This is a genomic window from Mycobacteriales bacterium, assembly GCA_036497565.1.
In the GTDB taxonomy this organism is placed as follows: domain Bacteria; phylum Actinomycetota; class Actinomycetes; order Mycobacteriales; family QHCD01; genus DASXJE01.
This window is the reverse complement of record DASXJE010000257.1, coordinates 1-57,671: the sequence shown is the minus strand read 5'-3', so window position 1 is coordinate 57,671 and position 57,671 is coordinate 1. Positions and strand designations below refer to the sequence as shown.

The 57,671-nt window shown below is 71.0% G+C and carries 52 protein-coding genes (1 of these 52 running past the window's edge); 22 read left to right on the top strand and 30 right to left on the bottom strand.

The window, feature by feature from the left end; translation table 11 throughout:
• Positions 1-1,032 carry the 5' portion of an amidohydrolase family protein gene (locus tag VGH85_20550; GenBank protein ID HEY2176204.1) on the bottom strand. 186 nt of this gene lie to the left of the window's left edge, so 1,032 of the gene's 1,218 nt are visible here — the first part of the coding sequence; its start codon is at positions 1,030-1,032; its stop codon lies beyond the left edge, outside the window.
• A gap of 374 nt (positions 1,033-1,406) precedes the next feature.
• Between VGH85_20550 and VGH85_20545 the strand changes: the two genes are divergently transcribed.
• Positions 1,407-3,326: a S9 family peptidase gene (locus VGH85_20545; GenBank protein HEY2176203.1), complete on the top strand. Its 1,920-nt coding sequence runs from the start codon at positions 1,407-1,409 to the stop codon at positions 3,324-3,326.
• 10 nt (positions 3,327-3,336) lie between these two features.
• On the opposite strand, the gene VGH85_20540 is transcribed toward VGH85_20545, so the two are convergent.
• Positions 3,337-4,080, bottom strand: coding sequence for a 2-C-methyl-D-erythritol 4-phosphate cytidylyltransferase (locus tag VGH85_20540; protein HEY2176202.1), 744 nt, complete (start codon positions 4,078-4,080; stop codon positions 3,337-3,339).
• The gene (locus VGH85_20535) at positions 4,077-4,754 is read right to left on the bottom strand and encodes an HAD family phosphatase (protein ID HEY2176201.1); all 678 of its coding nucleotides are present in this window, start codon (positions 4,752-4,754) and stop codon (positions 4,077-4,079) included. The genes VGH85_20540 and VGH85_20535 overlap by 4 nt, the downstream gene beginning before the upstream one ends.
• A gap of 46 nt (positions 4,755-4,800) precedes the next feature.
• On the opposite strand from VGH85_20535, the gene mgrA reads away from it, so the two are divergent.
• Both mgrA and VGH85_20525 read left to right on the top strand, forming a co-directional pair.
• The gene (mgrA, locus tag VGH85_20530; GenBank protein HEY2176200.1) at positions 4,801-5,829 is read left to right on the top strand and encodes an L-glyceraldehyde 3-phosphate reductase; all 1,029 of its coding nucleotides are present in this window, start codon (positions 4,801-4,803) and stop codon (positions 5,827-5,829) included.
• A 94-nt stretch (positions 5,830-5,923) separates the two neighbouring features.
• Positions 5,924-6,349 carry a helix-turn-helix transcriptional regulator gene (locus VGH85_20525; protein ID HEY2176199.1) on the top strand — a complete coding sequence of 142 codons (426 nt, stop codon included), beginning with the start codon at positions 5,924-5,926 and terminating at the stop codon, positions 6,347-6,349.
• 13 nt (positions 6,350-6,362) lie between these two features.
• Here the strand turns inward: VGH85_20525 and lon are convergent, their stop codons facing one another.
• Positions 6,363-8,717, bottom strand: coding sequence for an endopeptidase La (gene lon, locus VGH85_20520; protein ID HEY2176198.1), 2,355 nt, complete (start codon positions 8,715-8,717; stop codon positions 6,363-6,365).
• Positions 8,718-8,989: 272 nt separating this feature from the next.
• Between lon and VGH85_20515 the strand changes: the two genes are divergently transcribed.
• Entirely contained in the window at positions 8,990-10,000 is a 1,011-nt protein-coding gene (locus VGH85_20515; GenBank protein ID HEY2176197.1) for a hypothetical protein, read from the top strand.
• On the opposite strand, the gene VGH85_20510 is transcribed toward VGH85_20515, so the two are convergent.
• The 4 genes from VGH85_20510 to VGH85_20495 form a co-directional block, all read right to left on the bottom strand.
• On the bottom strand, positions 9,997-10,716 hold the full coding sequence (locus VGH85_20510; GenBank protein HEY2176196.1) for a class F sortase: 720 nt from the start codon (positions 10,714-10,716) through the stop codon (positions 9,997-9,999). The two genes, VGH85_20515 and VGH85_20510, sit on opposite strands and share 4 nt — an antisense overlap.
• A 4-nt stretch (positions 10,717-10,720) precedes the next feature.
• Entirely contained in the window at positions 10,721-11,656 is a 936-nt protein-coding gene (locus VGH85_20505) for a DUF4397 domain-containing protein (protein HEY2176195.1), read from the bottom strand.
• 167 nt (positions 11,657-11,823) lie between these two features.
• Positions 11,824-12,873 (bottom strand): winged helix DNA-binding domain-containing protein, encoded by a 1,050-nt coding sequence (locus VGH85_20500; GenBank protein ID HEY2176194.1) that lies wholly within the window; start codon positions 12,871-12,873, stop codon positions 11,824-11,826.
• 195 nt (positions 12,874-13,068) lie between these two features.
• On the bottom strand, positions 13,069-13,590 hold the full coding sequence (locus VGH85_20495) for a DUF4232 domain-containing protein (protein ID HEY2176193.1): 522 nt from the start codon (positions 13,588-13,590) through the stop codon (positions 13,069-13,071).
• Between the two features lie 114 nt (positions 13,591-13,704).
• Between VGH85_20495 and VGH85_20490 the strand changes: the two genes are divergently transcribed.
• Positions 13,705-15,183: an LLM class flavin-dependent oxidoreductase gene (locus tag VGH85_20490; protein ID HEY2176192.1), complete on the top strand. Its 1,479-nt coding sequence runs from the start codon at positions 13,705-13,707 to the stop codon at positions 15,181-15,183.
• Here the strand turns inward: VGH85_20490 and VGH85_20485 are convergent.
• From VGH85_20485 to VGH85_20445, 9 genes are all read right to left on the bottom strand, one after another.
• Positions 15,072-15,461, bottom strand: a complete 390-nt coding sequence (locus VGH85_20485) for a HypC/HybG/HupF family hydrogenase formation chaperone (protein ID HEY2176191.1) — start codon at positions 15,459-15,461, stop codon at positions 15,072-15,074. The genes VGH85_20490 and VGH85_20485 overlap by 112 nt on opposite strands.
• A 4-nt stretch (positions 15,462-15,465) precedes the next feature.
• A complete protein-coding gene (locus VGH85_20480; protein ID HEY2176190.1) occupies positions 15,466-15,828 on the bottom strand; it encodes a hydrogenase maturation nickel metallochaperone HypA in 363 nt (120 codons plus the stop codon).
• A gap of 12 nt (positions 15,829-15,840) precedes the next feature.
• Positions 15,841-16,467: a hydrogenase maturation protease gene (locus VGH85_20475; protein HEY2176189.1), complete on the bottom strand. Its 627-nt coding sequence runs from the start codon at positions 16,465-16,467 to the stop codon at positions 15,841-15,843.
• A complete protein-coding gene (locus VGH85_20470) occupies positions 16,464-17,900 on the bottom strand; it encodes a hypothetical protein (GenBank protein ID HEY2176188.1) in 1,437 nt (478 codons plus the stop codon). The genes VGH85_20475 and VGH85_20470 overlap by 4 nt, the downstream gene beginning before the upstream one ends.
• A complete protein-coding gene (locus VGH85_20465; protein ID HEY2176187.1) occupies positions 17,897-18,538 on the bottom strand; it encodes a DUF6084 family protein in 642 nt (213 codons plus the stop codon). Before VGH85_20465 ends, VGH85_20470 begins: the two co-directional genes overlap by 4 nt.
• A gap of 1 nt (position 18,539) precedes the next feature.
• On the bottom strand, positions 18,540-19,157 hold the full coding sequence (locus tag VGH85_20460) for a DUF5947 family protein (GenBank protein HEY2176186.1): 618 nt from the start codon (positions 19,155-19,157) through the stop codon (positions 18,540-18,542).
• A gap of 38 nt (positions 19,158-19,195) precedes the next feature.
• Complete coding sequence (locus VGH85_20455; protein HEY2176185.1) at positions 19,196-20,128, bottom strand: NifU family protein; 933 nt, start codon at positions 20,126-20,128, stop codon at positions 19,196-19,198.
• Positions 20,129-20,152: 24 nt separating this feature from the next.
• Positions 20,153-21,946, bottom strand: coding sequence for a nickel-dependent hydrogenase large subunit (locus VGH85_20450; GenBank protein HEY2176184.1), 1,794 nt, complete (start codon positions 21,944-21,946; stop codon positions 20,153-20,155).
• A 68-nt stretch (positions 21,947-22,014) separates the two neighbouring features.
• Complete coding sequence (locus VGH85_20445; GenBank protein ID HEY2176183.1) at positions 22,015-23,085, bottom strand: hydrogenase expression protein HypE; 1,071 nt, start codon at positions 23,083-23,085, stop codon at positions 22,015-22,017.
• A gap of 163 nt (positions 23,086-23,248) precedes the next feature.
• On the opposite strand from VGH85_20445, the gene VGH85_20440 reads away from it, so the two are divergent.
• Genes VGH85_20440 through VGH85_20430 form a run of 3 tightly spaced genes read left to right on the top strand, consistent with a single transcriptional unit; the run spans position 23,249 to position 27,049 of the window.
• Positions 23,249-24,253 carry an extracellular solute-binding protein gene (locus VGH85_20440; GenBank protein ID HEY2176182.1) on the top strand — a complete coding sequence of 335 codons (1,005 nt, stop codon included), beginning with the start codon at positions 23,249-23,251 and terminating at the stop codon, positions 24,251-24,253.
• Positions 24,250-25,947 carry an ABC transporter permease subunit gene (locus tag VGH85_20435; protein ID HEY2176181.1) on the top strand — a complete coding sequence of 566 codons (1,698 nt, stop codon included), beginning with the start codon at positions 24,250-24,252 and terminating at the stop codon, positions 25,945-25,947. Before VGH85_20440 ends, VGH85_20435 begins: the two co-directional genes overlap by 4 nt.
• Before the next feature lies 1 nt (position 25,948).
• The gene (locus tag VGH85_20430) at positions 25,949-27,049 is read left to right on the top strand and encodes an ABC transporter ATP-binding protein (protein ID HEY2176180.1); all 1,101 of its coding nucleotides are present in this window, start codon (positions 25,949-25,951) and stop codon (positions 27,047-27,049) included.
• Here VGH85_20430 and VGH85_20425 read toward each other — a convergent pair whose 3' ends face one another.
• From VGH85_20425 to VGH85_20400, 6 genes are all read right to left on the bottom strand, one after another.
• Positions 27,050-27,895 carry a DUF6390 family protein gene (locus VGH85_20425; protein HEY2176179.1) on the bottom strand — a complete coding sequence of 282 codons (846 nt, stop codon included), beginning with the start codon at positions 27,893-27,895 and terminating at the stop codon, positions 27,050-27,052.
• A gap of 107 nt (positions 27,896-28,002) precedes the next feature.
• Positions 28,003-28,770 carry an FCD domain-containing protein gene (locus VGH85_20420; protein ID HEY2176178.1) on the bottom strand — a complete coding sequence of 256 codons (768 nt, stop codon included), beginning with the start codon at positions 28,768-28,770 and terminating at the stop codon, positions 28,003-28,005.
• Positions 28,771-28,793: 23 nt separating this feature from the next.
• Complete coding sequence (locus tag VGH85_20415) at positions 28,794-29,663, bottom strand: carbohydrate ABC transporter permease (protein ID HEY2176177.1); 870 nt, start codon at positions 29,661-29,663, stop codon at positions 28,794-28,796.
• Positions 29,663-30,610, bottom strand: a complete 948-nt coding sequence (locus VGH85_20410; protein HEY2176176.1) for a sugar ABC transporter permease — start codon at positions 30,608-30,610, stop codon at positions 29,663-29,665. The genes VGH85_20415 and VGH85_20410 overlap by 1 nt, the downstream gene beginning before the upstream one ends.
• A gap of 9 nt (positions 30,611-30,619) precedes the next feature.
• Positions 30,620-31,942, bottom strand: coding sequence for an extracellular solute-binding protein (locus VGH85_20405; GenBank protein HEY2176175.1), 1,323 nt, complete (start codon positions 31,940-31,942; stop codon positions 30,620-30,622).
• 27 nt (positions 31,943-31,969) lie between these two features.
• Positions 31,970-33,163, bottom strand: a complete 1,194-nt coding sequence (locus VGH85_20400) for a mandelate racemase/muconate lactonizing enzyme family protein (GenBank protein ID HEY2176174.1) — start codon at positions 33,161-33,163, stop codon at positions 31,970-31,972.
• A gap of 169 nt (positions 33,164-33,332) precedes the next feature.
• On the opposite strand from VGH85_20400, the gene VGH85_20395 reads away from it, so the two are divergent.
• Both VGH85_20395 and VGH85_20390 read left to right on the top strand, forming a co-directional pair.
• Positions 33,333-34,445 (top strand): hypothetical protein, encoded by a 1,113-nt coding sequence (locus tag VGH85_20395; protein ID HEY2176173.1) that lies wholly within the window; start codon positions 33,333-33,335, stop codon positions 34,443-34,445.
• A gap of 2 nt (positions 34,446-34,447) precedes the next feature.
• Positions 34,448-36,580: a DUF2156 domain-containing protein gene (locus VGH85_20390; protein ID HEY2176172.1), complete on the top strand. Its 2,133-nt coding sequence runs from the start codon at positions 34,448-34,450 to the stop codon at positions 36,578-36,580.
• Here the strand turns inward: VGH85_20390 and VGH85_20385 are convergent.
• A complete protein-coding gene (locus VGH85_20385) occupies positions 36,510-37,373 on the bottom strand; it encodes a hypothetical protein (protein ID HEY2176171.1) in 864 nt (287 codons plus the stop codon). The two genes, VGH85_20390 and VGH85_20385, sit on opposite strands and share 71 nt — an antisense overlap.
• Before the next feature lie 137 nt (positions 37,374-37,510).
• Positions 37,511-38,104, bottom strand: coding sequence for an MBL fold metallo-hydrolase (locus VGH85_20380; GenBank protein ID HEY2176170.1), 594 nt, complete (start codon positions 38,102-38,104; stop codon positions 37,511-37,513).
• A gap of 207 nt (positions 38,105-38,311) precedes the next feature.
• Here VGH85_20380 and uvrA point away from each other — a divergent pair, with 207 nt between their 5' ends.
• The 12 genes from uvrA (at position 38,312) to VGH85_20320 (ending at position 52,328) form a co-directional block, all read left to right on the top strand.
• Positions 38,312-41,308, top strand: a complete 2,997-nt coding sequence (gene uvrA / locus VGH85_20375) for an excinuclease ABC subunit UvrA (GenBank protein HEY2176169.1) — start codon at positions 38,312-38,314, stop codon at positions 41,306-41,308.
• 166 nt (positions 41,309-41,474) lie between these two features.
• Positions 41,475-43,475, top strand: coding sequence for an excinuclease ABC subunit UvrC (gene uvrC, locus VGH85_20370; GenBank protein HEY2176168.1), 2,001 nt, complete (start codon positions 41,475-41,477; stop codon positions 43,473-43,475).
• Positions 43,472-44,362, top strand: coding sequence for an RNase adapter RapZ (gene rapZ / locus VGH85_20365; GenBank protein HEY2176167.1), 891 nt, complete (start codon positions 43,472-43,474; stop codon positions 44,360-44,362). The genes uvrC and rapZ overlap by 4 nt, the downstream gene beginning before the upstream one ends.
• Positions 44,363-44,365: 3 nt before the next feature.
• Positions 44,366-45,349 (top strand): uridine diphosphate-N-acetylglucosamine-binding protein YvcK, encoded by a 984-nt coding sequence (gene yvcK, locus VGH85_20360; protein HEY2176166.1) that lies wholly within the window; start codon positions 44,366-44,368, stop codon positions 45,347-45,349.
• Positions 45,350-45,374: 25 nt separating this feature from the next.
• Positions 45,375-46,355 carry a DNA-binding protein WhiA gene (gene whiA, locus VGH85_20355; protein ID HEY2176165.1) on the top strand — a complete coding sequence of 327 codons (981 nt, stop codon included), beginning with the start codon at positions 45,375-45,377 and terminating at the stop codon, positions 46,353-46,355.
• Positions 46,356-46,504: 149 nt separating this feature from the next.
• Positions 46,505-47,515, top strand: a complete 1,011-nt coding sequence (gene gap, locus VGH85_20350) for a type I glyceraldehyde-3-phosphate dehydrogenase (GenBank protein ID HEY2176164.1) — start codon at positions 46,505-46,507, stop codon at positions 47,513-47,515.
• Positions 47,516-47,519: 4 nt separating this feature from the next.
• A complete protein-coding gene (locus tag VGH85_20345) occupies positions 47,520-48,716 on the top strand; it encodes a phosphoglycerate kinase (protein HEY2176163.1) in 1,197 nt (398 codons plus the stop codon).
• Between the two features lie 27 nt (positions 48,717-48,743).
• On the top strand, positions 48,744-49,511 hold the full coding sequence (tpiA, locus tag VGH85_20340) for a triose-phosphate isomerase (GenBank protein ID HEY2176162.1): 768 nt from the start codon (positions 48,744-48,746) through the stop codon (positions 49,509-49,511).
• A 55-nt stretch (positions 49,512-49,566) separates the two neighbouring features.
• Positions 49,567-49,794, top strand: a complete 228-nt coding sequence (secG, locus tag VGH85_20335) for a preprotein translocase subunit SecG (protein HEY2176161.1) — start codon at positions 49,567-49,569, stop codon at positions 49,792-49,794.
• Between the two features lie 130 nt (positions 49,795-49,924).
• Positions 49,925-50,269: an RNA polymerase-binding protein RbpA gene (locus tag VGH85_20330; protein HEY2176160.1), complete on the top strand. Its 345-nt coding sequence runs from the start codon at positions 49,925-49,927 to the stop codon at positions 50,267-50,269.
• A 177-nt stretch (positions 50,270-50,446) separates the two neighbouring features.
• Positions 50,447-50,893 (top strand): SRPBCC domain-containing protein, encoded by a 447-nt coding sequence (locus tag VGH85_20325; GenBank protein HEY2176159.1) that lies wholly within the window; start codon positions 50,447-50,449, stop codon positions 50,891-50,893.
• Between the two features lie 31 nt (positions 50,894-50,924).
• Positions 50,925-52,328: an FAD-binding oxidoreductase gene (locus VGH85_20320; protein HEY2176158.1), complete on the top strand. Its 1,404-nt coding sequence runs from the start codon at positions 50,925-50,927 to the stop codon at positions 52,326-52,328.
• 17 nt (positions 52,329-52,345) lie between these two features.
• On the opposite strand, the gene pgl is transcribed toward VGH85_20320, so the two are convergent.
• From pgl to VGH85_20295, 5 genes are all read right to left on the bottom strand, one after another.
• Positions 52,346-53,125 carry a 6-phosphogluconolactonase gene (gene pgl / locus VGH85_20315; GenBank protein ID HEY2176157.1) on the bottom strand — a complete coding sequence of 260 codons (780 nt, stop codon included), beginning with the start codon at positions 53,123-53,125 and terminating at the stop codon, positions 52,346-52,348.
• Positions 53,126-53,150: 25 nt separating this feature from the next.
• Positions 53,151-54,146 (bottom strand): glucose-6-phosphate dehydrogenase assembly protein OpcA, encoded by a 996-nt coding sequence (locus VGH85_20310; GenBank protein ID HEY2176156.1) that lies wholly within the window; start codon positions 54,144-54,146, stop codon positions 53,151-53,153.
• Positions 54,147-54,180: 34 nt separating this feature from the next.
• Positions 54,181-55,728 carry a glucose-6-phosphate dehydrogenase gene (gene zwf, locus VGH85_20305; GenBank protein ID HEY2176155.1) on the bottom strand — a complete coding sequence of 516 codons (1,548 nt, stop codon included), beginning with the start codon at positions 55,726-55,728 and terminating at the stop codon, positions 54,181-54,183.
• Positions 55,725-57,314 (bottom strand): glucose-6-phosphate isomerase, encoded by a 1,590-nt coding sequence (locus tag VGH85_20300; GenBank protein HEY2176154.1) that lies wholly within the window; start codon positions 57,312-57,314, stop codon positions 55,725-55,727. Before VGH85_20300 ends, zwf begins: the two co-directional genes overlap by 4 nt.
• The coding region (locus VGH85_20295; GenBank protein HEY2176153.1) for a transaldolase family protein at positions 57,311-57,671 on the bottom strand (361 nt) is incomplete at its 5' end. The genes VGH85_20295 and VGH85_20300, both read right to left, overlap by 4 nt.

Here is a 57,671-nt window from a genome sequence, read left to right as displayed (position 1 = left end):
CAGCGCCTGGGCGGGCGACATCCCGCAGTCGACCATCAGCGCGATCTCCCGCAGATTGTCACCGTGCGGGCCGACTCCGGAGTCGGTGCCCATCGCGACCTTGACACCGGCGCCGACCGCCCGGCGCACCGCGTGGGTGTGCTGGTCGATGACCATCCGCGCCTTCTCGACGACCGCCGGCGTGAGCGGGACGCCGGCGTCGACCGCGTCGATCACCGCACGCGGTGCGGCGAGCGTGGGCACCAGCCAGGTGCCGTGCTCGAGCATCATCCCGATGCCCTCGTCGTCGAGGTAGATGCCGTGCTCGATCGACCGGACGCCGTTGCGTACGGCGACCTTGATGCCGTCGGCGGCCTGCGCGTGGGCCATCACGAACAGGCCGGCCGCGGTCGCCTCCTCCACCAGTACGGCGATCTCCTCGTCCCGGAAGTGTCCGTGGCGCGGATCGTCCCGCGGCGACAGCACACCGCCGCTGGTCGCGACCTTCAAGACGTTCGCGCCGGACCGGATCAGCTCGCGGACCTTACGGCGCATCTCGTCGGGCCCGTCGACGATCGTCGACGGCCGACCCGGATGCGGCGCCAGCAGCGGCACCGAACAGCCCGAAGGCAGCATGTCGTCGCCGTGCCCGCCGGTCTGGCTCAACATCGACAGCGCGATCTGCGTCCGCGGGCCGCGGATCAGTCCATCGGCCAGAGCCTGCGCGATGCCGAGGTCGGCGCCGCCGGCGTCGCGGACCGAGGTGATCCCCGCGTCGAGCGTGCGGCCGAGGTTCTGTTCGGCGAGGTAGAACTGGTAGGAGAACGGCGTGTGGGCGATGGTGAGCCGGTCGAGCGTGCTGATCGTGACGTGCACGTGGCAGTCGAAGAACCCAGGCAGCAGCGTCGCGCCGGCGAGGTCGACGCTCGTGTCGCCGTCGAGCCCCGTACCCACGTCGACGATGCGGCCGCCGTCCACGACGACGTCGGCGGTCATCGGGTCGACCCCGGTCCCGTCGAACACCCGGCCCCCGGTGAACAGCGTCCGGCTCATGCGCGACCGCCGCCGCCGCGTGGACAAAACCCACTAGTAGTGGGTTTTGGACGGCTGGTACGGCGTGTCGTGGACCAAAACCCACTAGTAGTGGGTTTTGTCCAGGGAGCGCGAGAGTGCGGAGCGGCCATGGGCGCGACCATAGTCGGCGGCCGGTAGGGGGATCCGCGGCGCCGTCCCGCCCTGGACACCCGTCCCAGGCGCCTGGCTCTGGGCCGGACAGAAAACGGGCGGTCCCCTCAAGACGACACCGCGGTCCCCGGATGGTTCGCACACGGCGACCATCCGGTTCATGGTCGGCGGAGATTCCGTGCCCGGCCCGCCGGGCAATACCCGCTCGGCGCGGGTCCGGCCGGCGCGCTAGCGTCCCCGGCATGAAGCCTGCCGACCTCGGTCTCCTCCGCATCCCCGGCCTGCCGACGCTCTCGCCCGACGGCTCCCGCGCCGTCGTCACCGTCGCCCGACCAGATCTCGACGAGGATGAATACGTCAGCCAGCTCTGGTTGGTTCACATCGACGGCGACGAGCCACCGCGCCAGCTGACCCAGGGCCGCAGCGACGCCGGGCCGCGCTTCTCGCCCGACGGTCGGTTTCTCGCGTTCGTCCGGAAGGTCAAGGACGGCAAGCCGCAGCTCTACGTCATGCCGACCGACGGCGGCGAGCCGCGGCAGGTCACCGACCACCCCCTCGGCGCCGGCCCCGCACAGTGGCGGCCCGACTCCGGCGCGCTGGCCTACTGCGCCCGGGTGCCCGAGGACGGCCGGTACGGCACCACGGAGGGGGTGACGCCGGACAAGGAGCGGCCGCGCCGGATCACGACGCTGGAGTATCGCCGGGACGGTGTCGGCTTCCTCACCGACCGCCGGCCCCATGTCTTCGTGGTCGACCCGTTCGCCGACGAGCCGGAGCCGGTCCAGGTGACGGCCGGTGATTTCGACGACTCCGATGTGACCTGGAGCCCCGACGGGTCGCTACTGGCCTTCATCTCCCGTCGGCACGAGAACGCCGAGCTCGATATGCGCAGCGACGTGTTCGTCTGCCGACCGGACGGCTCCGACCTGCACCGCATCACCGACACGACGCTCGACGCGGGCCAGCCCGCCTACTCACCGGACGGACAGACGGTCTTCTTCGTGGCCGAGGACCTCGGCCCGACGGGGCGCGACTTCGCCGGCCGCAACCGCGGCCTGTTCGCCGTACCGTCGGACGGATCGGGGAAATCGCGACGGCTCACCGACGCCGAGGAGTTCAACTCCGGCGACGGCACCGGCCGCACGGTCGTCACACCCGACGGCGTGCTCTTCGGCAACGAGCGGCGCGGTTCGATCGAGTTGCTGCGGGTGCCATTCGACGGTGGCCCGGTCACGTCCCTGCTCGACGGACCGCGCATGGTGACGGCGTTCGACGCCGCCGCCGGCACGGTCGTCGCGACGGTCGCCGACGGCGGCAACGCCGGTGAACTGGTCGCGCTGCAGGACGGCAAGGAGCGGGTGCTCACCGACTTCGGCGCGGCGATGACGGCCGGCGCGGACCTGTTCACGCCTCAGGAGCTGACCGCGACCGCGCCGGATGGATACCCGGTGCACGGCTGGCTCGTCCGACCCGCCGGCGACGGTCCGCATCCGGTGCTGCTGCTGATCCACGGCGGCCCGTTCAGCCAGTACGGATGGACCCTCCTCGACGAGGCGCAGGTCTACGCCGGCGCCGGATACGCCGTGGTGATGGGCAATCCGCGCGGCTCCTCCGGCTACGGCGAGGTGCACGGCCGGGCCGTCCGCGGCGACGTCGGCGAGCGCTCCGCCGCCGATCTGCTCGCGCTGCTCGACCGGGCTCTGCAGCAACCCGGCCTCGACGCCGACCGGGTCGGAGTGCACGGCGGGTCGCACGGCGGATTCATGACCAGCTGGCTGGTCGGCCACACCGACCGGTTCCGGGCCGGCATCAGCGAGCGCGCGGTCAACGCGATCGACAGTTTCACCGGCTCCAGCGACATCGGCTGGTTCTTCGGCGACGAGATGTACGGCGCGGATGCCGAGCAGCAGCGCAGGCAGAGCCCGCTCACCTACGTCGACCAGATCAACACGCCGCTGCTGATCGTGCACTCCGAGCAGGACTGGCGGTGTCCGGTCGAGCAGGCGCAGCGGCTCTTCGTGGCGCTCAAGCTGCGCGGTGTCGAGACCGAGTTGCTGCTCTTCCCCGGCGAGGGACACGAGCTGTCCCGCTCGGGTCTGCCGAGCCACCGGCTGGCGCGGTTCGACGCGATCCTCGACTGGTGGTCGCGGCACCTGCACTGAGGTCGCGGGATCAGTCCGGGCGGTCCGACCTGCGCCGGATGATGGCCTCCGCCTGCGCGAGGTCGGCCGGCAGCGTCACCTTGATGTTGTCGACCTCGCCGGGCACCCAGCGGACCGACGCCTGCGAGTAGCGCTGCACGCACGCCGAGGTGTCGGTGCCGGTGAAGCCGTCGGCGGCGGCCGCGTCGTACGCCGCGAGCAATGGCCCGGCGGCGAACGCCTGCGGTGTCTGCACCCGGACGTGGTCGGTGCCGAGCCGGCGCCGCACGGTGGCGTCGTCGGCCACCTCGACCAGGTCGCCGGCCGGGATCCCGGGTACGGCGCCGCCTTGCCGCGCGGCCGTGTCGACCACGGCACGCACGAGGCCCGGAGACGGCAGTGGGCGGGCGCCGTCATGGATGACGACGACCTCGACCGCACCGGCGGCGACGGCGGGGGCGAGCGTCCGCAGCGCGTGGTACTCCGACTCGTGCCGGGTCGCGCCGCCGTCGACCAGGTCGACCGCGACTGGTGCCGGCTCGGCGTCGAGCAGCGCCCGCGCCATGGCGCGGTCCTCGTCGCGGATCACCAGCACGAGGCGGACCAGCCCGGGCAGGGCCGCCATCGCCCGCAACGACCAGGTGATCAGATGCTCGCCCGCGAGCGGGAGATAGACCTTGTTGGCCCCGCCGCCGAACCGGGTCCCGGACCCGCCGGCCAGCACGATCGCGGCCACGCGCGGCAGGTGGCCGTCCTGCTCGTGCGAGCTCGTCATCGCCCGGCGCCGGCGCGGCGGGACTTCCGGGCGAGCAGGTCGCCGGCGGCCTCGAGATCCGGCACTATCCACCGCGCACCGGGATAGACGTCGGGCGGTCGCCGGGCATGGTCGACGACGACGACGTCCGAACCCGCTGCGACTCCGGCCGCGCAGCCGCGCGGGCTGTCCTCCACGACGAGACAGCCGGTGGGTGCGCGGCCGAGCCGGTCGGCCACGCGGAGGTAGGTCTCCGGGTCGGGCTTGCCGGCGGTGACGTCGTCGCCACACACGACGGCGACGAACGTCTCGCGCCAGCCGAAGCGGTCCAGGACGTCGTCCAGGTACGGCCGGGTCGCCGACGTCGCCACGGCGAGCACCGTGCCCTGCGCGCGGAGCCGGTCCAAACAGGGCACCGCACCGGGCATCGGGGACAGGGCGCCCAACAGCGACCAGAACCTGCGCTCCCGCCCGGCCAGCAGTTCGTCGGCCGGGACGTCGTAGCGTTCGGCGAGCTGCGCGGTGAGCTCGTCCACCCGCTGCCCGATGAACTCGTCGAAGACGCCCGCTGGTGGGTCGATGCCGAAGTCGAGCAGCGTCTCGCGGGCCGCCCGCTCGTGCAGCGGTTCGGAGTCGACCAGGGTGCCGTCGAGGTCGAAGACGACGGCGCGTGCGGTGGCCTCGACGCGGGTCATGCCCCCCAGTCTGGCCGGTCGGTCATCGGTGCCAGACTCAGGTCCCATGAGCTATCAGGCAGATCCTTCGCGGTACGAGTCCATGGTCTACCGCCGGAGCGGGCGCAGCGGCGTCAAGCTGCCCGCGGTGTCGCTCGGCCTCTGGCACAACTTCGGGCACAACCGGCCGTTGGACACCCAGCGCGCGATCCTGCGCCGCGCGTTCGACCTCGGTGTCACGCACATCGACCTGGCCAACAACTACGGCCCGCCGTACGGCTCGGCGGAGACCAACTTCGGCCGGATCTTTGCCGAGGACTTCAGGCCGTACCGCGACGAGATGCTGCTGTCGACCAAGGCCGGTTACGACATGTGGCCGGGCCCGTACGGTGAGTGGGGCTCACGCAAGTACCTGCTGTCGAGCCTCGACCAGAGCCTGTCGCGGATGGGGGTCGACTACGTCGACATCTTCTACTCGCACCGTTTCGACCCGGAGACTCCGCTCGAGGAGACGATGGGCGCGTTGCACAGTGCGGTGCAGCAGGGAAAGGCCTTGTACGTCGGCATTTCGTCCTACAACGCCGACCGCACCGCCGAGGCGGCGAGGATCCTGCGCAGCATGGGGACGCCGCTGCTGATCCACCAGCCGTCGTACTCGATGCTCAACCGGTGGATCGAGGAGAGCCTGCTCGACACCCTCGGCAAGGAGGGGATCGGGTGCATCGCCTTCTCGCCGCTTGCGCAGGGCATGCTCACCGACCGATACCTGGGCGGCGACATTCCGGCGGACTCCCGGGCGGCGCAGGGCACCTCGCTGTCGCCCGATCTGCTGACCGCTTCCGCGCTCGCGCACGTGCGCGCGCTCAACGAGATGGCGAACAGCCGCGGCCAGTCGCTCGCGCAGATGGCCCTCTCGTGGTCGCTGCGTGACAGCCGGGTCACCAGCGCGTTGATCGGTGCGAGCAGCGTGGCACAGCTCGAGCAGAACGTCGCCGCGCTCGACCACCTCGACTTCACCCCCGAGGAACTCGAGGCGATCGACCAGCACGCCGTCGACGCCGGCATCGACCTCTGGTCGCGCTCGCGCTCGGCCTGATTCGTCGACACCGGTGATCATTGCCGGGCGGCGTCCCCCGATGAGATACTCGGCCGGCCTTCGGGAGTGAGGGCCGGAGCGTCTGGGGGACGCCATGAGCCGTGCGGAGCCGAAGCACTACCTCCGGCCCTGCCTGCTCCTGCTGTTACGTGAGCATGCCGATCACGGCTACGACCTCGTCGACCGGTTGGCTCCGCTCGGCCTCGGCGACGAGGACTCCGGCAGCGTCTACCGCGCCCTGCGTTCGCTCGAGCACGATGGGCTCGTGCGGTCCCGGTGGGACCGCTCGGCGGCCGGCCCGGTGCGGCGCACCTACGACCTGACCGCCGACGGTCTCGCCGACCTCGTCGGCTGGGTCCAGGCACTGGAACAGACCCGGAGCGAGCTCGACTACTTCCTCTACCGCTATGCGGTGCTGGTCGCGACCCGGCAGCGGACACCGTTGCCCCGCCCGCCCTCGCGCCGCGCGGCGGATGAGGCGCCGCGCGACGCCGGGCAGGTATCGCCGCCCGAGGCGTGACCGTCGGCGGCGGTCAGGCCGCCGCGAAGGATCCGGCGGTCGCCGGCACCTCTGGCACCGCAGGCACCGCCGGCTCCAGCGCGACCTCGAGCAGGTCCGCGACGTCGCCGACCAGGCGGATGTCGAGCTGCTCGCGGACCGCCTCGGGCACGTCGTCCAGGTCCGGCTCGTTGCGGGCCGGCAGGAAGACGGTCGTCAGGCCGGCGCGGTGCGCGGCCAGGAGCTTCTGCTTCACTCCACCGATCGGCAGCACCCGGCCGCCGAGCGTGACCTCGCCGGTCATCCCCACCTCACCGCGCACCGGTCGACCGCTGGCCAACGACGCGAGTGCCGTCACCATCGTCACACCCGCCGACGGCCCGTCCTTGGGGACCGCGCCCGCCGGAACGTGCAGGTGCACGGTCCGCCGCAACGCGTCGGCGTCGACGCCGAGCGCCGCACCGTGGGCCAACAGGTAGGACAAGGCGATCTGCGCAGACTCCTTCATCACGTCGCCGAGCTGGCCGGTGAGCCGCAGGTGCGGGTCGCCGTCCATCGCGGTCGCCTCGACGAAGAGCACGTCGCCACCGGCACCGGTCACCGCCAACCCGGTCGCCACTCCCGGCACCGCCGTACGCTCGGCGCTCTCCGGGGTGAACCGCGGCCGGCCGAGGTAGTCGACCAACTGTGCCGGCCCGATGTGCACGGGAGCCGTGGTCGAGTCGGCGATCAGCTTCGTGGTGACCTTGCGCAGCACCTGCGCGATCGCCCGTTCCAGCTGACGCACGCCGGCCTCACGGGTGTGCTCGCCGGCGATGAGCCGAAGGGCCTCGTCGTCGATCTGCACCTCGTCCGGGTCGAGCGCGGCCCGCGACAGCTGCCGGGGGAGCAGGTGGTCGCGCGCGATGGCGACCTTCTCCTCCTCGGTGTAGCCGTCGAGCCGGACGACCTCCATCCGGTCCAGCAGTGCGTCCGGGATCGTCTCCGCGACGTTGCCGGTGGCGAGGAAGAGGACGTCGGACAGGTCGAGGTCCAGGTCGAGGTAGTGGTCGCGGAACGTGTGGTTCTGCGCCGGGTCGAGCACCTCGAGCAGCGCGCTCGCCGGGTCGCCGCGGAAGTCCGCGCCGAGCTTGTCCACCTCGTCCAGCAGCACCACCGGGTTCATCGACCCGGCTTCCTTGATCGCCCGCACGATCCGGCCGGGCAGTGCGCCGACGTAGGTACGCCGGTGCCCCCGGATCTCCGCCTCGTCCCGCACGCCGCCGAGGCTGACGCGCACGAAGTTGCGGCCGAGCGCGCGCGCGACCGATTCGCCCAGCGAGGTCTTTCCGACCCCGGGCGGGCCCACGAGCGCGAGTACCGCACCGCTGCCGCGCCCACCGACCACCTGCAGGCCGCGCTGGGCCCGCCGGGTGCGCACGGCGAGGTATTCGGTGATGCGGTCCTTGACGTCCTCGAGGCCGGAGTGGTCCGCGTCGAGCACGGCCCGGGCCGCACGGACGTCGGCATTGTCGGTGGTGCGGGTGTCCCACGGGAGTTCGAGCACCGTGTCGAGCCACGTCCTGATCCAGCCGGTCTCCGGGCTCTGGTCGCTGGAGCGTTCCAGCTTGCCGACCTCGCTCAGCGCGGCCTCGCGCACCTTCTCGGGCAGGTCCGCCTTCTCGACCCTGCCGCGGTAGTCATCGGCACCGTCCGGCTCGCCTTCGCCGAGTTCCTTGCGGATCGCGGCGAGCTGCTGGCGCAGCAGGAACTCGCGCTGGGACTTCTCCATGCCGTCCCGCACGTCGTCGCGGATGCGCTCGGCAACGTCGAGCTCGGCCAGGTGGTCGCGGCCCCATTCGGTGAGCCGCTCCAGCCGGGCGTCGACGTCGGCGGTCTCCAGCAGCCACAGCTTCTGGTCACTGTCCAGGTAGGACGCGTAGCCCGCCGAGTCGGCTAGCTGGCCGGCGTCGGTGATCTGCTGCACGCTGTCCACGACCTGCCAGGCGCCGCGCTGTTGGAGGATGGAGATCAACAGCGACTTGTACGCCGAGGCGAGGTCCTTCGTCCGGGCGGTCGGCTCGGTCTCGTCGACCGAGGTGGCCTGCACCCACAACGCCGCGCCGGCACCGGTCACGCCGGACCCGATGCGGGCCCGGCCGAGCGCGCGGATCACCGCGGCCGGCTCTCCGCTGGGCAGCCGGCCGACCTGCTCGATCGCGGCGAGCACGCCGACGGGCGCGTGGGCGCCGCGGATCCGCGGCACGACGAGCAGCCGGGAGTCGGCCGCGGTGCGGGCCGCGTCGACGGCCGCTCGGGTTTCGGTGTCCAGTTCGACCGGCAGCACCATCCCCGGGAGAACCACGGCGTCGGTGAGCGGGAGGACAGGAAGTTCGTATGTTTCGGGCATCAGGGCCCCCTCAAGATCGTGCCTATTCATGTTGTGTGGTGTCTAAGGCGTGGCCCCGGTCGACGATTCCCGCGCGGGCCGCGGTTTCGCTTTGGGCATACCGGCGATTTGTCCGTCCGCCCGGCCACACCGTGCGGTACCGGTCCAATGACGCTCTGTAGTGGTGAAGGCAAAAAGCTTGTACGCAGCGTGTCGGCGGACGAGGGTGGGCTCGCGTACCCGGTCGACAGCCCGGGCGTCGACCCGGGCGGGATCGGAAGTGGGGGGCCGCCATGCGGCGTACAGCGGGTTCTCGTGGGCACCGATGGCCGGCCCTGGCCGTGCTCGTCGCGACGGTGTGGTGGTTGTCCGCGCCCGGGGCGTGGGCGGCGCCGCACGGGGATGGCGCTGGCGACCTGCGGGTGCTCACGGTCGACCGGTCGCGGCTGCCTGGTGTCACCGCGATCGCGGTCGCACCGGACATGCTCTCCGAGCTCTCCCTTCCGGCCGGGTCCTTCTCGGCGCGTCGCGGCGACCGGCGGCTGCCGACGACCGCGGTCCGGCTGGCCGACGGTCACCTCGAGGTCGTGCTCGTGCTCAACCGTGCCGTCAGCGCTGCCGCGCTGAGCGAGGAGCAGGCGGCGGCCGCCGAGCTGGTGCACTCGCTGCCCGCCGGGGTGCCGGTGCATGTCTACGACGACGCGACGGCGACCATCCGACCGACCGGCCGGGCCGAGGCCGAGGCGGCTATCGCCGGCACGACCCGGTTTTCGGCCTCGCCGATGGACGGCGGGCTGACCAGCGTCGCGCTGACCCGGCCGGCGACCGCGCGGCGGGAGTTCGTCGTCCTGACCGCCTGCCCTCGGGATGATCCCGCCTCCGACGACCAGCAACTCGCCAACGCGCTGTCGGTCGCCGGTCAGCAGCTCGACGTCATCGGGGCGGGCACCGGGTGCGGGGCCGGACTCGCCGCGGTCGCCCGGGGTACGGGCGGCAGCCTCGTCACCGGTAAGTCGCCGGGCGAGGTCGCCGCCGCCGTCGACCGGGTCGCCCACGGGCTACTGGCCGAATACGAGGTGTCCTTCCGCCTCCCCGCCGGTGCGGTGCCGTCGGTGACCCTCGCGGTCAGTGCCCAGAACGTGCGGGCGGAGGAGGCGATCCGGATCGCCGGCCCGCCCGCACCGCCGCCGCACGATCTCAGTGACACCGCCACGATCGCCATCGGGGCCGGGGTCTCGGTGGGGCTGCTCGGGCTGACCGTGCTGCTCGTGGCGATCGACCGTCGCCGGACCGCGGCGGTCTAGCCGGCCACGGGTACGGCGAGCGCGATCACGTTGTCCAGGTAGGACCGCCGCGCCCGGTCGAAGCCGCCGCCGCAGGTGACCAGCGCGAGCCGGGACGGGCCGGTGGTGCGGAACAGATCCTGCCCGCGCAGCGCGGGTTTCGGCACCCGGCGGTTGGAGACGATGCGGTAGGTCCGCCGCGACCCGTCGGCGCTCACGACGGCGAACCGGTGGCCGGGCGACAGCTCCGCGAGGTGGAAGAAGAGCCCGTAGGCACCGTTGTAGTCCACGTGCGCGGCGAGGACGGTCGTTCCGTGCGGGTCACCCGGGCGGGCGCCGTAGGACCACCACGCCACGGTGCGGACGTTCGGCGGCACCTGCATCTCACCCGTCGCCCGGTCGGTGCCGACCGCGAGGACGGGCGCGTCGACGTCGAGCGCGGGAACGACCAGCCGGGCGGGTATCCGCGCCGCCCTGGCCTGCAATTCGGTGAGCCGGGCCGGGTGGCTCCCCAGGCCGCCGGAGCTCCGCCGGGCGGCCGTCGGCGACGGCGGCGTCGGCTGGTGCCGGACGGCGGTGGGCGACCTGGTTGGAGCGGATCCGCGGGCGGCCGGCTGTGCCGGGCCAGCCGTCTCGTGGACCAGCACCAACCCACCACCGACGGCGAGGACGACGGCGGCGACGGCCAGCGCCGCCGGCCGGCGCCATCGCCTTACTGCGGTCCGGCCTGAAGGCACCGGGTCAGGAGGTGTCACCGGGCGTGCGGTCCCGGTGGGTGCGGCCAGCGGCCCGGCGGGACACGGTGAGGGCGCCACCCACGCCGACGAGCACCGCCGCCGACAGCCCGATCGTGCCGGCGACGCCGATCGACCCGCCCGACGTCGCGGCCGCCCGGGCCGGCTGCGCCTCGGCGGCGAGTCCGCTGTTCCCGGTGTCTACCAGCACCGGGTGGCGTTGCACGCCGGACTTGCTCAGGTGAATGGTCTGGGCGAGCCAGTCGAGGCTGTTGTCGCCCGTGGAGCCGATGAGGTACAGCGCCGTCACGGTCCCGGCCTGCACCGGCACCTGTGCCGGCGGCATCAACGTCAACCCGGTCGACGCGGACTTCACGGCGACGGTGTGCGTTCCTGCGCCGACGGTGGTGTTGACCTGACCGGGCGAGACCACCGGGGCCAACGCGCCGTTCCCGACGGTGACGCGCAGCTTCGGCGCGTCGGCGACGTCGCGGACGACGATGGCCGAGCCCTTCCCGTCAGGCAGGAGGTTGGCGAGGTCGTCGTCCCGGTAGGCCGTCATGACCGGGCCGCCGTGCTCGTTCAGTCCCACCGCCACCGTGAGGTGCGCGCCGGCGGGGACCGTCAGCGTGCCCGCCACGATGGGCGCTCCGGTGGTGTCCCCGTGCCGGCGTACCTGCACGGTGTGCCGGCCGGGCGGAAGGGGCAGCGGGTCGGTGATCCGCTCGGGCGAGAACGAGCTGAGTACCGGCTTGCCGTCCACCGAGACGTCGGCCAGCAGGCCGCGTACCCCGTGGACGACGGTGACCTGGGCGTCGGCGCCCGCGTGGGCCGGGGCCTGCCGGGGCGCCGCCGCGGCCGGAGTGGCGAACACCCCGCCCGCGAGGATGACGGCGCCGCCGGTGATCAGGACCCCCATGCTCGGCCGCAGCCGAGCCAGCACGTGTTGCATCGTGAGACCCCCCATGTTGGGTGTCCGCCCGAAACACCGCTCGAAAAGATGCCCGGACGGTAGCCCGGCCCACCGCGATTTGACTACGAGGCGTACAGAAATCGCGCCGCTACATCACCCTGGGTGACAGCTCCTTGCCCACTCATTTGGCTTGAACGTCACGACCCGGGGCGGACTGCGAGGAACCGGGTGACGGCGGTGGCGTCCTTCGCGAGTGCGGCGGAGTCGTCGGGATCGAGGTCGTCGAACTGCGTCACCTCGACCCGGCCGTCGACCAGCCGCCACTTCGCGGCCGCCCGCCCGCCCACCAGGGCGAACGGCCGGAACACGCCATTGCTGGTGACCAGGTCGTGGTGGGCTCCGACGATCGACTCCCGCGACGTCCAGCCGAGCAGCACCGGATCGAAGGCGCCGAGCAGTCGCGGCGGGGGTGTCGACGCGGTACGGCGCCGGCCGGGCAGATCGACCAGACCGTCGTCTCGTCGGAGCAGGCCGTCGACGGACTCGATCGCCGTACGCGCGTCGCCGAGACGGAGCCCCGCCCAGCGCGCCAGATCCTCCGCTGTCGCGGGACCGTGCCCGGCCAGGTATCGCCGGCCCAGGCAGGCCAGCGCGGCATCGCGGTCGATGGCGGGCGGCGCACCGACCCAGTCCTTCGCCGAGACGAACGCGTGCTCGGCGCCGACCATGGGCCCGCGCACGATCAGGCCGCGCAGCGTGGCGAGGAACAGCAGGTGCGGCAGTGCCTGGCCCTCGGTACGCACGCCCTCTGCACTGATGCGCTCGCGCAACTGCTGTCGCGTCAGCGCCGCCCCTCCGGTGACGGACCGGGCGATTACGTCGACGCCGCGTTCGGCGGCCTCGGCGCTCACACCCTCCTGCCGGAGGCGTCGGGAACAACTGGTGAGCAGTTGCGGTGTGGTGAGCTCATGCAGCCACCAGAAGTCCTCGCGGCGTACGAGGTGCAGGGTCCCGCGGTTGAGCCAGCTGACCACCAGCGACCGCCGCGCGTTCAGCGCCTCGTCGACATCGGCGGCCCGAAGTCCGGTGGACCGCGCCCGGATCGCCAGGCGCATCCCGCGCGGATCCTGTGCCTGCACGGCCAGCAGCCGGTCGGTGACCTCCTCGGGCGTGCGGGCACGTCGCCCCGAGAGCAATTGGGCGGCGAATCGCTGCTGCATCGTCGCCGTTCCCGCTGGCTGCGTCACGCGCCCGATGTTAAGGCTGCGCGGTGATGCGGGAGATGGCCGGCTCGCTGCCGCTGCACCGACGGGAATCCGCGCCGCTGTGCCCTTGCTTCGCTGGGCGGAGCAAGGGCACAGGGTCGTTCGACAGAGCTGCTCACACCGCGAGTCTGGCAGCCCCCTAAGCGCCAGACTCGCGGTGATGAGCAGGTTGATCGGTCAGGGAGTCCCGACCGGCCCGGTGGTCATCGCGCCGTGGCAGGGACTGATCCCCGCGCTGACGTGCGCCAGGTCGGGATTGGTGGCGCCGGGTGCGGTGATCAGGAGGTTGTGGCTCGTGGTCGGCGTGCAGTTGAGGACCGCAGGGTTGGGATAGTGCAGGTAGAAGTGGGTCGAACCGCCGGCAGTCAGCACGACCGTCGGGGCGGAGCGGACGTCGTGGGTCACCGTCGTCGCCAGCGGGCTTCCGGCGTCGTTGAACAGCAGCGCGCCGACGTACCCGTGCAGGTTGCAGGTGGCACTTCCGGTGTTCGTCAGCCGGAAGTTCACGTAGACGTTGCCCGCGGCGCCTTCGGTGCTCTGGTACGTCGCCTTGAGGTTCTGGCTGTAGCACCGAGGCGTCGTGGTCGACGCCGATGCCGGCTCGCTGGCCGACGCGACGACGATTCCTCCGACGACGGCTCCGACCAGGACAGCGATTGCCCCGGCCCGGCCGAGGGTTGACCAGGTGACGTATTTCATCGGTGACTCCTTGGGCCCTGTGCCGCACCCCGGTCGGGGCGCTCACTATCTAGAGCCGGTAGACGGGTGCAAGATACGTCACGGCACGAACCGAACCGGTGGGACACTGCCCGGGTGCCTGCGACCACGACGACGGTGCCGGATCCCGCGCTGATCGTGCTCGTCGGACCGTCGGGAGCGGGCAAATCCGCGTGGGCCACATCCCGTTACCGTGCGCAGGAAGTCGTGTCCTCCGATGCCCTGCGCGGCGTCGTCGGCAGCGGCGAGCACGACCTCGACGCCTCGGTCGACACCTTCGCCGTCCTCGACCGGATCGTCGACGCCCGCTGCCGGCGCCGGCTCACCACGGTGATCGACACGCTCGGGCTAGACCGGGACCGTCGTCGCGGCTACCTCGCCCGTGCCGCGGACGCCGGGCTGCCGGCGGTCGTCGTCCTCTTCGACACCGATCCCGCGGAGTGCCGGCGCCGGAACCGGTCCAGGACGCGGCCGGTCCCGAGCCCGACTCTCGATGCTCAGCTGCGCCGGATGACCGCGGTGGTGGAGGAGGTGGCCGGCGAGGGCTGGGACGCCATACTGCACGACGTCGACAGCGTGTCGATCGAACCCGCACACACGCCCGGCGCCGCGTCGGCCGGGGCCGAGCAGCGGCGCCGCCCGACCCGGCTGGGGTTCGTGCTGCAGATCTCCCGCTTTCCATGGGGAGACGACCCCGCCCGCTGGCTGACCGACATCGTCGGCGCGGCAGCCGAATCCGGCTTCGAGGGCATCGCGTTGATGGATCACCTGATCCAGGTACCGCAGGTGGGCCGCGCGTGGGAGCCGATTCCCGAACCGTGGGTCACCCTGGGAATGCTCGCCGGGCTGCCGACCGAACTCCGGCTCGGGACCCTGGTGACGCCGGTGACCTTCCGCGCGCCGGGGATCCTCGCCAAGACCGTCGCGACGCTCGACGCCCTCAGTGGTGGCCGTGCCTTCTGCGGTATCGGCGCGGGCTGGTGGGCCCGGGAGCACGACGGGTTCGGGTTGCCCTTCCCGCCGGCCGGCGAACGGCTCGACCTGCTGGAGTCGTCGGTGGAGACGCTTCGGGCGTTGTGGCGCTCGGGCACCAAGGCCTACGCCGGCCCGCACGTCTCGCTGCCGGAGACCACCTGCTATCCCCGGCCGGTGTCCGACATCCCGATCATCGTCGGCGGCGGGGGGGAACGCCGCACGCTGAAGATCGCCGCGCAGTACGGCGACGGATGCAACCTGACGTCCGACCTCGACTCGCTCGACCGCAAGATCGCCGTGCTGCGCGAGCACTGCGCACAGGTCGGTCGGGACCCGGCCGACGTGGCGATCACCGTCCTCGATGTCCCGGTCGTCGGCGCCGACCGGGACGAGATCGCGAAGCTCGTCGAACGGCTACGCGGCCGGTCGAGTGCGGAGGCATTCGCCCGCACCCACCATGCCGGGACGCCCGCCGACCACGTGGGTCGCTACCGCGTGCTCGCCGATCGCGGCGTCGCCACGGTGTTCGTGTCGTTGCCCGATCTGGCGGGACCGGACGAGGTACGGCGGTTCGCATCGGTGGTCGGCGCGTTCGGCTGAGGTTGGCGCGACTCCCGGCTGCGGTTGCCGGAGGCGGTGAGCTCGCCGGTGTAGGCGTCGCTGACCTCCTGCAGGAAGTCGAGTGCGTCGATCGCCTCGTCCTCGTCGATCCTCGACAGTGCGAAGCCCATGTGGATGAGGATCCACTCGCCGGGCTGCAGCGCGCTGTCGCGGATCAGGCCGATGTTGATCGCGCGGCGTACGCCGGCCACCTCGACCTGGGCGATGTCGCTGTCGTCGGAGATCTCCACGACGACTCCGGGGATGCCGAGGCACATGAGGTCAGCCGCCTTCCGCGCCGGCGAGTTCCCCGCCGGCCAATGAGATCGATTCGAGCAGCATCTCGTCGCCGGCGTCGACCTGGAGGTCGGTCGAACCGCAGGCCGGGCAGATGTCGAGCGGGTCGTCGGACTCCGACTCTTCGCCGCAGTCACGACACTGTGCGCGCAGCGGCACGGTGACCAGGTCGACCCGCGCCTCCTCCGCCACCGATCCGGCCGCGACGAGCGAGAAGGCCATCTGCAGCGCGGGCTCGGACACCCGGTGCAACACCCCCATGCGGACCCTCACCCGGGTCACCTTACGGCCTGCCGCCCGCCGCTCGACCGCATCGAGGATTCCTTCGCACAAGCCGACCTCGTGCATGTCGTCGACCTCCTACCGCCGACCACTTACATCTGTCGCATCCGCAGGTAGCGCTTGACGTCCGGCACGCTCGTGACCACCACGGCGCCCACTCCCAGCACCGCGACGACCCTGACCACTCTCATCAGATTCTTCATGGTCCTTCCTCTCCTCGACGAGCTCTTCGACGAGCCGGCGGACAGCGCGTTCGGCATCCGGGATCGCCGCCGCGACCGGCGGGCTGAGCCCCATTCCCTCCTCGACCACCTGCGGTTCGCAGCCGACGATCAGCACCCGGCCGACGGCGTCGGTCGCCGCGGCGTCGGACAGCGTCGCCACCAGGGCCAGCACGGCTGCCGGCTCCATGCCGTGACCGTCGACGGGAGGCCCCTCCGGGGGCCGGGAAAGCGCGGTCAGGTCCGGCTCGATCACCGACACCGTGCCCGCCGGCTCGCCCCGGGGTACGGCGTCCACCAGCACCAGCACGTCGTAGCCGTCGAGCAGTTGGTAGGCGAGATGGACGCCGCGGATGCCGATGTCGACGACCTCGACTCCGTCGGGCATCGGGGTGCCCAGCAGCCGGTTGGCCACCTCGACACCGAACCCGTCGTCGCCGAGGAAGATGTTGCCGATGCCGGCGACCAGGATCCGACCGGTCATGGGCGCACCTCGATCGGCTCGACCTCGTCGGGACGGAAGTAGCGGAACCGGCCCTGCGCCTGTTGCAGCTCCGCGGCCGGGTCACCGTCGATCGTGACCGCGAGATGGTCACCCTCGTCGACGTCGCGGAGAACCGCCTGCACCGTCGCGAGCCGTCCGTCGAGGAAGAGGTCCTGCGCGTCGCTACGGCGCACGCCCGGACGCAGGTAGACCTGACTGCCCTTGCCGACCAGCACGCCGCGCACCTCGATCAGGTCGCTCTCCGGGGATACCGACGAGTCGGCTTCCGGATTCCACCAGGGCGCCGGATCCGCCGTCGGCGCATCCGGGACGTCGAGAGTGGGGAAGTCCGCGCCGGCGGAGGTGGTCTCCCGCAGATAGCGGATCGCGCCGTGCAGTCGGTCGAGCACCTCCGGCGGCAGGTCGTCGACGCGGTCGATCACCGCCTCGGCGCGGGGATCGGTGCCCCGTGCCTCGCGTTTCTCCTCGTCGGTGAGCGCGAGCGTGCGCAGGTTGAGAATCTCCTCGATCTCGGTCGAGTCGTAGAGCTCGCCGGTGCTCTCCGGCGCGATCTGCGGGAAGTCGTAGAGGATGATCGGCGAGGCGAGCATGACGTCGTTCCGGCCGTTGCCGACCAGCACCGGCCACGCATTGCGGTTGGTGCACGCCGTCGTCGCCGGGCGGGCCCACTCGGGCGGGTCGAGCAGCGAGAGAAACCCGCCGTCGGAGATGGTGAGAATCGCGTGGGTCCCGACCATCGACCGGCGCATCGCCTGCGGGCGGTCGGGCGGGTCGGCGTCCGCTGTGCCGGACGGCCACGGCGTGACGTTTTCGACCACGGCGTGCAGCCGGATCGCGCCGTACGGGCCGGGGGTGCGTTCGGCGGAGAGCCGCAGCCGGCCGGTCAGCGGCAGTCTTTTCCGGACCAGCCGGCCGACCACCGCGCCTGCCTCCCGTACCTCTTCGACGTCCTGCCCGCCGTCGACCTGGAAGTCGACGACCTGCTCGCCGGACAGCAGCCGGTCGAGGGGGATGCTCGCCCCAGCCTGCTCGGCGACGCCCTCCTCCCACGGGACGATCCGCCGGTCGGCGAGTTCCAGCGCCTCGGTGGACACGAAGCGCCCGGAGCCGGCGTCCTCGGCCCGCTCGACGGTGCGCGCCTGAATCTGCAGGAAGCGCACCTGCACCGACACCGTGCACCGGTCGCTGCGCGACTCCACCAGGCATTCGGTCGCCATGTCCCACTGTTCGCTGAGGCCGTCGGCGACGGCGCGCGGGACCAGGACGCCGAACTGCCAGCGCAGCCGGTTCTTCTGCCCCGACGCGCGGTAGGGGTAGAGCACGTAGCCCTCGTAGAGGACCGCGTCGGCGACCCGCCGCGCCTGCTCGAGCGCCGTCGCGCGGTCGATCGCCGGGCTGGCGGCCGAGGTCATCGGGCGGCCTCCTCGGTACGGCGCAACAGCGACTCCACCGTCTCGTCCCACGTCGTGAGCCCGTGCCGCGACTTGAAGTCCTGCAGCGCGTCGACGGTCTCGACCCGCATCCGTAGCCATGCCGATCCCGGAAAGCTGAGATCCATCAGCGTGCGCCAGGTCGCGACCGGCACCCGGACGTTGATCTCCCGATCCCACGGGATCTGGTCGACCAGCATGCCGTCGCCGCCGCGATAGAACACGGTCCCGCTGAAGAGCAGCAGGAGCGGGATCTCCCCGCCCCGCAAGGCGTGGAAGTACTTCGCGGCGGCCACCTCGAAGTCGTAGGTGCACGGCACCGCGACGTCGACCTCGGTGCTGCCGGTGAACGCCGGCAGGACGAAGGGCACGGTCGCGAACTGCAGCGGCTTGAGTGTGTCGCCCCAGCGGGTCCGGTCGCCGAAGAGGTCGAGCAGCCGGGCTGCTTCGTCGTCGTCGTAGCGACGCCGCTGCGGCTCGATCCGGATCTGGCAGCGGAGTACGCCGGTGTGGATCCGGGCCCCGCTGTCCTCGCCGACCTTCAGCCCGAACAGCAGCGTGGGGGAGGCGGCGTAACGGTCGGGCGTGACGCCGGAGCATTCGAAGGACAGCGACGGCATGTCAGCGGTCCGCGGTGTAGGGCCGGCTGCGCGCCTGCAGCCGGTCGAAGAAGTCGTCGATCGTCTGCCACGCCTCGGCGCCGCCGGCGAAGCCCTTCCAGTTCATGCGGACCAGGCCGACCAGTTCGTAACAGGCGTCGATCGGGACGAGATAGCACTCGTAACGGCCGTCCCGTTTGCGGACGAGCAATGCCTCGACGTCGGGTTCGAGCAGCGCGGCGAGACGGTTGGCGGAAGTGACGTCCGCCCAGGTCTCCAGCGAGAGCAGGCTCTCGGTCGCCCCGGCCGGGCTCGGGTAGAAGGCGTTGGTCTGTCCGGCGATCGAATTCACGAAGAAAAACGCCATGCTGACGGGGATCTGCAGGAGATCCCATTGGGCGTCGGTGATGGCGAAGGCGGCATCGTAGAGATGGCGGTCGGGCACCGAGCGGTACCTGCCCTGGGCCGCGGTCGGATTGGTGAACAGCAACGAACACGCGCGGCAGGTGCACATCAGTGCCCGCTGCTCGACGTTGACCACGTGCCGGTGCTCGTCCTCGAGCGGCTCGCCGCACATTTCGCAGACCTCGCCGGCACGGACCGGCTCCCGCGGCTCCCGGAATCGCCGGAGTGCGGCGATGTCCGGGGAATTCGCCCCACGCACCGGTGTCGGAGGTGTCACCCGGCCACCGCCCCGATCACCGGCAGCGCGACCCGGCAGCCCTCGGTGTCGTCGAGCAGGGGTACGGGGTCGAGGTGACCGACCGCGCCGCCCACCGCCCGGCCGGCGAGTCGTACGTCGTAGCGGGCGCCGCAGTGCCCGCAGGCGAGGATCTGTGCCGTGACGCCGGCATCACCCAGGCCTGCTGCGCAGGCCGGGCAGGCGCTGCGGTAGGCGTAGTGGCTGTCCTCGAGGCGTACGACGACCATCGTCGTCCCGGCAAGCTCCACCTCGGCGAGACCCTCGTCGGCCAGCGCCGGCAGGTCGAGCGGCGTCCAGTCGACCGGAGCGTCCTCGGCCGCGGGGCCGCCCTGGAAGCGTTGGATCTGCAACACCGTCCGGTCGTCCGTGGCCGGTGCCGCGACGCCCTCGACATCCACCTTGGTGATCTCCGGCGCAGCCTCGAAGATGGCCCGCTCGATCGTCGACGTCACCGTCACCGTCGAGGACGGGCATCCGTCGCAGCTGCCCTCCAGCTTCAGGTGCGCTACGCCGTCGTCATCGACACCGACCAGCTCGATCCCGCCTGCGTGGGAACCGAGATAAGGCCGGACCCCGTCGAGGGCGCGGCCGATCCGGGTCAGCACGTCGACCGGATGCAGGTCGTGCACGAGCAGCAGGCTGGCCACCACCTGATCCTGCGTCAGTCGCTCCAACATTGCCGCGCCGTCCGGCCCGGCGTCGTCGAGCACCGACACGATCCGCTCCAGCCCGGCTCCGTAGAGCTCGAGCAGCCGACGGACGATCTCCTCGGCAAGGTCCGCGGCGGCGGGATCCTCGGTACGGCGTACCTGCTCCAGCAGGTCACCGATCCGGGCCGCCGCCTCGGCCGGGTTCGGAGCCGTCGGCGTAGAGGAATCGGGTTGATGGGTGGTGGTCGGCATCGCCATGAGGGCTCCTACCGCCGAGTCGCGCTATGCCTGCGGATAGGACGTCGGCGAATGCACCTGCTTGAGCACCTTTCCAGGACCGAGATACATGTGGACGCCGCACGGGAGACACGGGTCGAAGCTGCGTACCGCCCGCATGATGTCGATGCCCTTGAAGTTCTCCGGAGAGTTCTCCTCGAAGATCGGCGTGTTCTGGATCGCGTCTTCGTAGGGCCCGGGTACGCCGGCAGGGTCGCGCACGCTGCCGTTCCACGGCGTCGGCGGGTAGGGGTGGTAGTTGGCGATCTTGCCGTCACGGATGACCATGTGGTGCGACAGCACGCCGCGGACGGCCTCGGTGAAGCCGCAGCTCACGGCCTCGTCCGGCACCGTGAACGGCTCCCAGGTCTTGGTGTTGCCGGCCCGGATCTCGGCGAGCGCCTGCTCGACGAAGTGCAGGGCGGCCGCCGCCGAGTAGGCCTGGAAATAGGTGCGGGCGCGGTCGCGCTCTATGGCGTTGCTCCACTGCGGGATCTTCCACTCCAAGCTCATCTCGGGCTTGGTGGCCGTCTTCGGCAGGTTGATCTGCACGCTGTGCCCGGTGCTCTCGACGTAGCCGATGTGCACGAGGTTGGCCAGCGCCGTCGACCACAACCGGGCCAGCGGTCCGCCGCCGGTGTCGAGCGGAAGGTTGTCGGTGCCGTCGAACCACCGCGGCGACATGGTCCAGCTGTAGGCCCCGTCGAAGTCCCGCTTGGCGGGCGCCGGGATGGTGTGCTGGTTCCACGGGTGGCGGCGGTCGACCGGGTTTCCCAGCGGGTCGCGGGTGACGAACATCTCCTGGTCTTCCCAGTCCCGGTAGAACGAGTGCCCGAGCAGGATCCGGATGCCGAGGTTGATGTCGACGAGGTCGGTCGTGACGAGGTTGCCGTCGACGACGACGCCCGGGGTGACGAACATCTTGCGTCCCCAGGCCGTCATGTTCTCGTAGCTGAAGTCGCAGTGCGCCGGGTCGTTGAGACTGCCCCAGCAGCCCAGCAGGATCCGGCGCTGGCCGACCTGCTCGTAGCCCGGCAGCGCCTCGTAGAAGAAGTCGAAGAGGTCGTCGTGCATCGGCACCACACGCTTCATGAACTCGACGTAGCGCATGAGCCGGGTCAGGTAGTCGGTGAAGAGCTGGATGGTTGCGGACGTGCCGACGCCGCCCGGGTAGAGCGTGGACGGGTGCACGTGGCGCCCCTCCATCAGGCAGAACATCTCGCGGGTGTAGCGGCTCACCTGCAACGCCTCGCGGTAGAACTCGCCTTCGAGCGGGTTGAGCGAGCGCATGATGTCGGCGATCGTCTTGTAGCCGTGGTCGCCGGCATGCGGTGCCTCGGTGTGCTCGGCCCGCTCCAGGACGCCCGGGTTGGTCTCCTTGACCATCCGTTCGCAGAAGTCCACCCCGACGAGGTTTTCCTGGAAGATGTTGTGGTCGAACATGTACTCCGCGGCCTCGCCGAGGTTGATGATCCACTCAGCGAGCGCCGGTGGCCGGACGCCGTAGGCCATGTTCTGGTTGTAGACCGAGCAGGTCGCGTGGTTGTCGCCGCAGATGCCGCAGATCCGGCTGGTGATGAAGTGTGCGTCGCGGGGGTCCTTGCCCTTCATGAAGATGCTGTAGCCGCGGAAGATCGACGACGTGCTGTGACACTCGACGACCTTCTTCTGCTTGAAGTCGATCTTCGTGTAGATGCCCAGGCTGCCGACGATGCGGGTGATGGGGTCCCACGCCATCTCCACGACGTCGGTATCGGTCCCGCCCGAGGTGCCCTCGGTCTGCGCCCGCGTCGTGGTCATCGTCTGCCCTTCCTTCGGCTTCGCTCGGCTGGTACGACGTCGTTTTCCGGTGCGGTCGGTGGTGTCGCTCACCACGGAGGCCGGTAGCCGGTGACCAGTTCACGCCCCTTGTTGCGCCACTTCGGTTCCTTGTCCACCGTCTTCGTCGTGACACTGCGCAGGTTGCGGATCAGGACGCCGTAGGCGCCGCTCGCGGCGGTCGAGACCCGCGCGCCCGGCGGCTCGTCCATGAACGGCATGAACTTGTCGGGGAAGCCCGGCATCGTGCATCCGATGCAGATGCCGCCGACGTTCGGGCATCCCCCGACGCCGTTGATCCACCCGCGCTTGGGCACGTTGCATTTCACGACCGGGCCCCAACATCCGAGCTTGACGATGCACTTCGGGGACCCGTACTCCGTCGCGAAGTCGCCCTGTTCGTAGTAGCCCGCCCGGTCGCACCCCTCGTGCACGGTGCTGCCGAACAACCACCGCGGGCGCAATGCCTCGTCCAGCGGGATCATCGGCGCCGCACCAGCGGCCTGGTAGAGCAGATAGAGGATGGTCTCGGACAGGTTGTCCGGATGGGTCGGGCAGCCCGGCACGCAGATGATCGGGAGCCCGGCCTTCGACTTCCAGTCCCAGCCGAGGTAGTCCGGGACACCCATGGCCCCGGTGGGATTGCCCGCCATGGCATGGATGCCGCCGTAGGTGGCGCAGGTGCCCGCCGCGAGTATGGCGAGCGCCTTGGGGGCCAGCCGGTCGAGCCACTCGCTCGTCGTCATCGGCTGGCCGGTGACCGGGTCGTTGCCGAACCCGCACCAGTACCCCTCCGGTTTGATCGCCTCGTTGGGTATCGAGCCCTCGACGACGAGCACGAACGGTTCGAGCTCGCCGCGGTCGGCCTTGAAGAACCACTCGATGAAGTCGTTGACGCCGCCGACGGGGCCGTTGTCGAAGTCGATCAGCGGCCAGTGCACGGCGACCTTCGGGAGTCCTGGGAGTGCGCCGAGAACGATGTCCTCGATGCTCGGCTGCGTGGCGGCGGTGAGCGCGACCGAGTCGCCGTCACAACTCAAGCCGGCGTTGATCCAGAGGATATGGACGACCGGTTCGGTGTCTTCCCCGGACGGGGTCTGCTCGGGCGCGGCTGTCGTCATGGTTGGTCACCTCGCGACGCACGGAGCGGTGCCGGTCACCGGCTCATTCGCACAGAGTGGCGCGCATCGGCGTCGGCGGTAAGGGCAATGCGCACATAGGGGCAGTGCGCCTCCGGCGGTCGGCGGCCGCAGACCCCTAGCATCCGCACTGGAGGTGATCACCGTGGGCAGAGCCCGGCGCCCGGTCAGGATCTCGGTGTGCGTGGCGGCGGCGGCCCTGGTGGCAGCAGGCCTTGCCGCCTGCGGAAGCGCCTCGTCGAGCGCGTCCGCTCAGCACACCCTGACCCTCTACACCTCGGTCACGCAGAACACCGTCGACGCCACCCTGGCCGTCTTCCGGGCCGATCATCCCGGCACGAAGGTGAATGTCTTCCGGGCGCCTACCGGCCAGCTCAACGCCCGGATCGCCACCGACCAGCGCACCGGGGGTGTGCGTGCGGACGTGCTGTGGGTCAGCGATCCGCTGACCATGCACGGCTACGACGCGCAGGGGCTGCTCAGCCACACCCTGCCGCCGGCCGCCGCCCGGATCCCCGCCGACCTCCGTACGCCGTCCTTCGCCGGCGCCGGTCTGCTCTACATGGTGCTCGTCTACCACGCCGGTCTGAACCCCGCGCCCACCAGCTGGGCCGACCTCACCCGCCCTGCCTACCGGCATGCGGTCGCGCTGCCGGACCCGGCCTTCGCCGGATCGGCCATGGGCGCGCTCGGGTACTTCAGCCAGGCGAAGGGTTATGGGGCCGCGTTCTACCGCAAGCTCGCGGCCAACGGAGCGGTGACGGTGAACAGCCCGGACGACGTCGTGACGGGTGTCGCGCAGGGCCGCTACAAGGTCGGGATGACGCTGCTCGACGGGGCGCTCGCCGCGGTCAAGAAGGGCGCTCCGGTCAAGGTCGCCTGGCCCGCTCCGGGCGCCATCGTCATCTACAGCCCGATCGGTACGGTGCGCAGCTCGGCCGATCCCTCCCTCGCCCGGTCCTACGTGAACGACGTCCTCAGCCCGGCTGGACAGAAGGCCATCGCCAAGAGCGGGAAACAGCCCGCATTGCCGGGCATCGCCGCACGGCCGAAGGCGGTCGGCGCGCACATCGTCGCGCCGGCGTGGCCCACGCTGTTCAGCGACAAGGCCGCCCTGCTGCGTGAATACCAGGGGATCTTCGGCGCGTGAGCACGGTGCGGCTCGGGCGCCTCGGACGCCCGGGGTGGGCCGGCTACGGCGTACTGCTCGCCGCCGCCCTCGTCGTCGGACTCGTCGGTCTGCCATTGGCGCGCCTCGTCGCGATCTTGGTCAGCGCGGGCACCGGACCGTTGCGCCGCGTGGTGACCGCTCCCGGCTTCGGGTCGGCGGTGGCGCACAGCCTCGAGGTCGCCCTCGCGGTGACGGCGATCGCGGTCTGCGGCGGCGCGGCGGCCGCTTTGGCGACCGCCCGGCCCGGCACACCGGGGCGCCGCTGGTTGCGCGTCGCCGTACTGCTGCCGCTGCTGGTCCCGCAGTTCGTGCTCGGCTACAGCTGGACCCAGGCCTACGGGCGGTCGGGGTTCAGCGACCAGGTCCTGGGCGTGACCCTGCCGGGACTGTTCGGGCCGGCCGGCGTCATCGTCGTCACCGCGGTCAACGTCCTGCCGCTGGCCTATCTCGTCGTCGCCGCGAGCCTTTCGGCGCGCGCCGAGCCCGACCTCGTCCGCGCGGCGCGCGCCGCCGGTGCCGACGCGGTCACCGCGTTCCGGACGGTCACGCTGCCGCTGCTGCGGGCACCGCTCGGGGCCGCCGCGGCCCTGGTGTTCGTGACGGCACTGGAATCCTTCGCCGTACCCGCGGTGCTGGGGATCCCGGCCGGTTTCGCGACCATGACCACGCGGATCTACTCCGACCTCGCGCTGGCGAGTGACCCGGACTCCTTCACCGACGCGATCACCCTGTCGTTGGCCCTGGTGCTCGTCGCCGTCATCGTGCTGGTCCCCGCCGACCGGCTCTTCGGCGTGCGTGGGCGCCCGATCCGCAGCGGCGGTTCGGCCGGCGCGGTCCCGACGCGAAAGCCGGGCCGGTCCGCGTGGCTCGCGACGGCCGCGCTGTGGGCCTACCTCGCCGTCGCCGTCGGATTGCCGCTGGTGGCACTGGTTCTGGCGTCGATCACCCGGGCCGTCGGGCTGACGCCGGTGCCGAGCAACTGGACGCTGGCCAACTTCAGCCAGGCGCTGTCCGGCCCCACCGTTCCGGCGCTGTTGCGCAGCCTGCTGCTCGCGCTCGCCGCCGCCAGCATCCTGGTCGCCGCGGGCGGGCTCGTCGCGGCCCTGGAACGGCGGCGATTCGGCCGGAGCCTGCCGACGATCGTCATGCTGGCCTTCGCCCTTCCGGGGTCGGCGCTCGCGGTGGGCATGCTGCTCGCCTATGGACGGTGGCTACGCGACACGCTGCTGCTCATCCTGCTGGCGTGCCTGGCCAAGCTGTGGCCGTTCGGGCACCGGCCGATCTCCGGTGCCGTCGATCGGCTCCCGCCGGACGACCTGCGGGCCGCCCGGGTCAGCGGCGCCCGGACCATCACCGCGATCCGCACCGTGGTGCTCCGCCCGCTCTCCCCGGCCCTCGCCGGTGCCTGGCTGCTGATTTTCCTCGTCGTGCTGCACGAGCTGACCATGTCCAGCCTGCTCTACGGACCGTCCAGTGAGACGCTGGCTGTCGTGGTCCTCAACCAGCAGCAGCTCGGCGACGTCGGCGTGACCGCCGCGCTGGCCGTCCTGCTGGGCCTGCTGCTGGTCGTCGCGGCGTTGCCGCTGCTCGTCTGGTCGAGGGTGCGGCGCAGCTCCGGGGCGCGCCGCCACGCCCCGGTTCGCGCGGAGGCAGGGGTGTCCGGTGCAGCCTGACGTGACCGATGTGCGAGCGCCGGACATCGTCCGGTCCACGCCCGCGGTCACCTGCCGGGGACTGCAGGTCGAGTACGACGGTCATCCGGTGCTCGTCGATCTCGAGCTGACCGTCGGGGCGGGTGAGGTCGTGGCGTTGCTCGGACCGTCCGGTTCGGGAAAGACCACGCTGCTGCACACCGTGGCCGGCTTCGTGGCACCGAGCGGCGGTGAGGTGTGGCTGGGTGACCGCCTGGTCGCCTCGGCCGACCGGCTGGAGCCACCCGAGCGGCGGGCCGTCGGGATGGTGTTCCAGAACTACGCACTGTGGCCGCATCTGTCGGCGCTCGACACGGTCGGCTACCCGCTGCGCCGGGCCGGCCGGTCCCGGGCGGACGCCCGGGCCGAAGCGCTCGCCCTGCTCGACCGGCTGCGTGCCGCCCACCTCGCCGACCGCCGTCCCAGCCAGCTGTCCGGCGGCGAGCAGCAACGCATCGGCCTGGCCCGCGCACTCGCCCGCCGCGGCTCGGTCAACCTCTTCGACGAGCCGACGGCGCACCTCGACGCCTCGCTCCGCGCGACGGTGCAGGAGGAGATCGCCGATGCCCAGCGGCGTACCGGCGCGGCCGCGATCTACGCCACGCATGACGCGACCGAGGCGTTGGCGGTCGCCGACCGCCTGGTGCTGCTGCACCGCGGGCACCTCGTGCAGACCGGATCACCGCGCGCGGTCTACGAACAACCGGTCGACCTGTGGGCCGCCCGGCTGACCGGTCCCGCGTTCGTGCTGCGGGGGAGTGCCCGGTCCGGTCCGTCCGGTCGCGTCGTGGTGAGCGTCGCCGGCGTCCGGGTGGATCTCGACGTGGGGCCGCCGGACGGCGTCGTCGCGGACGAGGTCAACGTCCTCGTCCGGCCGGACTGGACCGCGCTCGACGGGCCGCTGCCCGGTCAGGTGGACCGGGTTCAGTACCGCGGCGCGCACACCGACTACCGGCTCGACACGCCGGCCGGCCGGGTCGTGGTCCGCGACGCGGGGCCGCCGCGACTGCAGGTGGGGGACCAGACGACCTGGCGGTTGTCCCGCGGGTGGCTGCTCCCGCCGTCCAGCGGGCAGCGCGACTGATCAGGAGAGCGCGGCGGCCGGGCCCGAGTGCTGCACCTTGTGGTTGGTGATGTCCAACTGGCGCGCGGTGTAGTGCTTCAACGCCGCCAGATCCGACGCGCTGAGCCGGTCGCAGACCCAGTGCCAGTGCAGCGACACCCAGTCCCCGATCTTCAGGTCCGGCAGGAACGAATAGCCGTCGACCGACCGGGTCGCGGTCTCGGTCTGCGCCGGCCCGAGGCCGAGGTGGTGGCCGTCCCAGGTCAGGGGCTGCGAGCGCACCACGACCTGACCGGGCTCGACGGCGACGACCTGGCCCCACCGGATCCGGCACCGGTCGAGCACCGTCAGCGGGGTGTCGCCCCGGTCGGCGCCGAGCAGCCCGACCCACGGGTAGACGCCGAAGACGTGGAAGCTGTGATGAGGCACGGCGTCGGCCGGGACGTTCTCCTCGAGATAGCTCCAGGTGAGCCCGGTGCGCGGGTGGAACCGGTCGCGTAGGGAGTTGCCGAACATGTTGCGGTCGACCCGCTCGAGCAGCCGGCTGCCGACCCAGTAGGCCTGCACCACGCGCCGGTCGAGCGGGTCGCCGATGCCGGTGCCCTCGGCGATGAGCTGCAGGTAGGGCCAGGCGCCGAGGAAGCCCCGCGCGAGCTGCACCAGGCCGTCGTCGACGACGCCGGCGGTGCCGTATTCGAGCAGCGCCCGGTGGTCGGGCGGTCCGCAGTAGCCGAGCTCGTTCGGTGGGTAGGCGTATCGGGTGAACAGCACCGCGCCGGACTCCCGGGCGACGGCGTTCTCCGGCCGGTCGAGGGTTGTGGGCCGGCCGGTGAGCCGGGCGCCGGTGGTGTCCCCATCGAGGTTCACAGCTGCCTCCCCTGAGGCAGTCGACCGGGCGCGGTCGGCTGCGATGTGTCCACGATGGAAAGGCACGCCGCGCGTGTCAAGGGCTGCGGTCGTGTCGTCGGGTGTTGTCAGCCCGGGTGTACGGCGCTGCGCACCTCGTCCAGATCGGCGTCGTCGAGGCCGAGCGCGTGCCGGAGATCCGCTCCGGCGACCTGGTCGAGGTCGCGGTCGAGATCCGGGCCGTAGGTCTGCGCGGCGATGTCGGCGTGCCGGGCCATCGCCGACCTCGCGGCCCGGGGATTGCCGGACCGGATCGCGTTGTAGACCCGCCGGTGCACGGGAACGCCGGCGGCGGCCGTTGCCGGGTCGCTCAGGCTGCGCAGGATCAGTTCGGCGCTGGGCTCGGCGATCGAGGCGAACATGACCTCGAGCACCGGGTTGTGCGCCGCGCGCGCGACGGTGATGTGGAAGGCGAGATCGCGCCGTACCCGCTCCACCAGTCGGTCGGCGCCCTCGAGCGCCTCCAGGTGGGTCAGCATGTCCCGCAGGTCCGCGTCGGTCGCCCGGACGGCGGCCGATTCGGCCGCGTGCGACTCGAGCAGCCGCCGCGCCTCGACGAGCTGGCGGGCGGTCACGCCATGCCGGCGGAGCACTCCCTGGAAGGCCCGCGCGGCGTCGGTCGTGCGGGGCGCCCGGACGAAGGCTCCGCGCCCGATGACGACCTCGATGAGCCGGCGTTCGGCGAGCACTCCGAGCACCTCACGGACGACCGACCGGCTCACGCGGTAGCGCTCGGCCAGCTTGCGTTCGGAGGGGAGCGCACCGCCCGGCGGTATCTCGCCGCCGAGTATCTGGCGCTGCAACTGCGCGGCGAGCGTGCTCGAGTTCGCGGTCACGGCGCCTCCACCGGCGGTCCGGGTCAGCCCTTGACCGAGCCCACGGTGAGTCCTTCGATGAGCTGTTTGCGCAACGCCAGGAAGATGAGGATGGTCGGGACGGCCGCGAGGATTGTCCCGGCCATGACGAGGCCGTATTCCCGGGAATACGTGCCGACCAGCGAGTTGAGCCCGAGCGGCAGGGTGAACTTCTCCTCGCTTGACAGCACCACGAGCGGCCAGAGGAAGCTGTTGTAGCTGTTGAGGAAGTTCCAGACCGCGAGCGCCCCGAGGGCGGGCCGCACCATCGGCAGCACGATGCGGCAGAAGATGCCGAACTCGCTGGCGCCGTCGATGCGGGCGGCCTCGATCACCTGGTCGGGCACCGCCTGGATGATGAACTGCCGCATCATGAAGATTCCGAAGGCCGGCGCGACCCACGGCACGATCAGGGCGACGTAAGTGTCGGCCCACCCGATCTTCGCCATCTCGACGAACAGCGGGATGAGGATGACCGCGAACGGAATCATCATCGAGCTGAACATGATGTCGAAGAGGACCCGTTGCCCGGGGAAGTGGTATTTGGCGAAGGCGTAGCCGCCCAGCGAGCAGAAGAAGACCGCGAGCGCGGTCGCGAGAATGCTGACCCAGAGGCTGGTCCACAACCAGCGCGGGAAGGGCACGTTCTTGAAGAGGTCGGTGAAGTTCTGCAGCGTGCCGTGCGTGGGCCACAGCTTCGGCGGATAGACGAAGATCTCCGCGACCGGCTTGAACGAGCTGGACAGCGCCCACAGCAGCGGTAGTACGGCGACGATCAGGATGAGGACCAGCACCGCGTAGAGGCCGGTCATCCGCGCCCGCCGTCCTGCCGTGGAGGACGACCGCCGGGTGCGGGTCATGGTGGTCGCGGCCATCAGTGGTCCTCTCGTCCGATGCCGAAGAAGTGCGCGAGTACGCGGGTCAGGACGAACACGACGATGAAGAGCAGGAACCCGGCCGCCGCGGCGTAGCCGAAGTCCTCGCGCTCGAACGCGGCGCGGTAGATGAAGTACGCGACGCTCATCGTGGATTCGCCCGGCCCGCCCTGCGTGAGGATGAACGGTTCTTCGAAGATCTGCGCCGCGCCGATGAAGACGGTGATGGCGACGAACGCGGTCACCGGCTTGAGCATCGGGACGGTGACGCTGCGGAACTTCCCGATTGCGCCGGCGCCGTCGATATCAGCTGCCTCGTAGAGGTCGCGCGGGACGCTCTGCAGGCCGGCCAGGAAGTAGATGACCAGGTAGCCGGTCCACCGCCAGATCAGGACGATGACGATCGCTACCTTCGCCCAGTTGGGAGCACCCAGCCAGTTGACCGGCTTGATCCCGATCAGGCCGCGCAGCACGGCGTTGAGCAGCCCGAAGTTCTGGTCGAAGATGATCGTGAAGACGAGGGAGACCACGACCGGGGACAGCACCATCGGCAGGAAGTAGCCGACCCGGAACATGTCCCGGCCACGCAGACCGCGGGTATTGAGCGCGGTGGCGATCACGAGGGCGAGCGGCGTCACGACCAGCACGCTGGCCGCGACGTACCACAAGGTGTTGGTGACCGCGCCGTGGAAGCTGGAGTCGCGGAACAACCGGGTGTAGTTGCTCAGCCCGACCCAGGTGCTCGGCCCGATGCCGGCCCACTCGTGCAGGCTGAGCCAGAACGCGTAGACCGTCGGCCCCAGCAGGAAGAGCACGTAGAGGACGTAGAACGGCGACACGAACAGGTAGGGCACCAGCCGGCTGTGCTGGCGGGTGCGCCCGGCCGGCAGCGTCCGGGACTTCCGGTCACCACTCGGTCGGCGGAGGATGGTCGAGGTCTCAGCCATTCTCGTCGCTCACTTCATCTGGGAGGTGATGGATGCGGTGGCGCTCTTGACGGCCTGTGCTGCGGTCTTGCGGCCGGTGAGGGCGTCTTCGAGGGCGATCGACAGCTCGACCGTCATGATGTTCCAGTACGGGCTCTGGTACTGGGTCGGTGCATCGTTGGACAGGCTCTTGAACAGCCGGAACGAATGCTGACCACCCAGATACGGGTCGGTGAAGTCGATGAGCTCCTTGTTGTCCCACGCCTTCTTCATGGTCGGCAGGAAGTGGATCCGCTTGAAGCGCTCGACCTGGCCTTCCTCGGTCAGGTAGACCTTCTGCAGCAGGTCCCAGGTCGCATCGGTGCCGGCCATGCCCTTGGAGACGCAGAATCCGGTGCCGCCCCACACGCTGGTGGGATGTCCGCCGCCGGAGAAGCGGGGCAGCGGACGCATCCGCCACTTGCCGGACAGCTCGGGTGCGGTCGACCGGAGAATGAAGCTCTCGAACCAGTCCGGCATGAAGAACGCGGCGCCCTTGCCCTGCTTGATCGCGGCGGTGCCCGGGCCGCCGTAGAAGTCGCTGACCATCAGGAACGCCCCGGACTTCACGCCGTCGACCATCAGCTGGATGGCGTCGACCGTCTCCCGGCTGTCGATGGTGAGGTTGCCGTCCTTGTCGAAAAACTGCCCGCCCCGCTGCTGCAGCAGGATCCCGAGCCAGGTCAGGTCGCCGCCCTGCGGGATTCCGACCACCCCGAGCGAGACACCGTGTTTGTCGTTGACCTGCTTACCGACCTTCAGTACGTCGTCCCACGTGTCGAGCTCGACCGGGATCTTGTACTTCTCGAAGAGGTCGGCGCGGTAGTAGTAGACCGCGAGCGGGAAGGACGACTCGACGCCGTACTGCCGTCCGTCCACTTGATACGGTGCCCAGCGGGACGCGAAGAACTGGTCCCGGACGCCGGCGATCCGATCGGTCAGGTCCACGAACACGGTCGGCGCGATCCCGGCCTTCATGAACCGGGAGAACTGCGAGATCTCGATGCCGGGCAGCTCGGGCGGGTGACTGTGCGCGGTGTACGCCGACAGGGTCTTCGTGGCGACGACCTCGGAGTCCTGCACCAGCGGGCGCAGGTTGTAGCGGTAGGTCGCCGACGGCGTCGACAGGCGTTTCGCCCACCAGGTGAAGAGGTTGACGTAGTTCTGGTCGTTGGTCCAGAGGTTCACGTCGACCGAGCCGGACTTGATCGGGGCCTGCGAACCCTGTCCGCAGGCCGCGAGGCCGGGCGCCAGCAGGCCCCCGGCGGCCGCCGCGCCGCCGAACCGCAGCAGGTCGCGTCGTGACAAGGCCATGGCGATCTCCGATCCCAGTGTTTTCGGTCAGACCGTGCTGATGCGTCGTTGTACGTCGGTGCGGTCGGCGAGCCCGTCGACCAGTCGCAGCCCGAGACCGGGTTCGCGGGTCGGCGCGATCCGGCCGTCGACCACCTCCGGCAGGCCGACGACGAGGTCGGCGTACCAGGTCCGCAGGAAGGCCCGAACGGTCTCCTGGATGAGGCCGTTGGGCTGGCTCATGACCAGGTGCAGGCACGCGGCAAGACTCACCGGGCCGGTGCAATCATGCGGTGCGACCGGCACGCCGTAGGTGTCGGCGAGGGCCGCCACCTTGCGCGCCTCGGTGATACCACCGGTCCACTGCACGTCGACGGTGACCACGTCGAGCGCGCCGGCCTGCAGGAGCGGCAGAAAGCCACGGCGGCCGACGCACGTCTCGCCGGTGGCGATCGGTACGTCGACCCGCGACGCGAGTCGCGAGAACGCCTCGACCTGGTCCCCGCGCAACGGATCCTCGACCCAGAAGGGCTGGTACGGCGCGACCGCCGCGCAGATCCGCTCGGCCGTGGGCCGGTTCCAGAGCCCGTGCAGTTCGACCATCAGGCGCATGTCGAGACCGACGGAGTCCCTGATGGCGGCGAGGCACCGCAGTCCCGCGTCCAATTCGGCGGGCGAGATCTCGTTGCCCGCGGAGCGTTCCGCCGCGGTGTCGAACGGCCAGACCTTCATCCCGCCGATGCCCTCGGCCAGTAGCTCTTTGGCCAGCTCCGCCGGTCGGTGCAGGAAGGCCTCGAGGTCCTCGTACCGGCTGGTCCCGCCGACGCCCCAGTTGGCCGACTCCTGCCGGCCGGAGGTGGCGATGTAGCCCGGTCCGGCGCAGGTGTTGTAGACGTCGATGTCGTCGCGCACCGGGCCGCCGAGCAGGTCGGTCACGGGCAGGCCGGCCTGCCGGCCGAGCAGATCCCACAGCGCGATATCCACCGCACCGAGAGCCCGCGTCTCCACTCCGCCGCCCTGATAGCCGACGTAAGGCGCGAGCAATCGGCCGACTCGTTCCGGACGGGGATCGGTCCGGCCGAGCAGCGCCGGTGCCACTACCGAGTGCAGGTAGGACTCGGCCGCGTCCGGGCTGAAGAATGTCTCGCCGAGCCCGACCGCGCCGTCGTCGGTGTGCAACTGGAGCAGCAGCACGTTGGGCTGGAAATCGGGGCGCAACGTCTCCAGGGCGGTGAGCCGCACGCCGCTACCTCCACCATGTCGCCCCTGGTCTGACCGGTCGTGCCAGGAGAGATTGGTGGCCGGGCGGGACCGTGTCAACCCCGGAAATGCGATCGCCACCCATTGCGACCGAACGCCGGACGCGGACCTACCACATCACTCACAGTGGTAACAGGGACGGGAGGTGGTGATGGACGAGTCCCTTCCCCAACCCGTGCAACGGGTCGGTTCCGCACGTCCCGTGGCGCGGCCGCACGCGGGTGCCCGGCTGGGGCTTTTGGTCATCTCCTTCGGCGTGACCGTGGTCGTCACTCGACTTTTCCTGGTGCTCGCGGGCTATCCGCAGATCGCCGGTGGCGGATACCACATCGCCCACGCGCTCTGGGGCGGAGTCCTGTTGGCGGTAGGGGCGATCCTGCCGTTGGCCTGGGCCAACGACTGGGCCTTCACCGTGGCCGCGCTGTGCGCCGGGACGGGTGTCGGACTCTTCATCGACGAAGTGGGCAAGTTCATCACCTCGAAGAACAACTACTTCACCCCGGTGGCCGCTCCGATCATCTATGTGGTGTTTCTCGGGGTTCTCGCGCTCGCCCGTCGCGCAAGCCGTCCCCGACAGTACGACGCGCGCGGCCAGACCTACGTCGTCCTCGACGACCTCACCCGGGTCGCGGATGCGCGGGTCGGCACCGGACTGCGGGCCGACCTGCTCTCCCGGCTCACCCTCATCACGACGTCGACCGATCGGCCCGACCTTGCCGACCTCGCCGGGCGGCTGCGGCCCTACGTCGCGTCGCCGGCGGTCCAGGCGCAGTCGATCGTGCTGCGGCGGCAGCGTGCCGTCGCCTGGCTCGAGTCGGTGGAACGGCGGCTGCTGCCGCGGACCCTGCACCGGATCATCCTCATCGTGCTGTCGCTGTTGATCGGGCTGTACTCGCTGCTCGGACTCGCCGTGGTCGTAGTACTAGCGACCAGCGACGCGAACGCGATCGTCAAGATCGACGACCAGACGATCCGGGGAAGCACCGACGCGCCGGTGCTCCTGCTGGCCGGCGCCGGCGAGACGATCGTGGGTCTTCTCCTCCTCGCATCGGCGGTGCTGTTGATCTTCGCCCGCGACCGGCGCGGAATTCAGGCCGGCATCGCGGGTCTCGTGCTCTCCCTGGCAGGAGTCAACATCCTCCTGGGCTATGTGAGCGCGGAAACCGTCGTCGCCGCCATCATCGTCGAACTCCCGATGCTCGGGCTCTACGTCCGATACCGCAAGCGATTCCTGGCCCCGGCTATCACGGACCCGGACGGTTGACCGTGCCGGCGGACGCCGCGACCGGCGAGCGCGCGACATCAACTGCCCGACGCGTCACGCTGCTGATCCTGCGCCGGTGTCCCTTCACGGTCGCCGTCGTCGTCGCGCTGCTCGTCGTCGGTGCCGCGACGACGACGCTGTGGCACGCCACCGAGCATCAGTCGTGGTATCCCAACGTCGCCTTCGGTCTGCCGTCCTTCGAAAAGGCGCGCTGGTGGACGTTGGTGACCGGGCCGTGGTTCGCGATCTCACCGATCGTCTACCTTCCGCTGATCGTGTCGTTCGCGCTGCTCGTCGGATACACCGAGTGGCAGGTCGGGACCCGGCGGGCGGCGACGTACTGCGTCGGCGGGCAGCTGGTCGGCGTAGTCGGCGCGGCGTTCTTCCTCTGGATCTTCCGCGACAGCGGGTGGACGTGGGCGCACCAGCTCGCCGGTGGTCTCGACGTGGGCTTCTCCGCCGGTGCGCTGGCGTCGATCGCCATCGTCACCGCGCGGATCCGGGCGCCGTGGCGGCTGCGCGTGCGCGCCGTACTCGTCGGCTACGTCGCGATCTCGGTCCTCTACGTCGGCACGCTCGCGAACCTCGAGCACGCGGTCGCGGTGGCAGTCGCGCTGCCGCTGGGCCACCGCCTCGTCGGCGGTGTGCCGGCGCACGACCGGGCCGGACCGAGCCGGCGGGAGTGGCGTCTCATCGCCGCGGTCGGGCTCGCCGTGATCGCCGGGATCCGCTTCGTGGTCTGGTTGCTCCCGGGTAACGGGCCGCTCGGATCCACCGCCGGGACAGGCGGATCCGCGGCCGAGGTCGCGGTCGTGCTCGTCGTGACCGCACTCCTGGTCAACGGGCTGCGGCGCGGGCGACGGGTGGCCTGGCGGTGGGCCGTCGGCTTTTCCGGATTCTTCGTCGCCCTGGCCCTTCTCGCGGCCGTGCTCCTGATCGTCGCCGGGGCGATCCCCGGGCCGAACCCGAACATCGACGTCGGCGGCGAGCCGTTGTTCGTCGCCGACGGAGTGCTGTGGGCCGGCATGCTGCTGGTGCTCATTGCCGGGCGACATGCTTTCGCCGTACCGGGGCGGCGACGGCGGCGACGCGGGGTCCCCGGCGCGGTCGACCGTGACGAGGCGGTCGCGCTGTTACGCCGGCACGGCGGCGACCACCTGTCGTGGATGACGACCTGGCCGGCAAACTCCTACTTCGGCGGCGACGGCACCCAGGCCTACGTCGCCTACCGGGTGCAGGCCGGTGTCGCGCTCGGACTCGGTGACCCGGTCGGGCTCCGGGCCGCCCGGCTGACGTCCGTCCGGTCCTTCGCGTCGATGTGCGACGCGGCCGGACTCACCCCGTGCCTCTTCTCGGTCGGTGCATCGGTCGCGGCGGCGGCCGAGGAGATCGGCTGGCAGTCGCTGCAGGTCGCCGAGGACACGGTGATCGACCTCGCCGGGCTCGAGTTCCGCGGGAAGTCCTGGCAGGGCGTGCGCACCGCGCTCAACCGGGCGAAGAAGGAGGGCATCGAATACCGACTGGTGGCACTCGCCGACGAACCGCGCGCGGTGATCCACCAGGTGCGGGAGATCTCCGAGGAATGGGTGGGGGACAAGGGACTCCCCGAGATGGGCTTCACCCTGGGCGGCGTCGACGAGGCCCTCGACCGGCAGGTGCGGGTCGGGCTCGCGACCGACGGCGACGGCCGGGTGCAGGGCGTCACGTCCTGGCTGCCGGTGTACGACGGGAGTGACCGGATCGCCGGCTGGACCCTCGACGTGATGCGCCGCCGTAGCGACGGATTCCGGCCGGTGGTCGAGTACCTCATCGCCTCGGCCTGCCTGGCTTTCCAGGCCGAGGGCGCGGACTTCATCTCCCTGTCCGCGGCTCCGTTGGCACGCAGCGAATCGGCCCACGCGGCGACGACGCTGGACCGGCTGCTCGACGCACTCGGCGCCGCACTTGAGCCCTACTACGGCTTCCGATCCCTGCACACGTTCAAGATGAAGTTCAAGCCGCGCTACGAACCGTTGTACCTCGTCTACCGCGACGAGGCGGACCTGCCGCGGATCGGAATCGCCCTCACCCGGGCCTACCTGCCTGATGCGGACGCCCGGGATCTCCTTCGGCTGGCGACGACGGGGCGTGAGTGACCGGCGGGGCCGTCGCCGTACCCGGATCGGTATCTGCACCGGCGCCCGCCTCCGGGTCGGGCCGACCGGCGATCGTGTCGAGGATCCGGAATTTGAACCGGATCTGGCGGGCCCGACGGCGCTGCGCGCGCGTCTCGGCGCGCTCGTGGCGCCGCGAGCCGTCCTTGTAGAACCAGTGTGCCCAGGGAGACTCCGGATGGGCCAGCCGGATCGCGCCGATCAAGGCGAGGAACGGGACGAAAAGCCCGAGGACTCCCAAGGCCAGCTTTCCCTTGAAGACCGTGATCAGGACCAGGATGGCGTTGACGACGAGGACCGCGACCGCCTCGCTGCGGGCCGCGCTCTCGGCCGGCCCGAGGTCGTTGATGCCCAGGGGCAGCGCGCCGAGGAGCAGGAGTGCGGTCACCGCGGCGGCGAGGATGACGGCGTCGACGGAGGTGCGCCCCTTCTCCGACCAGTAGACGTCGTCGAGGTGCAGCAGAAGTGCGAACTCGTCGAGCACCAGCGCGGCACCGACGCCGAACATGATGCCGAGAATCTGCCACCAAGGCGTGTTGGCGCCGGCCGGGGTGAACGCCCCCACCCCGCCGATCAACATCAGCGTGGCCCCGAAAACCGCGTGGTGGATGTGCACTCCGCCCGAGGCAACGTTGCCGGGCCACCAGGACACCCCCGCCCGGATCATCCGCACGCTGAGCCGGGTGAAGAGGAACGTCACGATGAACGCGGCGAACAGAAAGAGCAGCGGCGCCCTGCCGGGTTCGACGATCACCCGCTGATAGAAGTCGGACACGGTACCCCTCGGCGCTCCCCGAACGGTCCGTCGGCCGGCGCGGATCCGGCGCGGTCGACGACCCACCCTCGTTCCGATCATGGCCCGGCGACGGCTCCGGGCGAGCCGAAACGGGGGATCTCACCCCCGGGCGGGCGTCACCAACCGCGGTCGCGCCACTCCGCGAGGTGCGGGCGTTCGGTGCCGAGAGTGGTGTCGTTGCCGTGCCCCGGATAGACCCAGGTCGGGTCGGGCAGCGGGTCGAAGACCCGGTCCTCGAGGTCGGTCATCAGGCTGGCGAACTGCTCGGGGCCGGCGGTCTTGCCGGGGCCGCCCGGGAAGAGCGAGTCGCCGGTGAACAGGTGCGGGTGGGCGCCCGGCTGGTCGAAGCGCAGCGCGATGCTGCCCGGGGTGTGCCCGCGCAGATGGATCACCGAGAGGGTCGACTCCCCGACCGGGACGGTGTCGCCGTGCTCGACGGTCCGGTCGACGTCGACCGGCAGCTCGGGTGCGTCGAGGGTGTGCGCCACCACCTGCGCCCCGGTCGCCTCGCGGACGGCGGCGAGGGCCTGCCAGTGGTCGCCGTGCCGGTGGGTCGTCACGATCGCGCGGAGCGGGATGTCGCGGACGAGGTCGAGCAGCCGGTCCGGCTCGTTCGCGGCATCGATCAGTACGGCGTCGCCCGTGGCCGGGCTGCGCAGCAGGTAGGCGTTGTTGTCCATGGGGCCGACGGAGATCTTCGTGATCGTCAGGGTGTCGAGCTCACGGACGTCGGACGGGCCGCCGGGATGGACGTCGCCGGTGTAGGTCACATGCTCAGATTGCCCGACCGGCCCGTTCCGGGCCAAACCGGGCCACCCGCAGACCACTCGGGAACAAAGTGTCGGTGGCCGTCGCTAGATTGGAGCTGTCGACCTCTACCCCCCGATCTCTCGCCCGTCGCTACCGACTGGAACCTCGTGGCTGACCGTCTGATCGTCCGTGGTGCGCGTGAGCACAACCTCAAGGACGTCCATCTCGACCTGCCTCGTGATGCCCTGATCGTCTTCACCGGGCTGTCCGGCTCCGGCAAGTCCAGCCTCGCGTTCGACACGATCTTCGCCGAGGGGCAGCGCCGTTACGTCGAGTCGCTGTCGGCGTATGCCCGGCAATTCCTCGGCCAAATGGACAAACCGGACGTCGACTTCATCGAGGGTCTGTCCCCGGCGGTGTCGATCGACCAGAAGTCGACCAACCGCAACCCACGCTCGACGGTCGGCACGATCACCGAGGTCTACGACTATCTTCGGCTGCTCTACGCCCGGGCCGGACACCCGCACTGCCCGAAGTGCGGGCGGCCGATCACGAGGCAGACCCCGCAGCAGATCGTCGACCAGGTGCTCGAGATGGAGGAGGGCACCCGGTTCCAGGTGCTCGCCCCCGTCGTGCGCGGTCGCAAGGGCGAATACGTCGACCTCTTCGGCGAGCTGCAGTCCAAGGGCTATTCGCGGGTGCGGGTCGACGGGGTGGTCCATTCGCTGACCGATCCGCCGCGGCTGAAGAAGCAGGAGAAGCACAGCATCGAGGTGGTCGTCGACCGGCTGGCCGCGAAGTCCTCCGCCAAGCGCCGGCTGACCGACTCGGTCGAGACCGCACTCGGCCTCGGCGACGGCATGGTCATCCTCGACCTCGTCGACCTGCCGGAGAACGATCCGCACCGCGAGCGGACCTTCTCCGAGCACCTGGCCTGCCTCTACGACAACCTCTCGTTCGAGGCGCTGGAGCCGCGTTCGTTCTCGTTCAACTCACCGTTCGGCGCCTGCCCCGAGTGCACCGGCATCGGCACCCGCAAGGAGGTCGACGCGGAGCTGGTGGTGCCCGACCCGGAGCGGTCGGTGGCCGACGGGGCGCTCTCGCCGTGGACCTCCGGGCACACCAGCGACTACTTCCTCCGGTTGCTGCAGGCGCTGGCCGACGCGCTCGGTTTCAGTCTGGACACGCCGTGGGACGACCTGCCGGTGCGGGCGCAGAAGGCGATCCTCTACGGCCACGACACCCAGGTGCACGTGCGCTACCGCAACCGGTACGGCCGCGAGCGCGCCTACTACGCGTCGTTCGAGGGTGTGGTGCCGTGGATCGAGCGGCGCTACTCGGAGACCGACAGCGACTACAGCCGGGAGAAGTACGAGGGCTACATGCGGGAGGTGCCGTGCCCGGCGTGTGGCGGGGCCCGCCTCAAGCCGGTCGTCCTCGCGGTGACGCTGGGGGACCGGTCCATCGCCGAGATCTCCGCGATGTCGATCTCCGAACTGGCCGACTTCCTCGGCGGGATCGAGCTCTCCGACCGGGAGCGGCTGATCGCCGAGCGGGTTCTCAAGGAGGTCCACGCCCGGCTCGGGTTCCTGCTCGACGTCGGTCTGGACTATCTGTCCCTCGACCGGCCGGCCGGGACGCTCGCCGGTGGGGAGGCGCAGCGGATCAGGCTCGCCACCCAGATCGGGTCCGGTCTGGTCGGCGTGCTCTACGTCCTCGACGAGCCGTCGATCGGGCTGCATCAACGCGACAACCACCGGCTGATCGAGACGCTGGTGCGGTTGCGCGACCTCGGCAACACACTGATCGTGGTCGAGCACGACGAGGACACCATCCGCTCCGCCGACTGGGTGGTCGACATCGGTCCGGGAGCGGGCGAGCACGGCGGGCACGTCGTGGTCAGTGGCGGGGTGTCCGAGCTCGAAGCCGCCACCGAGTCGCTGACCGGCGCCTACCTGTCCGGTCGCCGGTCCATCGCGTTGCCGGACCAGCGCCGTCGGCCGACTCCCGGTCGCGAACTGGTCGTGGAGAACGCGCACGAGCACAACCTGCGCGGCGTCGATGCGACCTTCCCGCTGGGCTGCTTCGTGACGGTGACCGGCGTGTCCGGGTCGGGCAAGTCCACGCTGGTCAACGACATCCTCTACGCGGCGCTGGCCAGGGCGATCAACGGTGCGAAGACGGTGCCCGGCCGGCACCGCCGGGTGAAGGGGCTCAGTGAGGTAGACAAGGTGGTCGGCGTCGACCAGTCGCCGATCGGCCGGACGCCACGGTCCAACCCGGCGACCTATACGGGCGTCTTCGACCACGTACGCCGGTTGTTCGCGGAGACGACCGAGGCGAAGGTGCGCGGCTACCAGCCGGGCCGGTTCTCGTTCAACGTCAAGGGCGGGCGCTGCGAGGCGTGCGCCGGCGACGGCACCATCAAGATCGAGATGAACTTCCTGCCCGACGTCTATGTGCCGTGTGAGGTCTGCAAGGGAGCCCGCTACAACCGCGAGACGCTGGAGGTGCACTTCAAGGGGCGGACGATCGCCGAGGTGCTCGACATGCCGATCGAGGAAGCGGCGGAGTTCTTCGAGGCGATGCCGGCGATCAGCCGGCACCTGAAGACCCTGGTGGACGTCGGGCTGGGCTACGTCCGGCTCGGTCAGCCGGCGCCGACCCTCTCCGGCGGTGAGGCGCAGCGGGTCAAGCTTGCCTCCGAACTGCAGAAGCGCTCGACCGGGCGCACCGTCTACATCCTCGACGAGCCCACCACGGGCCTGCACTTCGAGGACGTCCGCAAGCTGCTCGGGGTGCTCGGTCGGTTGGTCGACCAGGGCAACACGGTGATCGTGATCGAGCACAACCTCGACGTGGTCAAGACGTCCGACTGGATCATCGACATGGGTCCCGAGGGCGGTCGGGGCGGCGGCGCGATCGTCGCGACCGGCACGCCGGAACAGATCGCCGCGGTGCCCGAGTCCTACACCGGGCAGTTCCTGCGGCCGCTGGTCGGCCGGGCGAAGCCCGAACGGGTGAAGAAATCGACGCCCAAGGTGGCGAAAACCCCGGCGCCGCGGGCGGCGACGAAGGTTGCCGAGCGTGGAGCCAAGAAGTCGGCCGGTCGGATAGCCAAGAAGTCGGCGGCGCGGGCGACCAAGAAGACCGCGGCGCGCTGATACCGCCAGACGACCAGCGGTGCAGCCTCACCGCGGGTGCGCCGCCGCCCTCGGCGGCGACATCGTGCGCCGTACTCGCATCTCGAGGGCACATTTGCGAGTAGAGCGTCCTACGTCGCCCCGCACGAGAGCGGACCGCGGATCGCCGCGGAGATAGGCTCGGGATATGCCTGATCCGTCCACCTACCGCCCGGCTCCGGGCACGGTCCCGGAGTCCCCGGGCGTGTACCGGTTCTCGGACACACATGGCCGGGTCATCTATGTCGGCAAGGCGAAGAGCCTCCGCAGCCGCCTGTCGTCGTACTTCCAGGACATCACCGCGCTCCATCCGCGCACCCGACAGATGGTCATGACCGCCGCGGAGGTGCAGTGGACGGTGGTCTCCACCGAGGTGGAGGCGCTCCAGCTCGAATACAACTGGATCAAGGAGTACGACCCGCGGTTCAACGTGCGTTACCGCGACGACAAGAGCTACCCGTCACTGGCGGTCACCTTGTACGAGGAGTATCCGCGGCTGCAGGTGATGCGCGGTCCCAAGCGCAAAGGGGTGCGCTACTTCGGGCCCTACGCGCACGCCTGGGCGATCCGGGAGACCCTCGACCTGCTGCTGCGGGTGTTTCCGGCCCGCACCTGCTCGGCCGGCGTCTTCAAGCGGGCCCGCCAGATCGACCGGCCCTGCCTGCTGGGCTACATCGGCAAGTGTTCGGCCCCGTGCGTCGGCCGTGTCAGCGCCGACGAACATCGCCGGATCGTCGAGGACTTCTGCGACTTCATGGCCGGCAAGACCGATCAGATGCTGCGCCGGATGGAAACGGAGATGGAACAGGCGTCCGCCGAACTCGAGTTCGAACGGGCCGCCCGGCTCCGCGACGACATCGGCGCGCTGCGCCGGGCGATGGAGAAGCAGGCCGTCGTCTTCGGCGACGGCACCGACGCCGACGTGGTGGCCTTCGCCCAGGACCCGCTCGAGGCCGCGGTCCAGGTGTTCCACGTGCGCGGCGGCCGGGTCCGCGGTCAGCGCGGTTGGGTGGTCGACAAGGTCGAGGACGTCACCACCGGTGAGTTGGTCGAACAGTTCGCCACCCAGATCTACGGCGGCGACTACGCCGAGGACGTTCCCCGCGAGGTGCTCGTCCCGGAGTTGCCGGCCGACGCCGAGGCGCTCGAGGAGTGGCTGGCCGAGCGGCGGGGCGGCCGGGTGCGGCTGCGGGTGCCGCAGCGCGGCGACAAGCGGGCGTTGATGGAGACCGTGGCGCGCAATGCCGAGCAGGCGTTCACCCAGCACAAGCTGAAGCGGGCGAGCGATCTGACGGCGCGTAGCCGGGCACTGGCCGAGATCCAGGAGGCGTTGGGGCTCGACGACGCGCCGCTGCGGATCGAGTGTTTCGACGTCTCCCACGTGCAGGGCAGCAACGTCGTGGCCAGCATGGTCGTGTTCGAGGATGGATTGGCGCGCAAGAACGAGTACCGCAGGTTCGCCGTGCGCGGCACGCACGGCTCGGACGACACGGCCTGGATCCGGGAGGTCGTCCACCGCCGCTTCAGCCGTTATCTCGAGGAACGGATCCGGTCCGGCGACGAGGACGATCCCGAAGCGACGCCGATCGACCCCGACACCGGGCGACCGCGGAAGTTCGCCTACCCGCCGAACCTCGTCGTCGTCGACGGCGGTGCGCCGCAGGTCGCCGCCGCCGCAGAGGCACTCGCCGACCTCGGAATCGTCGACGTCGCGCTCTGTGGGCTCGCGAAGCGGCTCGAGGAGGTCTGGCTACCCGGTGACACCGACCCGGTGATCCTGCCCAGGACGTCGGAAGGTCTCTACCTCCTGCAGCGGGTACGCGACGAGGCGCACCGGTTCGCGATCACCTACCACCGGCAGAAGCGGTCCAAGTCGATGGTGGCGTCGGTGCTCGACGGCGTACCGGGTCTCGGTGAAACACGTCGCAAGGCGCTGCTGTCGCGGTTCGGATCGTTGAAGCGGCTACGCGCCGCAACCGTCGACGAGATTGCCGGCGTACACGGAATCGGGCCCCGTATTGCCGAATCGGTTGTCGCGGCGCTGCATGTCGAGGACGATACCGAGACGCCGGCAGTCAACCCGGCGACCGGGGAAATAGTCGACGACGAGGTCGCGCGGTCCGGCTCAGTCAGCGATGGTGGGGGATGACGGTCCGCGAGGGGGACGACGAACCGCACGGCATCGAGGTTGTCCTCGTGTCCGGGCTGTCCGGCGCCGGTCGGAGCACGGCCGCGAAATGCCTGGAAGACCTCGGTTACTTCGTCGTCGACAACCTCCCGCCCGAACTGATCTCGACGATGGTCGCGCTCGGCAGCCGGTCGAAAGGCGCCGTCACCCGGATCGCGATCGTCGTCGACGTCCGGAGCCGGGCGTTCTCCGCCGACCTGCGCGACGTCATCATCGAGCTCGACCGCCTGGGTAACCGGCCGTGGGTCCTCTTCCTCGAGGCGCGCGACGACGTCCTCGTCCGCCGCTTCGAGAACGTGCGGCGGCAGCATCCGCTGCAGGGCGCCGGTCGACTGATCGACGGCATCGAGGCCGAGCGCGAGTTGCTGCGCGGTATCGCCGGTGAGGCCGACCTGGTCATCGACACGAGCGTGCTCAACGTGCACGAACTCCGGCACAAGATGGAGTCGGCGTTCGGGAGCGACGCGACCCCGCCGCTGCGCGCCACGGTGCTGTCCTTCGGCTACAAGTACGGCCTGCCCGTCGACGCCGACCTCGTGGTCGACGTGCGGTTCCTGCCCAACCCGCACTGGATCCCCGAGCTGCGCGAGATGACCGGGCGCGACCCGGAGGTCCGCGACTACGTGTTGAGCCAGGCCGGCGCCAGCGAATTTCTCGACCTCCTGCACACGCTGCTGCAGCTCGTCGGGGCCGGATACCAGCGGGAGGGCAAGCGCTACCTGACCCTGGCCGTCGGCTGCACCGGAGGCAAGCACCGGTCGGTCGCGATGGCCGAACAGCTCGCCGCGCGCCTCGAGCAGGACGAGGTGCACGCCGAGGTCGTCCACCGCGACCTGGGCAGGGAGTGACCCGTGACCGAGGAGACCGCACCGACAGTCACCGCCGTGGCCGACGGGCCGCGGGTGGTGGCACTGGGTGGCGGGCACGGCCTCGCTGCGTCGCTTGCTGCGCTCCGCATGCTGACCGAACGGCTGACGGCCGTGGTCACGGTCGCCGACGACGGTGGTTCCAGCGGCCGGATCCGTCGGGAGCTCTCGGCGGTTCCCCCGGGCGATCTGCGGATGGCCCTCGCCACCCTCGCCGGCGACGACGAGTGGGGACGCACGTGGGGGGACCTGCTGCAGTACCGGTTCGGCGGAACGGGTGCGCTGGCCGGGCACCCGGTCGGCAACCTGCTGCTCACCGGGCTGGCGGAGCTGACCGGCGACACCGTGGCCGCGCTCGACCTGACCGGGCGGCTGCTCGGTGCGATCGGCCGGGTGCTGCCGATGAGCACGGTGCCGCTCGAGATCGTCGCCGAGGTGGCCGGCATCGACGACGACCCGATGTCGACCCGCCTGATCCGCGGACAGGTCGCCGTCGCGACCACGCCCGGCCGGGTGCTGTCGGTCTCGGTCGTGCCGCGCGACCCGCCGGCGTGCGGTCCGGCGGTGCAGGCCGTCCGCGACGCCGACTTCGTCGTGCTGGGCCCCGGCTCGTGGTTCACCAGCGTGCTGCCGCACCTGCTGGTGCCGGAGCTGGCCGAGGCCCTCGCCGAGACGCGGGCGCAGCGGGTGGTGGCGCTCAACCTCGCGCCGCAGGCGGGGGAGACGGATGGATTCTCCCCGGAGACGCATCTGGACGTACTCTGCGCGCACGCCCCGAAGTTGCGGATCGACGCGGTCGTGGCGGACGCGGCGTCCACGGCGGGTGGCGGTGGATTAGCCGCGACGGTCCGCCGGCTCGGAGCGCGACTGGTGCTCGCGCCGGTCGCCGCGGCGGACGGTACGGCCCGGCACGACCCCCGGCTGCTGGCCGAGGCGTACCGGCAGGTGTTCGGCGGGGCAATGATGTGACAGGCGACACGGGGAGGCAGGGCATATGGCGATGACGGCCGCGGTCAAGGATGAGCTGAGCCGGCTTGTGGTGACGAAGACGTGCTGCCGCAGGTCGGAGGTCTCGACGTTGCTGAGGTTCGCCGGGGGACTGCACATCATCGGCGGGCGGGTGGTGGTCGAGGCCGAGCTGGACACCGGGTCGGTGGCCCGCCGGCTGCGCCGCGACATCAGCGAGGTCTACGGCTACGTCTCCGACGTACGGGTCCTCGCCGGCGGCGGAATCCGCAAGGGGAGCCGCTACGTCGTGCGGGTCAGCAACGACGGCGAGGGCCTGGCCCGCCAGACCGGCCTGCTCGACGTCCGGGGCCGGCCGGTGCGCGGCCTGCCGCCCCAGGTGGTCTCCGGCGGCACCTGTGACGCCGAGGCCGCGTGGCGGGGTGCGTTCCTCGCCCACGGCTCGCTCACCGAACCTGGTCGCTCCTCGGCGCTGGAGGTGACCTGCCCCGGCCCGGAGTCGGCGTTGGCGCTGGTCGGGGCGGCGCGCCGCCTCAGCATCGCCGCGAAGGCGCGGGAGGTGCGTGGCGTCGACCGCGTCGTGGTGCGCGACGGCGACGCCATCGGCGCCCTGCTGACCCGGCTCGGTGCGCACGAGTCGGTGCTGGCCTGGGAGGAGCGCCGGATGCGCCGCGAGGTGCGGGCCACCGCCAACCGGCTGGCCAACTTCGACGACGCCAACCTGCGCCGCTCCGCGCGGGCCGCGGTCGCCGCCGGCGCCCGGGTCGCCCGCGCGCTGGAGATCCTCGGCCCCGACGCCCCCGACCACCTGCTCCTGGCCGGGCGGCTCCGGCTCGAGCACAAGCAGGCATCGCTGGAGGAGCTCGGCGCCCTTGCCGACCCGCCGATGACCAAGGACGCCGTCGCCGGGCGGATCCGTCGGCTGCTGGCTCTCGCCGACAAACGGGCGGCCGACCTGGGTGTCCCGGACACCGAGGCGAGCGTCACCCCGGACATGCTGACCTCCTGACCGAGGTGTACGGGCCCGTTCACGGGCCCGGGGCCGCACGCATTAGGGTCGAAGCCGAGGCAACGTCGCCTCGCTCTGACCGACCTGACCGTTTTCAGCACCCGTTCGATCATCGCCGCCGGTCGGCGGCCGTATCCGAGGAGTACCGCGTGACCATCCGCGTCGGCGTGAACGGCTTCGGCCGCATCGGCCGTAACTTCTATCGGGCCGTCCAGGCCAGCGACCACGACATCGAGATCGTCGCCGCTAACGACCTCGGTGACGTCGCCACGATGGCGCATCTGCTCAAGTACGACACCGTGCTCGGCCCGCTGCCCCAGGACGTGCGCGCCACGAAGGACGGCATCGAGGTCGGCGGCAAGACGATCAAGATCCTGGCCGAGCGCGACCCCGGCAAGCTGCCGTGGAAGGACCTCGGCGTCGACGTGGTCCTCGAGTCCACCGGCTTCTTCACCAAGGCCGCCGACGCGCGCAAGCACGTCGACGAGGGCGGCGCGAAGAAGGTCATCATCTCGGCGCCGGCCACGGGTGAGGACCTCACGGTCGTGCCCGGGGTCAACGACTCCGAGTACGACGGGTCGCAGACCGTCATCTCCAACGCGTCGTGCACGACGAACTGCCTCGCGCCGATGGCCAAGGTGCTGCTCGACGCGTTCGGCATCGAGCGCGGCCTGATGACGACGATCCACGCCTACACCCAGGACCAGAACCTGCAGGACGCCCCGCACAAGGACCTGCGTCGGGCGCGGGCCGCGGCGGTCAACGTGATCCCGACCAGCACCGGTGCGGCGAAGGCGATCGGCCTGGTGCTGCCGCAGCTGAAGGGGAAGCTGGACGGCTACGCGCTGCGGGTGCCGGTCATCACCGGCTCGGCCACCGACCTCACGGTCACCCTGAGCCGAGAGGCCAGCGTCGAGGAGGTCAATGCGGCCGCCAAGGCGGCGGCCGCCGACGGCCCGCTCAAGAGCTACCTGCGCTACACCGAGGACCCGATCGTCTCCTCCGACATCGTCGGCGACCCCTCCTCCTGCATCTTCGACGCCGGACTCACCAAGGCGATCGGAAACCAGGTCAAGGTGGTCGGCTGGTACGACAACGAGTTCGGCTACTCCAGCCGGCTCGTCGACCTCATCGCCCTGGTCGCGTCGAAGCTGTCCTGAGGACATGAAGACCGTCGACGACCTGCTCGCCGAGGGTGTGCGGGGCCGGCACGTCCTCGTCCGTTCCGATCTCAACGTCCCGATGGACGGTGGCCGGATCACCGACGACGGCCGCATCCTCGCCAGTCTCCCGGTGATCGGGCGGCTGGCCGAGGCCGGTGCCCGGGTGGTGGTCACCGCGCACCTCGGTCGGCCGAAGGGTGCTCCCGACCCGCAGTACTCGCTGCGTCCGGTCGGCGTTCGGCTCGGTGAGCTCCTCGGCCGGCCGGTGACCTGTGCCGCCGACGTCGTCGGTGACAGCGCCCGGTCGGTGGTCGCCGAGCTGGCCGACGGATCGGTGGCGCTGCTGGAGAACGTCCGCTTCGAGGCGGGGGAGACCAGCAAGGACGACGCGCAGCGCGGCGCGTTCGCCGACGCGCTCGCCGGGCTGGTCGGCGCGGGCGGTGCCTATGTCGACGACGCGTTCGGCGCGGTGCACCGCAAGCACGCCAGCGTCTACGACGTCGCCCTGCGGCTGCCGCACCATGCCGGTGACCTGGTGCTGCGGGAACTGCAGATGCTGAGCACGCTGACCGGGTCGCCGGACCGGCCCTACGTGGTCGTGCTCGGCGGCAGCAAGGTCTCGGACAAGCTCGGCGTGATCTCGGCGCTGCTGCCGAAGGTCGACCGGTTGCTGATCGGCGGCGGGATGTGTTTCACGTTCCTCGCCGCCCAGGGTCACGAGGTCGGGGCGTCGCTGCTCGAGACCGAGCAGATCGACACCTGCCGGCGGCTGCTGGCCGAGGCCGGTGACCGGATCGTGCTGCCGGTCGACATCGTCGTCGCGGCCGACATCAGTCCGCACTCGGTGCCGAAGACGGTCGAGGCGATCAGCATCCCCGTCGAGGAGATGGGCCTGGATATCGGGCCGGAGACCGTCACACTCTTCGCCGACGAGCTCGGCAAGGCCCGCACGGTCTTCTGGAACGGTCCGATGGGCGTGTTCGAGGTGGCGCCGTTCGCGGCAGGCACCAAGGGCGTGGCGCAGGCCGTCGCCGAATGCCCGGGTACGACGGTCGTCGGGGGCGGTGACTCCGCCGCGGCGGTGCGCGCTCTCGGCCTCGACGAGAGCGCGTACACCCACATCTCGACCGGCGGCGGCGCGTCGCTGGAATTCCTCGAGGGCAAGGCGCTGCCCGGCGTCGCCGTACTGGAGTCCTGAGTGGCGAAGAAGCCCGCCCGGCGGCCGATGATCGCCGGCAACTGGAAGATGAACCTCACCCACCTCGAGGCGATCGCGCTGGTGCAGAAGATCGCCTTCAGCCTGACCGAGGAGGTGTTCACCGACGTCGAGGTCGTGGTGCTGCCACCCTTCATCGGGCTACGCAGCGTGCAGACCCTCGTCGACGGCGACAAGCTGCTGCTCGAGTACGGCGCCCAGGACCTCTCGCCGCACGCCGCCGGGGCCTACACCGGCGACATCAGCGGACCGATGCTCGCGAAGCTCGGCTGCTCCTACGTCGTCGTCGGCCACTCCGAGCGCCGGCAGTACCACCACGAGGACGACGCCCTCGTCAACGCCAAGGTGCGCGCCGCCTTTTCCCACGGACTGATCCCGATTCTGTGCGTGGGCGAAGGTCTCGACGTGCGGGAGGAAGGCCGGCACGTCGAGCACTGCTGCACCCAGCTGCGGGCCGCGCTCCAGGAGGTGCCCGCCGCGCAGGCGCGCGAGATCGTCCTCGCCTACGAGCCGGTCTGGGCGATCGGCACCGGCAAGGTCGCCACTCCGGAGGACGCGCAGCAAGTGTGCGGCGAGCTGCGCACCACCCTCGCCGACCTCTATACCGGCGACCTCGCCGACGGTGTCCGCGTCCTCTACGGCGGATCGGTGAAGGCCGACAACTCGGCCGCGATCGTGGCGCAGCCCGACATCGACGGCGCCCTCGTCGGCGGGGCGAGCCTGGACGGCGAGGAGTTCGCGGGCATCTGTCGCCGCGCCGCCGAGGCCGTCGGGTAACCTCGAGTTACGCGGAGAACCTCCCGGATCGACCACGAAAGGCTACGCAGCGTCGATGATCCTTGCACTGTCCGTCGTGTTGATCATCACCAGCCTCGGCATGGTGGTGCTGGTGCTGCTGCACCGCGGCAAGGGCGGCGGGCTCTCGTCGATGTTCGGCGGCGGGATGTCATCGTCGCTGTCGGGCTCCTCGGTCGTGGAGAAGAACCTCGACCGGCTGACCGTCGTGCTCGGTCTGATCTGGGCGGTGTGCATCGTGCTCCTGGGCCTGTTGTACAAATGACCGCCCGACGAGAGCCGCTCGACAATTGACCTGACGGTCAACGGCTGCCGGCATGTCGCGTATCGCGAGTCGGCACTAGACTGAGCAGCCGGGGGTCCGTTCCATCCGTCGTACGAAGGAGAGCCACACCGTGGCAGGTGGCAACGCGATCCGAGGCAGCCGCGTCGGAGCCGGACCTATGGGCGAGGCGGAGCGCGGCGAGTCGGCACCCCGTCAGCGAATTTCGTTCTGGTGCGCGAACGGGCACGAGACGCTGCCGTCGTTCGCCGAGGAGGCCGCGATCCCGGATACCTGGGACTGTCCCCGGTGCGGGCTGCCGGCCGGCCAGACGAAGGACACCCCGCCCGCGGTGCCGCGCAACGAGCCCTACAAGACCCACCTTGCCTACGTCCGGGAGCGGCGCAGCGATGCCGACGGCGCCGCCATCCTCGATGAGGCGCTGGCCCGGCTGCGCAACAAGCGCACCGGCGGCTGACCGCACCCTTCTCCATCGGGTGACGTGTGAACACCTCTGTGTGAGGTGGCCCCAACCGGGCGATCGGTGGCCCCGCCGACTAGCGGACCGGTGCGCCGCCACTGTGCCCAAGTAACCCCGAACCGCCGGTAGGACAGGCGGCCTGCTGCCACGATCGGCGGCCAGGGGGGTTGGTCGATGCACACCGAACGCTTTGGCATCTCCGTCGCGGCGGACCAGACGACGGTGTGGCGCGCCCTGACCGACCCGTGCCGGACTCCGGCGTTCTTCTTCGGCCTGCGCATCGACTCCACCTGGGAACCCGGCGCGGCCGTCACGATCACCGGTGCCGGACCGGACCGCCTCGTCGGCAGCGTGCTCGTCTGCGACCCGCCGCGCCGGCTCAGCTACGGCGTCGGCAGCCCGGTCAGCTGTGGCGGCGACGACACGATCGGCGATGACAGCCTGAGCTGGCTGTCGTGGGAGCTCGAGGCGGCCGGCTGCGGCCTGACCCGGGTGACGCTCCTGCACGACGAGATGTGCCCGGCCGGGCCGGCTGCCGACGGCGTGTGGAACCGATTGCTCGGCAATCTCGAGACCTACCTCGACAGCGATCGACCGATCGTCCGCCGGACCCCCGCCTGACCGCATCGCCCACCGGAAGGAACCGTTCCTCATGACCTCTTCTGCGCGCCACGCCGCCCGACCGGTCGACCACTCGAGTCTGGCCGCCCGGCTCGAGTGTGACGTCATCACCGCGCAGGATCCGCGCTGGGACGACGCCCGCACGGGGTGGATCCTCAACGCCGACCAGCGGCCCGCCGCCGTCGTACCTGTCAAGGGTCCGTCCGACATCGCCGCGGTGATCCGCTACGCGCGCACGAACGGCTTCCGGGTCGCCGCGCAGGGCACCGGGCACAGCGCGACGACCCTCGCCCCCAATCTCGAACAGACCATCCTGATCCGCACCGGCGCGCTCGACCGCGTGACGGTCGACCCGGTCGCGGGCACCGCCCGCGCCGAGGCCGGCGCGGTGTGGTCGCAGGTCAGCCAACTGGCCGCCGAGCACGGTCTCGCCGCCCTGGCCGGCTCGTCGCCCGACGTCGGCGTGACCGGCTACACCCTCGGGGGCGGGCTCAGCTGGCTGGGCCGCAAGTATGGACTGGCCACCAACTCGGTGGTTGCCGCCGAGGTGGTCACCGGCGATGGGCAGGTCCTGCGGATCGACGCCGAGCATCACCCCGAGTTGTTCTGGGCCATCCGGGGCGGCGGCGGCAGCATGGCCGTCGTCACCGCGCTGGAGTTCCGGCTCTATCCGGTCGCCGAGGTCTACGCCGGCACACTGTTCTGGCCGATGGAGCGGGCCCGCGAGGTCCTGGGTGCCTGGCAGGCCTGGACGCAGGACGCGCCGGAGGAGGTCACGTCGTGCGGCCGGCTGCTGAGCCTGCCGCCGCTTCCGGTGATCCCGGAGCCGCTTCGCGGCGGCAACTTCGCCGTCCTCGAGTTCGCCTTCCTCGGGAACAGCCACGACGGCGACGAGCTGATCGCGCCGCTGCGCGCCCTGGGGCCCGTGATGGACACCGTGACGACGATTCCGGCGGCCGAGCTCGCCAAGATGCACATGGACCCGGAGTTCCCGGTGCCCGCCATCGGGGACGGCTTCCAGCTCCGCGAGTTCCCGCCTGAGGCACTCGACGCCCTTCTCGCGGTCGCAGGAGCCGGCACCGATTCGCCGCTGCTGTCGGTGGAGCTCCGCCACGTGGGCGGCGCGCTTGGCCGGGCGGCGCGCGACGCCGGAGCGCTCGCCACGATGCCGGGGGCCTACGCAGGGTTCGCCGTGGCCCTGACGATGGACCGTGCCGCGGAACAGGCCGCTCTCACTCGGATCCGGGCCATCCAGGATGCCGTCGCCCCGTGGCGCTCCGAGCTCAGCTACCCCAACTTCGCCGAGCATCCCGACCATCCGGCCGCCTTCTTCTGCGCCGAGGACGAGCAGCGTCTCGCCCGCGCCAAGACGAGGTATGACGAGGCCTCGACGCTGGTCTCCGGCCACCCGGTGCGTACGACACGGACCGCCTAGTCCGGTCGACGCTCGCGTCAGGCGAGCGGCAGCCGGACGACCGACGCGGGGAGCCGGCTGGCGGCCGCCCGGTCGAGCAGCCACAGGGTGCGGGCCCGGGCCCGGACCCCGGCCGCCGGCACCTGCACCGCACCGGCGCCGCCGAGGGCCATCGCCACGGCGGCAGCCTTCTCCGCACCGGTGGTGGCCAGCCACGCCTCGGTGGCCGTGTTGATCGCCCGCAGCGTGAGGGTGAGCCGGATCGGTGGCGGCTTGGGCGAGCCGTGCACGGCGACGACCGAGCGCTCGTCGTACGCCGCCGGTGACTCGGGGAAGATCGACGCGGTGTGGCCCTCCTCGCCGACGCCGAGCATGAGCACGTCGAACCGCGGCACGTCGCCGTGGTCCTCCGGCCGGGCCGCGGCGGCCAGCTCGCGGGCGTAGGCCGCGGCGGCCGCCTCGGGGTCGTTGCCCCACTGTCCATCCGATGCGGGGAACGGGTGCACCCGCTCGGGGGAGAGCGCAATCGAGTCCAGTAGGGCCTCGCGGGCCTGCCGGTCGTTGCGCTCGGGATCGTCGGCCGGCACGAAGCGTTCGTCGCCCCACCACACGTCGACCCGCGGCCAGTCCACCGCGTCGCGGGCCGGATTGGTGCGCAGCTCGGTGAGCACCGCCGTACCGAGGCGACCGCCGGTGAGCACGACCGACGCGCTACCCCGGGCGGCCTGGGCGTCGACCAACCTCGTGACGACCCGGGCGGCGATCGCCTTCGCCAGCAGGTCGGCGTCGCGGTGGACGACGACCTCGGGGCTGCTCACCGACGCTCCTGGCCGGACGGCGCGGTCACGGCCCGGTGGCCGATGCCGGCTCGGGGGCCTCCGCCGGGTCGCGCCAGACGTGGGTACGCAAGGCCGGCCGATCGCCCAGGCCGACCGAGCCGGTCGCCGCGCCGAGCGCGTCGGCGTAGATCTCGTCGGCGTCGAGGCGGTGCAGCTCCTCGGCGAGCAGCTCGCCGATGCCGCGGTCGGCCAGGGACACGACGCTGCCTTCGGCCTCGCGTTCGCGGCGCAGCAGTCCGCGCCCGTCCTGGCCGCGGTGCATGGTCATCTGCTCGCCGTCGGCCAGGTCGATGGCCACCTCGGTGACGCCCGGACCGCCGTCGGCGGTGAGCGGCACCGCCGTTCCGATCCGGCTGCCGAGCCATCCGGCGAGCAGGGCGGAACTGGGATCGGTCGGCTCACCCAGGACGCTCGCGCCGGTGAGCCGGTGGTTGCAGGAGTCGACCGCCGACGCGAGCTGACCGCGCCACGGGGTGATCCGGGTCCAGCCCAGGTCGGTGTCGCCGGGCGCGTAGTCGGCGGCGCGTCGCCGCAGGGCGGCGATCGGGTCGACGGCCCGCGACGAGTCGGTGATGCGTCGGTCGGCGAGTACGCCGAGCGGGTCGTGGGCGATGAGGTCAGGAGGCGGGGCGTGCCACCAGGTCACGACCGGGACGTCGGGGGCGAGCAGCGGCAGGGCCACCGACTCCGCGTGCAGTGCCAGCCGGCCGTACATGCGCATGACCACGGCCTCGCCGGGACCCAGCCGGCCGCCCATCAGCACCTCCGCGTCGAGCCGCGGGACCGGCGCGTCGATCTCGCGCCGGACGACCACCAGCAGCCGGCACGGATGGTGTGACGCCGCGGTCGTGGCGGCGGCCTCGGCCTCGGCGACGTCGCGCTCCCCGACGACGACGATCAGGGTGAGCGCACAGCCGGAAGTCATGGCGCCGCCGGTGCGTCGTTCGGCGGCGAGCGCCTTGACGACCTGGGTGCCGGTGGTGTCCCAAAGTGTGGTCATCGCCGATTCCCTGATCGCAATGCGGAAGTTCGCGTCATGGTCGTCTCCACTGCCGGCCGTCGCCGGCGAGCATCTCGTCGGCCTCCCGCGGCCCCCACTCGCCGGCCCGGTAGGGCGCCGGCGGATGGTCCTGCCAGAAGGCCTCGAGCGGGTCGATCGCCCGCCAGGACTCCTCGACCTCGTCGTTGCGCGGGAAGAGCGTGGCGTCGCCGAGGAGCACGTCGAGCACCAGCCGCTCATAGGCCTCCGGGCTGGACTCGGTGAACGCCTCGCCGTAGAGGAAGTCCATCGCGACGTCGCGGACCTCCATCGTGCTGCCCGGCACCTTCGAGCCGAACTTCAGCGTGACGCCCTCGTCGGGCTGCACCCGGACCACGAGCTGGTTATGGCCGAGCTCCTCGGTGTCTGTGGCGTCGAAGGGCAGGTGCGGCGCCCGGCGGAAGGACAGCGCGATCTCGGTCACCCGGCGCGGCAGGCGTTTCCCGGTGCGCAGGTAGAACGGGACGCCCGCCCAGCGTCGGGTTTCGACCCCGAACCGGACCGCGGCGTAGCTCTCGGTCGTCGAGTCCGGCGGGACGTCCTTCTCCTGCCGGTAGCCGACCGCGCGCTCACCGGCCAGCCAGCCCTGGTCGTACTGGCCGCGTACGGCGTAGCGCTCCATGTCCGTGGGCAGGCTCACCGCACGCAGCACCTTGAGCTTCTCGGTGCGGATGGCGTCGGCGGAGAACTCGACCGGCTCCTCCATGGCCGTCAGCGCCAGTAGCTGGAAGAGGTGGTTCTGCATGACGTCGCGTGCCGCACCGGTCCGGTCGTAGAACGCGGCGCGGGTGCCGATGCCGACGTCCTCGGCCATCGTGATCTGCACGGAGTCGACGTAGTTGGAGTTCCACACCGGCTCGAAGAGCATGTTGGCGAACCGCAGCGCCAGCAGATTCTGGACGGTTTCCTTGCCGAGGTAGTGGTCGATCCGGAAGACGTCTTTGGCGGTGAAGACCTCGTCGACCAGCCGGTTGAGGTCACGGGCACTGGCCAGATCGTGGCCGAACGGTTTCTCCACCACGACCCGGCGCCAGCCGCCGGACCGCTTGTTGTCCGACAGGCCGGTGCGGTCCATCTGCTTGAGCACCGTGGGGAACATCGCCGGGGGGATCGACAGGTAGAACGCCGCGTTGCCCTGGATGCCGTGCGACTCGCTGAGGTCGCGCAGCGTCTGCGCCAGCAGGTCGAACGCGTCGTCGTCGTCGAACGACCCGGAGACGAACTTGATGTTGCCGTAGAGCCGGTTCCACGTCTCTTCCTGCCACGGTGTGCGCGCGTGTTGCTTGGCGGCGTTCTTCGCCAACTGCTCGAAGTCGCCGTGGTCCCAGTCGCGGCGGGCGAAACCCAGCAGCACGAAGTCGGTCGGCAGCAACCCCCGGTTGGCGAGGTCGTAGACGGCCGGCATCAGCTTGTTGCGCGCCAGGTCCCCGGTGACGCCGAAGACGACCAGGGCGCATGGCTCCGGGACCCGGGGGAGCCGGCGGTCCCGCGTGTCGCGGAGCGGGTTGTCCGGTCGCTCGGCGACGGTTATTGCCTCACTCACGCGATGGCCTCCATGAGCTGGCCCAGACCGGCCCGACGGTCGGTCAGATGCAGTCGTACAACGGGACGTCCGCGGCCGGCCAGCGCTTGGCTGTCGCCGGCGACCTGCGCGGCCTGCAGCTGGCCGAAAGTGTAGGGCTCGCCGGGTATGTCGAGGTCCTCTTGGACCGCGCCGGTGATCTGCAGGAACACCCCGACCTGCGGGCCGCCCTTGTGGTACTGCCCGGTCGAGTGCAGGAAGCGCGGTCCCCACCCGAAGGTGACCGAGTGCGGGGTCGTCCCCGCCAGTATCGCCCGGGTGTTGGCGGCCGACGCGTCGGCCAGGCGGTCGAGGTAGGCCATGACGGCGAGGTAACCGCGGTCCGGCACGGTGGCGAGCAGCCGGTGGATCACTCCGCGGACGTCGTGCGTGCCCTCGGCGAGCGAGTCGTCGGCGTAGACCTCGATGGCGCCGTGGGTCGCGGCCGGTTTCGTCGGTGGGATTCCGTCGGCGAGGATCCGCTTCGTGTTGTCCTTGGACTCAGTGACGTTGGGCTGGTCGAACGGGTTGATCCCGATCACCCGGCCCGCGAGCGCGGTGGCGTATTCCCAGACCAGGAACTGAGCACCGAGCGGACCGCTGATCGCGACCCGGGGTCCGGTGGCCTGGCCGACCGCGACGGGAAGGAGGTCCGGTCCGGTGGCGCCGGCGGCGTCGACGGACTCGACGACGACGGGCAGTACGCCGCGGCCGTTCTTGCCGGTGGACTCGGCGATCAGCTGCTCGGCCCAGTCGCCGAGGCCCACCGCGTCCGCGGTCGGTGTGGGGGCGATGGACACCTTGTCCCGGCCGGCGGCGTAGCCCGCGCCGATCGCGGCACCGAGGTCGAGGCCCGGGTTGTTCTCGCCGGCGGCGAGCGAGGGGAAGACCGCCGCGGCGTCGTCGAGCAGACTTGTGACGTCGGCGCCGGCGAGCGCCGAGGGGACCAGGCCGAATGCGGTCAGGGCGCTGTAGCGCCCCCCGACGTTGGGGTCGGCCAGGAAGACCTCTCGGAAGCCGCTGTCCTTGGCGAGCCGTTCCAGCGGCGAGCCGGCGTCGGTGACCGCGACGAAGCGCCGGCCGACCTCTTCCGCGGACAGGCCTGCCTTGGCGAAGGCGTCGGCGAAGGCACGCCGGTGGCTGTCGGTCTCGACCGTGCCGCCGGACTTCGACGACACCACCAGGAGGGTGCGGTCCAGATCGGTCAGCGCCGCCCGGATCTGCCCGGGGTCGGTGGTGTCGAGGACGACGAGGTCGACGCCCGCGGTGCGGGTGATCACCTCCGGAGCCAGCGACGAGCCGCCCATCCCGGCCAGCACGATCCGATCGATGCCCTCGGCCTCGAGGTCGGCCCGCAGGGCGGCCAGCCGGGGAAGCAGCTCCCGGGACGACTCATCCAGCCTCAGCCAGCCGAGCCGGATGGCCGCCTCGGATCGGGCGTCGGGGCCCCACAGGTCGGGGTCGCCGGCGGCGAGCTTCGCGGGGACGTCGGCGGCGATCGCCTCGGCGGCGACGGTCGCCGCCGCCTCGGTGAAGCCGTCGAGGTCGACCTGCACCGGTGCCGTCACCGGGCCGCCCTCAGCTGGCCGGCCAGGGTGTCGAGCAGACCCTTCCACGAGTCGTCGAACTTCTTCACGCCCTCCTCCTCGAGCACCTTGACCACATCGTCGTACTCGATACCGATCGCCGCGAGGGCGTCGAGCTCGGCCTTCGATTGTTCGTAGGTGCCGTGCACCGTGTCGCCGCGGATCTTGCCGTGGTCCGCGACGGCCACCAGGGTCGCCTCGGGCATCGTGTTCACCACGTCGGGGGCGACCAGCTCGACGACGTAACGGGTGTCGTCGTAGCTCGGGTCCTTCACACCGGTCGACGCCCACAGCGGACGCTGGGTCTTCGCGCCGGCCGCGGCCAGGGCCTTCCAGCGG

Excerpts from the sequence above, each read along its gene's own strand:
- tpiA (HEY2176162.1), top strand. The coding sequence starts at position 48,744 with ATGATCGCCGGCAACTGGAAGATGAACCTCACCCACCTCGAGGCGATC.
- VGH85_20475 (HEY2176189.1), bottom strand. The coding sequence starts at position 16,467 with ATGACCGGTCGGATCCTGGTCGCCGGCATCGGCAACATCTTCCTCGGC.
- secG (HEY2176161.1), top strand. The coding sequence starts at position 49,567 with ATGATCCTTGCACTGTCCGTCGTGTTGATCATCACCAGCCTCGGCATG.
- rapZ (HEY2176167.1), top strand. The coding sequence starts at position 43,472 with ATGACGGTCCGCGAGGGGGACGACGAACCGCACGGCATCGAGGTTGTC.
- VGH85_20445 (HEY2176183.1), bottom strand. The coding sequence starts at position 23,085 with ATGACGACAGCCGCGCCCGAGCAGACCCCGTCCGGGGAAGACACCGAA.
- mgrA (HEY2176200.1), top strand. The coding sequence starts at position 4,801 with ATGAGCTATCAGGCAGATCCTTCGCGGTACGAGTCCATGGTCTACCGC.
- whiA (HEY2176165.1), top strand. The coding sequence starts at position 45,375 with ATGGCGATGACGGCCGCGGTCAAGGATGAGCTGAGCCGGCTTGTGGTG.
- VGH85_20525 (HEY2176199.1), top strand. The coding sequence starts at position 5,924 with ATGAGCCGTGCGGAGCCGAAGCACTACCTCCGGCCCTGCCTGCTCCTG.
- VGH85_20465 (HEY2176187.1), bottom strand. The coding sequence starts at position 18,538 with ATGCCGTCGCTGTCCTTCGAATGCTCCGGCGTCACGCCCGACCGTTAC.
- lon (HEY2176198.1), bottom strand. The coding sequence starts at position 8,717 with ATGCCCGAAACATACGAACTTCCTGTCCTCCCGCTCACCGACGCCGTG.
- VGH85_20495 (HEY2176193.1), bottom strand. The coding sequence starts at position 13,590 with ATGAAATACGTCACCTGGTCAACCCTCGGCCGGGCCGGGGCAATCGCT.
- VGH85_20450 (HEY2176184.1), bottom strand. The coding sequence starts at position 21,946 with ATGACCACGACGCGGGCGCAGACCGAGGGCACCTCGGGCGGGACCGAT.
- VGH85_20320 (HEY2176158.1), top strand. The coding sequence starts at position 50,925 with ATGACCTCTTCTGCGCGCCACGCCGCCCGACCGGTCGACCACTCGAGT.
- VGH85_20485 (HEY2176191.1), bottom strand. The coding sequence starts at position 15,461 with ATGTGCCTCGGCATCCCCGGAGTCGTCGTGGAGATCTCCGACGACAGC.
- VGH85_20310 (HEY2176156.1), bottom strand. The coding sequence starts at position 54,146 with ATGACCACACTTTGGGACACCACCGGCACCCAGGTCGTCAAGGCGCTC.
- VGH85_20410 (HEY2176176.1), bottom strand. The coding sequence starts at position 30,610 with ATGGCTGAGACCTCGACCATCCTCCGCCGACCGAGTGGTGACCGGAAG.
- uvrC (HEY2176168.1), top strand. The coding sequence starts at position 41,475 with ATGCCTGATCCGTCCACCTACCGCCCGGCTCCGGGCACGGTCCCGGAG.
- VGH85_20345 (HEY2176163.1), top strand. The coding sequence starts at position 47,520 with ATGAAGACCGTCGACGACCTGCTCGCCGAGGGTGTGCGGGGCCGGCAC.
- VGH85_20395 (HEY2176173.1), top strand. The coding sequence starts at position 33,333 with ATGGACGAGTCCCTTCCCCAACCCGTGCAACGGGTCGGTTCCGCACGT.
- VGH85_20535 (HEY2176201.1), bottom strand. The coding sequence starts at position 4,754 with ATGACCCGCGTCGAGGCCACCGCACGCGCCGTCGTCTTCGACCTCGAC.
- VGH85_20540 (HEY2176202.1), bottom strand. The coding sequence starts at position 4,080 with ATGACGAGCTCGCACGAGCAGGACGGCCACCTGCCGCGCGTGGCCGCG.
- VGH85_20405 (HEY2176175.1), bottom strand. The coding sequence starts at position 31,942 with ATGGCCTTGTCACGACGCGACCTGCTGCGGTTCGGCGGCGCGGCGGCC.
- VGH85_20470 (HEY2176188.1), bottom strand. The coding sequence starts at position 17,900 with ATGACCTCGGCCGCCAGCCCGGCGATCGACCGCGCGACGGCGCTCGAG.
- VGH85_20545 (HEY2176203.1), top strand. The coding sequence starts at position 1,407 with ATGAAGCCTGCCGACCTCGGTCTCCTCCGCATCCCCGGCCTGCCGACG.
- VGH85_20415 (HEY2176177.1), bottom strand. The coding sequence starts at position 29,663 with ATGGCCGCGACCACCATGACCCGCACCCGGCGGTCGTCCTCCACGGCA.
- VGH85_20325 (HEY2176159.1), top strand. The coding sequence starts at position 50,447 with ATGCACACCGAACGCTTTGGCATCTCCGTCGCGGCGGACCAGACGACG.
- VGH85_20515 (HEY2176197.1), top strand. The coding sequence starts at position 8,990 with ATGCGGCGTACAGCGGGTTCTCGTGGGCACCGATGGCCGGCCCTGGCC.
- VGH85_20455 (HEY2176185.1), bottom strand. The coding sequence starts at position 20,128 with ATGGCGATGCCGACCACCACCCATCAACCCGATTCCTCTACGCCGACG.
- VGH85_20480 (HEY2176190.1), bottom strand. The coding sequence starts at position 15,828 with ATGCACGAGGTCGGCTTGTGCGAAGGAATCCTCGATGCGGTCGAGCGG.